This window comes from ANME-2 cluster archaeon, assembly GCA_014237145.1.
In the GTDB taxonomy this organism is placed as follows: Archaea; Halobacteriota; Methanosarcinia; order Methanosarcinales; family Methanocomedenaceae; genus Methanocomedens_A.
This window is the reverse complement of the sequence record JAAXOC010000111.1, coordinates 1-41,126: the sequence shown is the minus strand read 5'-3', so window position 1 is coordinate 41,126 and position 41,126 is coordinate 1. Positions and strand designations below refer to the sequence as shown.

Annotated in this window: 43 protein-coding genes, 1 tRNA gene and 2 pseudogenes; 20 read left to right on the top strand and 26 right to left on the bottom strand. The window is 43.0% G+C overall.

Annotated elements, in window-relative coordinates; all coding sequences use genetic code 11:
* The first annotated feature begins 116 nt into the window (after positions 1–116).
* The 5 genes from HF974_15490 to HF974_15470 all read left to right on the top strand — a co-directional run bounded on the left by HF974_15490 (position 117) and on the right by HF974_15470 (position 4,678).
* Positions 117–521: a hypothetical protein gene (locus HF974_15490; protein ID MBC2699698.1), complete on the top strand. Its 405-nt coding sequence runs from the start codon at positions 117–119 to the stop codon at positions 519–521.
* A gap of 388 nt (positions 522–909) precedes the next feature.
* Positions 910–2,229 carry an ATP-binding protein gene (locus tag HF974_15485; protein ID MBC2699697.1) on the top strand — a complete coding sequence of 440 codons (1,320 nt, stop codon included), beginning with the start codon at positions 910–912 and terminating at the stop codon, positions 2,227–2,229.
* Positions 2,230–2,311: 82 nt separating this feature from the next.
* The gene (locus HF974_15480) at positions 2,312–3,454 is read left to right on the top strand and encodes a pyridoxal phosphate-dependent aminotransferase (GenBank protein MBC2699696.1); all 1,143 of its coding nucleotides are present in this window, start codon (positions 2,312–2,314) and stop codon (positions 3,452–3,454) included.
* A gap of 46 nt (positions 3,455–3,500) precedes the next feature.
* Positions 3,501–3,839: a hypothetical protein gene (locus HF974_15475; GenBank protein ID MBC2699695.1), complete on the top strand. Its 339-nt coding sequence runs from the start codon at positions 3,501–3,503 to the stop codon at positions 3,837–3,839.
* Positions 3,840–3,889: 50 nt separating this feature from the next.
* A complete protein-coding gene (locus HF974_15470; GenBank protein ID MBC2699694.1) occupies positions 3,890–4,678 on the top strand; it encodes a hypothetical protein in 789 nt (262 codons plus the stop codon).
* 97 nt (positions 4,679–4,775) lie between these two features.
* Here HF974_15470 and aroA read toward each other — a convergent pair whose 3' ends face one another.
* From aroA to HF974_15450, 4 genes are all read right to left on the bottom strand, one after another.
* Positions 4,776–6,086, bottom strand: a complete 1,311-nt coding sequence (gene aroA, locus HF974_15465; GenBank protein ID MBC2699693.1) for a 3-phosphoshikimate 1-carboxyvinyltransferase — start codon at positions 6,084–6,086, stop codon at positions 4,776–4,778.
* Positions 6,087–6,234: 148 nt separating this feature from the next.
* Positions 6,235–7,827, bottom strand: a complete 1,593-nt coding sequence (gene pyrG, locus HF974_15460) for a CTP synthase (glutamine hydrolyzing) (protein ID MBC2699692.1) — start codon at positions 7,825–7,827, stop codon at positions 6,235–6,237.
* 22 nt (positions 7,828–7,849) lie between these two features.
* Positions 7,850–8,506: a hypothetical protein gene (locus HF974_15455; protein ID MBC2699691.1), complete on the bottom strand. Its 657-nt coding sequence runs from the start codon at positions 8,504–8,506 to the stop codon at positions 7,850–7,852.
* An 18-nt stretch (positions 8,507–8,524) separates the two neighbouring features.
* Complete coding sequence (locus HF974_15450) at positions 8,525–8,707, bottom strand: Trm112 family protein (protein MBC2699690.1); 183 nt, start codon at positions 8,705–8,707, stop codon at positions 8,525–8,527.
* A gap of 133 nt (positions 8,708–8,840) precedes the next feature.
* Here HF974_15450 and HF974_15445 point away from each other — a divergent pair, with 133 nt between their 5' ends.
* Entirely contained in the window at positions 8,841–9,089 is a 249-nt protein-coding gene (locus HF974_15445; protein ID MBC2699689.1) for a DUF504 domain-containing protein, read from the top strand.
* A gap of 10 nt (positions 9,090–9,099) precedes the next feature.
* Here the strand turns inward: HF974_15445 and HF974_15440 are convergent, their stop codons facing one another.
* The 5 genes from HF974_15440 to HF974_15420 form a co-directional block, all read right to left on the bottom strand.
* Positions 9,100–9,975 (bottom strand): CBS domain-containing protein, encoded by an 876-nt coding sequence (locus HF974_15440; GenBank protein MBC2699688.1) that lies wholly within the window; start codon positions 9,973–9,975, stop codon positions 9,100–9,102.
* Between the two features lie 323 nt (positions 9,976–10,298).
* Positions 10,299–10,664: a DsrE family protein gene (locus tag HF974_15435; protein ID MBC2699687.1), complete on the bottom strand. Its 366-nt coding sequence runs from the start codon at positions 10,662–10,664 to the stop codon at positions 10,299–10,301.
* A gap of 12 nt (positions 10,665–10,676) precedes the next feature.
* Complete coding sequence (locus HF974_15430) at positions 10,677–11,141, bottom strand: aspartate carbamoyltransferase regulatory subunit (protein MBC2699686.1); 465 nt, start codon at positions 11,139–11,141, stop codon at positions 10,677–10,679.
* A complete protein-coding gene (pyrB, locus tag HF974_15425) occupies positions 11,138–12,061 on the bottom strand; it encodes an aspartate carbamoyltransferase (protein MBC2699685.1) in 924 nt (307 codons plus the stop codon). Before pyrB ends, HF974_15430 begins: the two co-directional genes overlap by 4 nt.
* Before the next feature lie 68 nt (positions 12,062–12,129).
* Positions 12,130–13,095 (bottom strand): methanogenesis marker 12 protein, encoded by a 966-nt coding sequence (locus HF974_15420; protein ID MBC2699684.1) that lies wholly within the window; start codon positions 13,093–13,095, stop codon positions 12,130–12,132.
* A gap of 388 nt (positions 13,096–13,483) precedes the next feature.
* Between HF974_15420 and HF974_15415 the strand changes: the two genes are divergently transcribed.
* The 4 genes from HF974_15415 (at position 13,484) to HF974_15400 (ending at position 17,640) form a co-directional block, all read left to right on the top strand.
* Positions 13,484–13,558: transfer RNA gene (locus HF974_15415), tRNA-Met, on the top strand.
* 76 nt (positions 13,559–13,634) lie between these two features.
* A complete protein-coding gene (locus HF974_15410) occupies positions 13,635–14,687 on the top strand; it encodes an HlyC/CorC family transporter (GenBank protein MBC2699683.1) in 1,053 nt (350 codons plus the stop codon).
* 181 nt (positions 14,688–14,868) lie between these two features.
* Positions 14,869–16,563, top strand: coding sequence for a glutamate--tRNA ligase (locus HF974_15405; GenBank protein ID MBC2699682.1), 1,695 nt, complete (start codon positions 14,869–14,871; stop codon positions 16,561–16,563).
* A gap of 21 nt (positions 16,564–16,584) precedes the next feature.
* A complete protein-coding gene (locus tag HF974_15400; GenBank protein MBC2699681.1) occupies positions 16,585–17,640 on the top strand; it encodes a methyltransferase domain-containing protein in 1,056 nt (351 codons plus the stop codon).
* Here the strand turns inward: HF974_15400 and HF974_15395 are convergent.
* Positions 17,603–18,637, bottom strand: coding sequence for a TIGR00341 family protein (locus tag HF974_15395; GenBank protein ID MBC2699680.1), 1,035 nt, complete (start codon positions 18,635–18,637; stop codon positions 17,603–17,605). The genes HF974_15400 and HF974_15395 overlap by 38 nt on opposite strands.
* Positions 18,638–18,713: 76 nt before the next feature.
* A pseudogene (locus HF974_15390) lies at positions 18,714–18,839 on the bottom strand (DUF1670 domain-containing protein).
* 729 nt (positions 18,840–19,568) lie between these two features.
* Here HF974_15390 and HF974_15385 point away from each other — a divergent pair.
* The 4 genes from HF974_15385 (at position 19,569) to HF974_15370 (ending at position 22,284) form a co-directional block, all read left to right on the top strand.
* Positions 19,569–20,015, top strand: a complete 447-nt coding sequence (locus tag HF974_15385) for an NfeD family protein (GenBank protein MBC2699679.1) — start codon at positions 19,569–19,571, stop codon at positions 20,013–20,015.
* 71 nt (positions 20,016–20,086) lie between these two features.
* The gene (locus HF974_15380) at positions 20,087–21,244 is read left to right on the top strand and encodes an SPFH/Band 7/PHB domain protein (protein ID MBC2699678.1); all 1,158 of its coding nucleotides are present in this window, start codon (positions 20,087–20,089) and stop codon (positions 21,242–21,244) included.
* A 76-nt stretch (positions 21,245–21,320) separates the two neighbouring features.
* Positions 21,321–21,752, top strand: coding sequence for a GNAT family N-acetyltransferase (locus HF974_15375; protein MBC2699677.1), 432 nt, complete (start codon positions 21,321–21,323; stop codon positions 21,750–21,752).
* Positions 21,753–21,756: 4 nt separating this feature from the next.
* On the top strand, positions 21,757–22,284 hold the full coding sequence (locus tag HF974_15370) for a DUF531 domain-containing protein (GenBank protein MBC2699676.1): 528 nt from the start codon (positions 21,757–21,759) through the stop codon (positions 22,282–22,284).
* 264 nt (positions 22,285–22,548) lie between these two features.
* On the opposite strand, the gene HF974_15365 is transcribed toward HF974_15370, so the two are convergent.
* Complete coding sequence (locus HF974_15365) at positions 22,549–22,860, bottom strand: hypothetical protein (protein ID MBC2699675.1); 312 nt, start codon at positions 22,858–22,860, stop codon at positions 22,549–22,551.
* Positions 22,861–23,325: 465 nt separating this feature from the next.
* On the opposite strand from HF974_15365, the gene HF974_15360 reads away from it, so the two are divergent.
* A complete protein-coding gene (locus HF974_15360; protein ID MBC2699674.1) occupies positions 23,326–23,940 on the top strand; it encodes an acylphosphatase in 615 nt (204 codons plus the stop codon).
* A gap of 306 nt (positions 23,941–24,246) precedes the next feature.
* On the opposite strand, the gene HF974_15355 is transcribed toward HF974_15360, so the two are convergent.
* The 4 genes from HF974_15355 to HF974_15340 form a co-directional block, all read right to left on the bottom strand.
* A complete protein-coding gene (locus HF974_15355; GenBank protein MBC2699673.1) occupies positions 24,247–25,344 on the bottom strand; it encodes a hypothetical protein in 1,098 nt (365 codons plus the stop codon).
* 422 nt (positions 25,345–25,766) lie between these two features.
* Positions 25,767–26,267, bottom strand: a complete 501-nt coding sequence (locus tag HF974_15350; protein ID MBC2699672.1) for a type IV pilin — start codon at positions 26,265–26,267, stop codon at positions 25,767–25,769.
* Between the two features lie 6 nt (positions 26,268–26,273).
* Positions 26,274–26,471 (bottom strand): DUF5371 domain-containing protein, encoded by a 198-nt coding sequence (locus HF974_15345; protein MBC2699671.1) that lies wholly within the window; start codon positions 26,469–26,471, stop codon positions 26,274–26,276.
* A 262-nt stretch (positions 26,472–26,733) separates the two neighbouring features.
* On the bottom strand, positions 26,734–26,949 hold the full coding sequence (locus HF974_15340) for a hypothetical protein (protein MBC2699670.1): 216 nt from the start codon (positions 26,947–26,949) through the stop codon (positions 26,734–26,736).
* Between the two features lie 22 nt (positions 26,950–26,971).
* On the opposite strand from HF974_15340, the gene HF974_15335 reads away from it, so the two are divergent.
* The gene (locus HF974_15335; protein MBC2699669.1) at positions 26,972–27,373 is read left to right on the top strand and encodes an acylphosphatase; all 402 of its coding nucleotides are present in this window, start codon (positions 26,972–26,974) and stop codon (positions 27,371–27,373) included.
* A 252-nt stretch (positions 27,374–27,625) separates the two neighbouring features.
* Here HF974_15335 and HF974_15330 read toward each other — a convergent pair whose 3' ends face one another.
* From HF974_15330 to hisF, 3 genes are all read right to left on the bottom strand, one after another.
* Positions 27,626–28,918, bottom strand: a complete 1,293-nt coding sequence (locus tag HF974_15330) for a DUF1015 domain-containing protein (GenBank protein MBC2699668.1) — start codon at positions 28,916–28,918, stop codon at positions 27,626–27,628.
* A 190-nt stretch (positions 28,919–29,108) separates the two neighbouring features.
* Positions 29,109–30,107 carry a phosphoribosylformylglycinamidine cyclo-ligase gene (locus tag HF974_15325; protein ID MBC2699667.1) on the bottom strand — a complete coding sequence of 333 codons (999 nt, stop codon included), beginning with the start codon at positions 30,105–30,107 and terminating at the stop codon, positions 29,109–29,111.
* Between the two features lie 44 nt (positions 30,108–30,151).
* Positions 30,152–30,916 (bottom strand): imidazole glycerol phosphate synthase subunit HisF, encoded by a 765-nt coding sequence (hisF, locus tag HF974_15320; protein MBC2699666.1) that lies wholly within the window; start codon positions 30,914–30,916, stop codon positions 30,152–30,154.
* A gap of 185 nt (positions 30,917–31,101) precedes the next feature.
* On the opposite strand from hisF, the gene HF974_15315 reads away from it, so the two are divergent.
* A complete protein-coding gene (locus tag HF974_15315) occupies positions 31,102–31,509 on the top strand; it encodes a DUF22 domain-containing protein (protein MBC2699665.1) in 408 nt (135 codons plus the stop codon).
* A 502-nt stretch (positions 31,510–32,011) separates the two neighbouring features.
* On the top strand, positions 32,012–33,265 hold the full coding sequence (locus tag HF974_15310; protein MBC2699664.1) for an ABC transporter substrate-binding protein: 1,254 nt from the start codon (positions 32,012–32,014) through the stop codon (positions 33,263–33,265).
* A gap of 25 nt (positions 33,266–33,290) precedes the next feature.
* Here the strand turns inward: HF974_15310 and HF974_15305 are convergent, their stop codons facing one another.
* From HF974_15305 to HF974_15280, 6 genes are all read right to left on the bottom strand, one after another.
* Positions 33,291–33,992, bottom strand: coding sequence for an ABC transporter ATP-binding protein (locus tag HF974_15305; GenBank protein ID MBC2699663.1), 702 nt, complete (start codon positions 33,990–33,992; stop codon positions 33,291–33,293).
* Positions 33,989–34,756 carry an ABC transporter ATP-binding protein gene (locus HF974_15300; protein MBC2699662.1) on the bottom strand — a complete coding sequence of 256 codons (768 nt, stop codon included), beginning with the start codon at positions 34,754–34,756 and terminating at the stop codon, positions 33,989–33,991. Before HF974_15300 ends, HF974_15305 begins: the two co-directional genes overlap by 4 nt.
* Position 34,757: 1 nt before the next feature.
* The gene (locus tag HF974_15295; GenBank protein ID MBC2699661.1) at positions 34,758–35,651 is read right to left on the bottom strand and encodes a branched-chain amino acid ABC transporter permease; all 894 of its coding nucleotides are present in this window, start codon (positions 35,649–35,651) and stop codon (positions 34,758–34,760) included.
* The gene (locus HF974_15290) at positions 35,648–36,508 is read right to left on the bottom strand and encodes a branched-chain amino acid ABC transporter permease (GenBank protein ID MBC2699660.1); all 861 of its coding nucleotides are present in this window, start codon (positions 36,506–36,508) and stop codon (positions 35,648–35,650) included. The genes HF974_15295 and HF974_15290 overlap by 4 nt, the downstream gene beginning before the upstream one ends.
* A gap of 303 nt (positions 36,509–36,811) precedes the next feature.
* Positions 36,812–38,071: an ATP-binding protein gene (locus HF974_15285; protein ID MBC2699659.1), complete on the bottom strand. Its 1,260-nt coding sequence runs from the start codon at positions 38,069–38,071 to the stop codon at positions 36,812–36,814.
* A gap of 548 nt (positions 38,072–38,619) precedes the next feature.
* Positions 38,620–39,180, bottom strand: coding sequence for a hypothetical protein (locus tag HF974_15280; protein MBC2699658.1), 561 nt, complete (start codon positions 39,178–39,180; stop codon positions 38,620–38,622).
* 84 nt (positions 39,181–39,264) lie between these two features.
* Between HF974_15280 and HF974_15275 the strand changes: the two genes are divergently transcribed.
* Complete coding sequence (locus HF974_15275; protein MBC2699657.1) at positions 39,265–39,741, top strand: hypothetical protein; 477 nt, start codon at positions 39,265–39,267, stop codon at positions 39,739–39,741.
* Entirely contained in the window at positions 39,738–40,169 is a 432-nt protein-coding gene (locus tag HF974_15270; GenBank protein ID MBC2699656.1) for a hypothetical protein, read from the top strand. Before HF974_15275 ends, HF974_15270 begins: the two co-directional genes overlap by 4 nt.
* Before the next feature lie 339 nt (positions 40,170–40,508).
* On the opposite strand, the pseudogene HF974_15265 reads toward HF974_15270, so the two are convergent.
* Positions 40,509–40,888, bottom strand: a pseudogene (locus HF974_15265) (hypothetical protein).
* Between the last annotated feature and the right edge of the window lie 238 nt (positions 40,889–41,126).

Sequence of the window (41,126 nt, the reverse complement as noted above, 5' to 3'; positions counted from 1 at the left end):
TGTGGTGGCAACAGAAAACGCTAGCTGAAGGGCTTATTTTTTAGGATCTTTCAAAGTAAGGTATTACCGCCGCAAATGGAATCGCACTTAACTTAAAGAAAAAAAACATTGACTTATTGGATGTAAATGAGCTTAGAGAAATATATATACATAATATATATAAAGGTGGGATGTATAAACAATTTAAAAAAGAATGGAAATATAGGTCAAATGGAAGCATATATAAAACAGATTTTCATGATTTATTTAATATAATTGAAGGAAAAAAAGCCGTTTCTAAAGAGTCAAAAATAATGGTTACACAAGCAACCTTGCATGGAATTGCCACTTATCATGATGATAGATGGCATGAAAGAACAGCATGGTCTGCACCTTCAACAAAAGTATTTAAGAGTAGGGTAGCAGAGCATTTATTCATTGATTTTTTTCTTGAATCAGTGGTAATAGAACGGTTTATTAATAATCCTAAATCAAAATTCTTATTTTTAATGGGAAATGGAGATTGTCGGAAAAGTACCTGAAAAGCGCCTAAATTAAAACTTAGAGAAATATTGTTAAAAATAAATCACTATGCTGCGCCCAGTCAAGTTTATACAGTAAAGCTGAAATATTCGAAAATTAGGCTTTTCCGACAATCTCAAATGATATATATAATAAAGTAAGAAAATCTTTTGATAAAGAACTCTACAAATCATTATCAGGGGACAATGTTATTTTTTGTGATAATGTAAACAAGGATTTCAAATTAGAAGATTTTGATTTAAAAGTTGATTTAAAATATATCATAAAAATTAAGCATCCTGCAGCATAGGTTACATGTGTTATCATCGTATATATACGATAAAATCTGCAAAATTTATCGACTATACACGATAAACTTATTTACTTCCAGAGTCCATATTACATAGCATGGACACAAAAAGCAAACTAAAACACGTATTTGTCGAATGGCAGGAACGTGAACTGCCAAAATTCCAGAAGCGGTGGCGTGATATAGACCTTACCGGCCCGCATATTGTAGACATAATAGGCGTAAGGCGCTGCGGCAAGACCTATTACATGTTCCAATTGATATCCGAGCTGCTGGACTCAGACATACCCAAATCAAATATATTATACATCAACCTTGATGACGACAGGCTCCAGCCCTTAAACGGCGATGAACTACATTTACTGATCGAAACGTTCTACGAGTTTTTTGAGGTCTCTGACAAGCACAATTTATACCTGTTCCTGGATGAGATCCAGAACATGCCTGACTGGGAAAAGTGGGTCAAGAGCACCTATGACAAACACCAAAATATAAAGATCATAATAAGCGGTTCAAATGCATCATTGTTATCACGTGACATATCCACCCTGTTAACCGGAAGACATATCACAACCCGGATGTTCCCGTTCAGTTTCACTGAATTCCTGGATTACCACGAAATAAAGTTCCAGCTAAAAACCCTGCAATATTCGAAAAAAAAGACATTAGTAAAAAAGAAATTCAGCGAATACCTGGAAAATGGCGGGTTTCCTGAAGTAATATACTATCCAGGAGTGGGGCAAAGGGAATTACTTCAGTCTTACTTTGACGACATCATTTACCGGGACATCATCTCCCGTTTCAATATACGTAATCCCCAGGTCTTCAAGCAGTTGAGCCTGTTTTGCATCTCAAACATTTCAAGACCCCATTCATTCAATTCACTAAGAAGATTGTTTGCAAATTATTCCCCCCTCAGTACGGATGCCATAATAAATTACCTGGCATATCTGGAAGATGCATTCTTGCTGTTCACCATACCGCATTATGATCATTCAATAAAGAAACAGATAAACAAACCTAAAAAATTATACTGTATAGATACCGGCATGGTCAATGCCGTCTCATTCCGCTTTTCAGATAACATGGGGCAGTTGTATGAAAATCTGGTATTCTTGCAGCTCAAGCGGACAAATCGTGAAACATATTACTGGCAAAGTGCAAAAAGCCACGAGGTGGATTTTATAATAAAAGAGGGATTGGAAACCAGTCATCTGATACAGGTGTGTGTTGATATTTCAGATGCAAAGACAAAATCCCGTGAGGTCAATGGTCTGGTTGAAGGTCTGGACTATTTTGACCTTCCGGAAGGTACGATCATAACTTCAGACCTGTTCCATGAGGAAACTGTTGATGGGAAACTAATACGGTATGTACCGCTCTGGTACTGGCTGCTTGAAAATGAGATCCGTCATTGATAACATTCACAGCCTTTAAACTTAAAATCCAACAGGTTATAAGAATATTGAATACATTATACAAATCATTACACAAATGGATATGTTCTCAAAAAAAGCTGCAAGGATACCGCCATTCTATGTAATGGAAGTACTGGAAAGGGCAGAGGAACTCGAACGCGCAGGAAGGGATATCGTCCATCTCGAAGTAGGTATACCCAACTTCCCCACAGCTTCCCATATCAGCGAAGCTGCCTATGAGGCAATAAAGGCAGGCGAGACCAGGTACACCCACAGCATGGGACTGCTCAAACTCAGGGAATCGGTTGCCGGATACTACAACCGGAAGTTCAACCTAAACTTGAGTAGCGGGCAGGTCATCATCACATCAGGCACCAGCCCGGCCATGTTGATGCTGTTCATGGGCCTGCTGGATAAAGAAGATGAGGTCGTGATGTCCAACCCCTATTATTCAGCGTATCCAAATTTTGTAGAATACATGGACGGCAGGCCTGTTTTTGTATATACAAAGGAAGACGAAGGGTTCAGCCTGACACCCGATACAGTAGCCATGAAGATAACCCCCCGGACCAAGGCACTATTGATAAATTCCCCTGCCAACCCCACCGGGCACGTCATGTACCCAAAAACCATGCAGGGCCTGGCCGAAGTCGCAGGGGATATTCCTGTAATATCTGATGAGATATACCAGGGCCTGATCTACAATGGCAAAGACCATTCCATACTTGAATACACAGACAACGCCTTTGTGCTGAACGGTTTTTCCAAACTCTTTGCCATGACAGGGTGGCGTCTTGGCTACCTTATCGCACCGCCCGAATACATCAGGGCCCTGCAGAAGATACAGCAGAACTTCTTTATCTGTGCCAACAGCTTTGTCCAGCATGCAGGCATTGCGGCACTAAAAGGACCGCAGGACTATGTACAGGAGATGGTGGCAACGTACGATAAACGCAGGAAGTACATCCTGCAGCGGCTAAAAGGTATGGGGTTCGGGATCGGCAGTGAACCTACCGGGGCGTTTTATGTGCTTGCCAATGCAAAGGAGTTCAGCGAGGACTCACTTGAACTCAGCCGCCGTATACTTGAAGAAGCAGGGGTGGCGGTGGCTCCGGGCATTGACTTCGGGGAGGGGGCAGAAGGCTACTTGCGGTTCTCATATGCCAACAGCCTTGAGAACATCAGGGAAGGTCTGGACAGGATTGAGGAATACCTTAACACCTGAAAGATAATTAGAAAATATTATTTATGGTAAGTACTTATTGTTTTCCATGATCGACCCGATTAAAGAACTTATATCATTGAGTGAAAAAAAAGGATTCATGGCACACAAGATCGTTCTTAAATGCCAGGATTGTGCTCATATTGAAGAATCTAATTATTACGATCTGTTAAAGGATAAACAGTACGAATTGCTGGAACCCACAACAGTACCCAATCCCTATATCCAGGAGTCGTATTACGAGGAAGATGTAACTGCTACTCCAATAAAATTCAAGATAGAATGTCCCAAATGCAAAGGAGAGATGGTAGGTTTTTCTCCTGTGCCCATGGAATATATACTGAATCATCTCAGTTCCCCACCACCAGATGATATGATATATGGCTGATATTTTGTTTTAATTAGAAAAATAATAACCAAATTACTGCTACTAACAGCATGAACAACCATAATCCCAGTCTCAGTAAGATCGAGAAGATCATAGGATACCAGTTCAATGATAAGCAGTTGGGCACGTCAGCAATAACTACCCGCGCCTATTCCAACGAACACCCACAATGTCCGGAGAACCAGGCCCTTGAATTTTTGGGAGATGCTATTTTATCTTTCGTGACCGCTGAACTGTTATACGAAAAATGGTCCCAGCTTAAAGATAATAAAGTATTCTATGAAATGACACCCGAATCTGTGATGACAAAGATACGGCAGGAAGTAGTAAATAACCAGTTCCTGGCAGACTGCGCTAATTCTTATAACCTCTGTGATTTTATTTTCGATTCCACAGATAATCCAAATACTGGATATAATAGCTCAGGTACCGGTCCGGGTGACGATATAATTGAGGCTTTGGTTGCGGCAATTTATTTTGATAATGAACGATCCATTGTCCGGGCAAAGGAATTCATCATAGACTTTCTCAACCTATCCGATCTTCTTGAAGATGAAAAACGAATGATCGAACTGGTTACACAAAAGAATCCAAAGGATAGGCTTATCCATAAATACCAGGAATTGAAAAAAGTCACACCTTCCATCGAATATCCTGTTATAGAGGATAAGTTAGTAGGAAATACACACCATTTTGTATTGGGTCTGCTCATCGATGGCAAATTGCTGCCCGGGATAACTGGCAGTGGACCCAACAAGGCTCTGGCAGAATATGAAGCAGTTGATAAGGCCTATCAGTTCCTGGAAAAAATTGACTGGGACCTGACAGGCATCAGGTGATAATGCTCTATTATGTTACATCCTGCACATCACATCCTTCATATGACATCTTTCCAGATAATTTAAGTAGTAGCTATTCAAACTGAAATTCTATAATTTATTCCAGTGTAATATCCCCGCCAAGTGACTTCATAGCTTCAAAGAACCCAGGATAAGAAATATCTACAGATTCGGCAGTATCGATTACTGTATCCCCGGCAACCATTCCGGCCACAGTTAGTGCCATCACGATACGGTGGTCGTGCCAGCCGCTCACACTGGCACCATGCAGGCCGCCGCCCCTTATCACCAGCCGGTCAGGCTCCTCTGTTATATCCACTCCCATCCTGGTCAGTTCCACAGTCATAGCGTGCAGGCGGTCAGTCTCTTTATACCTGACATGTCCGGCATTCTCGATCACCATCTCGCCTTGAGACAGCGCACCAAGTACCGCCAGTGTGGGCACCAGGTCAGGTGTCATCCCAACATCCACTGTAACACCTTTCAAGCGGCTTTTACTCACCCTCACCTCGCCTCGCTCCCGGTCCCATTCCAGGTTCGCACCCATATCCTGCAGGATGGGGATTATAGCAGCATCGCCCTGCTTATTCGGGTACAGCCCGCCCACAGTAATAGCGCCGCCTGCACCGCCACCTCCGCCTGCCAGGGCACCGGCTGCCAGCAGGTATGATGCTGAAGAAAAATCACCGGGCACGGTATACACCGTATATTCGGTTAATTTGTATGACTGGTTCGGGGGAATGATAAATGACAGGTGCCCCTTATCGTCTTCAGCCAGTTCTATCTTAATACCTGCACTTTCCAGCATCTCAATAGTGATCTCCACATACGGCCTGGACTTTAATTCACCATCCACTTTGACCACTGTCCTGGTCCGGCACAATGGGCAGGCCATGAGCAGGGCCGAAAAGAACTGGCTGCTGATACTTCCGTCCATTACCGCCTCACCTCCGGTCATGGGACCTTTTACTTCAATGGGTGCCATCCCGTTATCCCTGGTGGAAGTGACACTGGTCCCAAGCTGGTTCAGGACATCTATCAATGGTGTGTTGGGTCGCTTACGGATGGAGTCGTCCCCGGTCAGTACCGTTGTACCGTCACACAGGGCACTGACAGCCATCAACAGCCTCAGTGTAGTACCGCTGTTGGCAACATCAATAATGCTACCAGGCACGGAAGGTTTCCCATTCACCCCATCCACAATGAGACTGTCACCTTTCTCCTGTATCACGGCACCCAGTGCCCTGCATGCCCTTATAGTAGCAGCAGTATCGGCAGATAGCAGGGGACGCTCTACAATGGTCTGCTCTGCCAGGGATGCCATAACCACAGCCCTGTGGGTATAACTCTTGGACGGGGGTGCAAGCACCTCACCTTTCAGGACAGATATGCCAACTTTTGCTTTCATATTGGTCATAATATCTTAACACTTTGATTTTTAGACAATTATAATCTAACCACAGAGGACACAGAGAGCACAGAGTTTGCATCTGATTTTACTCTCTGTGCACTTTGTGCTCTCCGTGGTTTATTACTTATCACTTGTCTTGTGTGCGTCAGTTGTTTTTCTTGAACATGGCCCTGACAAAACCCAAAAACGGTGGCGAAGGCCTGTTTGGTCTGCTCTTGAACTCGGGATGGAACTGGCTGGAAAAGAAGAAATTATGTTCAGGGATCTCGGCAATCTCCATCCTGTTCTCGTTACGTCCTGTGAATTTCATACCTGCCTTTTCAATCTCATCAATGTACTTTGGATTCACTTCATACCTGTGGCGGTGACGCTCTATTATCGCGTCAGAACCATATAGTTTATTGGCAAGGCTTCCCGGTGTCAGTTCAGCAAAATAATCACCAAGCCTCATTGTGGCACCCATATTCACATTTATAACGCCTTCCTGCTCAGGCAGCAGGTCTATAACCGGATGCTCAGTAGAAGCCAGTTCCGAACTGTTTGCATCCTTATACCCCAGTACATTCCTTGCAAACTCGATAACTGCAGTCTGCATGCCCAGACACAGTCCCAGGTACGGTTTATCATTTTCCCTGGCATATTTAATCGCAGATATCTTCCCCTCAGTGCCGCGCACCCCGAAACCCCCTGGCACAAGTATTCCGTCATATTTTGCGAGCTGGTTGATAGTTTCAGGTTCATTCTCAAAATCCTCGGCATCAACCCATGAAGCATTTACCTTGCATCCCACCTCAATACCCGCATGCTTCAGGCTCTCCCTTATGCTCAGATATGAGTCTTCTAGGTCAGTGTACTTACCCACCACGGCCACCTCCACTGAACCAGTGGTCGAGCGCATCTTTTCCACCATCCGGTCCCACTCTTTACTGTCATCCTTAGAGTTCAGTCCCAGTTTGGTCAACATGTAATCAGCTGCACCTTCATTTTCCAACTGCTGGGGCACCATATAAATATCCTCGGCATCATGGGCGCTTATCACCGCCTTTGCCGGCACATCACAGAACAGGGCGATCTTTTCCTTGGTACCGGGTAGTATAGGCTTTACACATCTCGTAACTATCAAATCCGGGTGAAGACCTAACTCCCTCAGTTCTTTAACCGAATGCTGGGTCGGTTTTGTTTTCTGCTCCCCCTGTGCATCCATAGGCACCAGGGTTACATGGATGAAAACCACATCATCCACATCTTCTTCATTATGCAGCTGCCTGACAGCTTCCAAAAACGGCATACTCTCGATATCGCCTACTGTACCGCCAATTTCAATAAGACATATCTGGGCACCGCTTTGTTTGGCTACATTCCTCAGCCGTTCCTTTATCTCGTTTGTAACATGAGGAATTATCTGTACGGTCTTGCCCAGGTAATCACCCCTGCGCTCCTTATTGATGACTGCCTGATATACCTTACCAGTGGTGATATTGTGCTCCCGGGTCAGTTCGATATCCAGGAACCTTTCATAGTTACCCAGGTCCAAGTCAACTTCCCCGCCGTCCTTTAAGACGAATACTTCGCCGTGCTGGAAAGGACTCATGGTCCCGGCATCGATATTGATGTAAGGGTCGATCTTGATGGCCGTTACATCGTAACCTTTGTTCTTCAATATCCTTCCCATTGATGCGGCTGTTATTCCTTTACCAAGTCCGCTCATCACACCCCCGGTTACGATGACATATTTCATGTTCTCTAATACCTCATATTTTTCAATTATTTTTTGCCAGCAAATGCATTACAGCATATACCATAAGTATTATTATTAAAATAGAAACTGCCAGGGCTCCATACAGCACATGTATCAAATTAAAGGCAAATGTGACCAGCAGAATAACCACCACGAGCAGTATTATAAGCAAAGGCAGGATGAACGTATCCGGAAAACTAAATGATATCTCTTTTTTTCGGTTCTTATCCGGATTTTTACTTGGATCAATATCCCAATCATCCCTGGATGATGTCCGGTCCTGCTTATAATTCGGGAAGGCCAGTCTTTCATCAACATCGATAACTGACATGGGTTTGGACACTTCCGGTATTTCACCTATGATAACCCTAAATGATTCTGTGAGGGACCCATATCCGGTTGTAACTTTCATCTCACCTTCCAATGTGGTGAGATCAGCAGGAAGTTTGATCAGAACAGGTGCATATTCCTGGTTGGCTACATAGACATTATCAGACAGGAACCTGACGTTTTTTCTAAGTGTATCGCTGACGGACAGATACACATGGGTAGGACTTCCGTAATTAATAATTGGCAGTTCAATGCTGCATTCATTCCCTGGATCAAGCGGTATAGTGATATCAGATTTATCGAACTCGATCGAGTTTATCCGGTTCCTGTTTATATGTATCTGCTGCACTTGCAAGTACCTCTGCAGTTATTCCCTTAAATCGGGAGGTAACATGTTGGGAATGCCATCCTCGATCGGGTAATGTTCATTGCATTTCCCACAGAAAAGAGATCCTTTGATTATCTCTTTATCGTCCTCTTCATCTATTGTAAGCACTAAATCACCCTTGCACATTGGACAGCATAAGATTTCCATTAATTCATGTTTCATATAGTTCAATCCAGAAAACTTTTTTTATTGTTCAACATTTACGACATAGTTATTCATCAAATTATCGGTATTTGACGGGATGAGTATTCGGTGAGATGTGTATTTGATGAGAAGTATATTTAATGGAAAGGACATGCACACTATAAAATCGAGAAAATCCAGGGATATCCTTAACGAGATCAAATGGAAAGGATTGGATATCAACCATTGTACCATATACTATATACACAGAGGCGCACCAGGCGACACAAAAGCAATACCAGGGTCATCTCTTAGAATCATTGGCAGGTCTTTTTTCGAGACTACGGACGGTACATCAATCCCATATCACAGGATATTAAGAATCTATCATGACGGGATAAGAGTCTACGAGAAAAAATGAATCCGTCAATCTAATGAAGTATCATCTCATGGAGTACATCAGTCTTACTGATAATCCCTATATGTCTGCCGCCATCGGTGATTATGAGTCTTCCCACCTTATTTTCATCAAAGACCTTGACAACGTCATAGAGTGGTGTATTGCCATCCACTGAAATAATCTCCCGTGTCATGATCTCCCTGACCTTTAGGTTCATCTTTCCGCTGGCAAGTGTTCTACCAATATCTGAATATGTGATTATACCCACTATATTGCCCTTATCTTCCACTGGCGCACCATGAATATCATTCCTGGTGAATATCCTTGCTGCTTCCTGGATAGTGGAACTGGCAGGAACGATTATGGTCTTATCAGGTACAAGATCCTTTATAGGGCTTTTTGGCAGCGAAACCATCTCTGTGATAGAGAACAGCAACGCATTGGATGAATCGTCCCGCCCCATTATCTTTCCGCGTACAACAAGTTTATTAACAGGAGTGGGACCTACCTGTATGATATCACCTGTATCGAAATCACGGATATCCCCGAGTATGCGGATAATACCGTTACAGGTGTCAGGATGGCGTACAGTGGTAAAACTAATCTCAGCAGCAGTTAAATTCTCCAGATACTGCTGGTTTTTATATATAGGTACCACTACCTCTTTATCCATTTCAACAATACTTAACTCCTGGTAGGTAGCACCTGTGGCTTTATAACCACCTTTCGGCCCGGGTACACCTTCAACAAGCCCCAATGCCTTTAGCGATTGCATCTGGTTCCTGACCGTGCCCGGGTTACGGTTGATGATCTCTGCTATATTTTCCCCTTTAACAGCTGTTTTTTGCTTGCGATAAAGATTAATTAAAGCAGTTAAAATTTCCTTCTGAATAGGTGTAAGTTCCATATTAACATGCCTCTAATAAATAACTAAAATTATAAATATTGATCATATTTACTAAATATACATGATATTTATTTTACTTAAATTCATGCACACGATATTCCATATTAATTTTTTTTAACGTATAGAAAAGTACATACTTTCCTGCAGGGCTTAGAAAATGCAAACGAAGTAAGCATTTTTCTGACAATTGATATGCCAATCTGATATATGTTTTAATTGTATGTTATTAACCATTAATGTTTCCGCACACACTTTTTAAAATTATATCTACGTAAACTGTACAAGATTTGAGGAGAAATTTATACATTATATACCATGAAAAACTATAAACTTATTATAAGCTGACCATCCTTTTGATATTCCAGGAACATTTCAGCCACTTCATATGACTCCACAATTTCAATCCCCTCTATCAAATCATAATTGCATATCCCCATCATTGAACATGCCAGATCACAACATTTGAACCTGACTCCCATATCTATGCAGTCATTAACAGATTTATCATACGCCTGGGCCCCATACTTATCCTTCTTACCCAGCAGCACACCCATAGGCCCCCACAATACCACCATAACATCAAGCCCTTTTTTTCGATAGTATTTTGCGAACCTGACGGTCTCCTGGGGACTGGTGCTCTCATAGACCATATTTTTCAAGAGCAGCAAGACACGATTAATCTCTGTCATTTCACGACCTCCTCATAGCAGATGCTCGGCTATGTTTTCAATAATAATATTTTCACAATAAATGCATCTCAATTGTATAGGGTCTTTTTTTACTTTGAACTTTGAGGTAACAGGTTCATTTGTGTTCGATATACAATTGGGATTGATGCACTTCACCATACTTTCCACCATTTCCGGCAGTTCTACCTGGTATTTATCTGCCACTTCGAAATCCCGGATAATATTGATAGTGGCCCCGGGAGATATCAATGATATCTTGTCCAATTCTTTTTCTTCCAGTTCCCTGTTCTCTATCTTAACTATATCCTTATGTCCAAGTGCCTTGCTGGGAACATTCATAGCCATGGTTACAACTTCACTATATGCACCTTTTATCCCCAGTATCTTAAGTACGTTCATGGCCTGTCCAGCCAATATGCGGTCAATGACAGTACCGTTGTGAATGGGTCGCACCCTCAATTCTTTTTCAGCACTCATACCTCTACCCCCATTACGATAGTAAGCAGGGCCATCCTGATGGGTACGCCATAGAAAGACTGCTCAAAATAACGGGCATGTGAAGAAGTATCCACTGAACTATCAATCTCATACACCCTTGGGAGCGGATGCATTATTATCATACTATCCCTTACGTTCCCAAGATGTTCGGTAGTGATCTTATAGGCACCTGCCACCTTTTTATATTCAGTAGGATCAGGAAAACGTTCTTTCTGGATGCGGGTCATGTACAGCACATCAATGCTGTCCAGTATCTCCCCAAGGTTCTCTGTCTCACGGACCCTGGCACCCCTGGCCTTCAGGTCAGCCTTGATCTGGTCAGGCATCTTTAACTGTGGGGGTGAGACAAGAGTGATGTTTGCGCCATATAATGACAGGGCATAAGTCAGGGAATGGACAGTTCGACCATATTTCAGGTCCCCTACGATCGCAATATCAAGATTGTCAAGATGGCTCTCCTTTCTGATCGTGTACAGGTCCAGTAGTGTTTGCGTGGGATGATGCCCGGCACCATCGCCGCCGTTTATAATGGGAACGGATGAAAATTCGGCAGCCATTAGCGCCGAACCTTCACTGGGGTGCCGCTGTACTATGGCATCGGAATAAGTACTGACCACCCGGATCATATCTGCAAGTGTCTCACCTTTTACAATACTGGTAGCCTCTTTGGAGCCAAGGTTCAGGACATGCCCACCAAGCCTGAGCATGGCGGTCTCAAAGGACATCCTGGTCCTGGTACTTGGTTCGTAGAATAATAGTGCAAGTATCTTACCGGCCAGAAGGTCAGACCTGCCGCCCCTTGCCAACGGTTCAAGTTTAGCGGCCCGGTCCAGGATATAATCCATCTCGTCCCGGGTAAAATCCTTCATTGAGATTATATGGCGGCGCTCGAACCTCATCGGAAGTAATATGGCGATATCCTGATTTAAACTTATTGAAATGAAGCATGACCTTTACCAGATCTTCATCAGGCATCTACGTCTATCCCAAGTATATGTCCTGCTCCATTAAACACATCTTCTGCAATGCAGGCACACCCTTTTGCAGCACTCCATATCCCAAGGGACTTTACCTTGCAGCTAATATGATCCTCAATTTTCTCTTTTATATATTGTATCTCACTGACCGAACCTGAGATGAAAACTTCCGGGCTATGCACACCCATTTCTTTTAAGGGAAGGGTCATTGACACGATCTCCATTGATGCGAACAATGCAAGAGTATCAACTGCCAGGACAGCATTTTCATCACCTTTGTTGAAATCGTCCAAAAGCTCATAAATGCCGGAGTGTCCGGTCATACTGGTCACACCCGCTCGCGTGAAGGCCTCATTGGCAGTATACAGACCGGAATCAACGTCCCTGATAGCTGAAAGGTCCAGTGGTCCATGGTGTATTCCGGGTGCAAAGATACAGGCATCGATAGCACCCAATAGCCGTCCATGTGCTGCTGCCAGCGTTACTGTGTTAGAACTGATATCAGAGACTATGAAATTATCATATCCCATTTTATGGGCATGGTAGGTAATACCCAGCTTTTCGGGACTGGCCCCGTGAGAGAATACATTGAACCGGGCATCCGGTGTGTTGCCCCTGTGTAGCCCTGGGATCACAACGGCAGGTATGCCTGAATCCTTTATGGTATCATAGACATGGGTTCCCCCGCCCACATGAAGCCCTGCACCGTCACGGCTTGTAATACCCCTGTCAGGCACCCGGTCAATGGGTGTGATGCGGTCTATACCATCACCCATGGAATAAGTAACTGCAATCATCCGGATATCGTTCTTTGACACATCCAGGCCCTGCAGGATATTATGCAGCAGTTCATGCCCTGGCATTGCTGCAGCATCCTGTCTCAGGATACTGAATACTTTGTCATCCGATGATGCAAACCGCATGAATGTGGTACCGTGGTCAATCCCTACGAACATATTAATCTGGAATTTCTAATGCGTATTAAGTTAATTGATTTTAACATTTAGTTACAGAAATTTTATGCAAATTTCCTTGTTGTGGTATATAAACTTCCTGTGTTTTGTTAACCTATAGGTAAATATATAATTTCCTATACATTGAAAAGGAAGAAGATCAAATGTCGTATATATTGGTATGCTGTTAAAATGGCAAAAGTTTATGGCAAGCCCAAACAAGTATGGCAAAAATACCTCGGAACTGCAGGAAAAATTGTAGAACTCTAAGAAAAGGCAGCAGAATTGCTACACATCCAATCATAAACCGCACCTGAAAAAATTCACCGAAGGCTTTATGACTAATAATCACTTATCTAAGCCCTTACCCTTACCTATTCAGTACCATAAAAGCGGGGTGGGGTAGTCAGGAAATCCCGACGGGCTCATAACCCGTAGATCCATGGTTCGAATCCATGCCCCGCTATCTTATTTATCAGAAAAATTTTTAAGTATACGAACCAAATACCAATTGAAGTTAATAAAAGTGGGTTAATAAAGCAGTGATTGATCTAATAACATTAATTGAGGTTTTATCAGTTATAATACTGATAGGACTATCGGCTTTTTTTTCATCTTCCGAGACCGCTTTTATTTCAGTAAACCGAATTAAGATGCTCCACCTGGCTGAAAAAGGGGATAAGAATGCCAATATCATCCATAAGGAACTGCAGCATCCTGAAAAATTCATTACCACAATTCTTGTGGGTAACAACATCGTGAATGTGACTGCTTCCGTGCTTGTCACTGCCCTGACATTGAATTATTTTGGTAATATGGGTATTGCTATAGCTACCGGTGTAATGACAGTGGTTATCCTGGTATTCGGGGAGATCGTCCCAAAGACCTTTGCCACCCGGCATGCTGATACATATTCCCTGAAGATTGCAGGGCTGCTGGAATTACTTACCAGGATACTATACCCAGTTGTGTTTATTTTCACCCAGATCACCCGCATAGTACTGAGAATTTTAGGGGTAAAGGAAAAGATCAGGAACCCCTTTATCACAGAAGACCAGATAAAACTCTTACTCAAGGTTGGGGTGGAAGAAGGCGTGTTCGAGCGTCATGAGCAGGACTATATCCATAAGGTGTTCAAGTTCACTGACAAGAAAGCAAAGACGGCCATGACCTATAAGGCCGACATGGTAACGGTTGAAAATACCATAACCCTTGATACGGCACTTGAAAAGATCAATGAGTCCGGCCATTCAAGGCTTCCTGTCTGGAAGGATGATTTTGACAATATCATAGGCATGATATATGCCAAAGACCTGCTAAAATACCGGGATGAAGAACTTGAAAGAATGAGTGTTGAAGAGATATTGAGACCCATATTAACGGTCAGGAGTGACCGCAAGATCGCTTCCATATTCAAGGAACTCCAGTTCAGGAAGATCCAGATAACAGTAGTGGTTGATGAGAAACAGAATGTGGTGGGGTTGTTATCCATGGAAGATATCATTGAAGAGATCGTAGGGGAGATCCTTGATGAATATGATATCGAAGAAATGGATAATGGTATATTGCCTAAACCAAAGAAGAGGATACGTTAGCATTAACTGGAATGGCTCAATACATCGTGAACCATTTCATTTGACCTTCGAGACTTTTTATTATTTCCTGAAACGGTTTATTCTACATCGTCGGGGCAGGATATGAAGCGTCCGGTGCTGTTGTGCGGTACGTGCGAAATTAGCAAATAATTATGTGGTACCAGTACATCATGAACTCTATATGAAAACAGATATCGAACTTCTTGTTAAGAAATACGCTCTCCAGAATGCCGTCAAATACGGCAAAGCCCCGCAGCAGGGTGCAGTCATGGGAAAACTCATGGGAGAGCATCCAGAGCTTAGGCAGAGGGCAAAGGAAATCTCGCCGTTGATCGGCACATTTTTAAAGGATATCGCATCAGGGACTCCGGAAGAATGGCAGGCTGAACTGCAAGCATTAGCGCCTGAACTGATTGAAGAACTCACGCAGCGCAAGGAGCCTGACAAGGGGCTGAAGGAACTTCCCGATGCAAAAGGTGGTGTGGTCATGAGGTTCGCACCCAATCCCAACGGCCCGCCCACACTGGGCAGCACCCGCGGTATCGTGGTCAACAGCGAGTACGTGAAGAATTACGGCGGCAAGTTCATCATCAGGTTCGACGACACCGACCCCGTGACCAAGCGCCCAATGCTGGAAGCCTACGACTGGTACCTTGAGGACTGCCGCTGGCTGGGTGCCGAACCTGATGAAGTAGTAATAGCATCGGACAGGCTACCCGTGTATTACGAATATGCAGAGAAGCTCATCAAGGCAGGGCATGCCTACGTGTGCACCTGCACACAGGCAGAGTTCAAGGAACTGAAGGATAACAAGCAGGCATGCCCCCACAGGGACTTACCTCCTGAGCACCACCTGCATGAGTGGAATCGGATGCTTGCAGGGGAGTACGAGGAGCGCACTGTGGTGCTGCGTATCAAGACCGATATCAAGCACAAGGATCCGGCGCTGCGTGATTGGGGCGCGTTTCGGGTGATCAGGACACTGCACCCCCGCCCGGAAGTGGGTGATAAGTATGTAGTCTGGCCGCTGCTGGATTTTGAAGGTGCAATTGAGGACCACCTGCTGGGTATGACACATATCATCAGGGGCAAGGACCTGATGGACAGCGAACTGCGGCAGAAATACGTTTACAATTACCTGGGCTGGACCTATCCCCATACCTCACACTGGGGCAGGGTGAAAATGCACGAGTTCGGTAAGTTCAGTACCAGCGGCCTGGGAAAAGCCATTGAGGCTGGCGAATATTCCGGTTGGGATGACCCCGGGTTACCCACGCTTAGGGCACTGCGCCGCCAGGGGATTCGCCCTGAAGCATTGCGCAAGTTCTTTATTGACATGGGTGTGGGCGAGACCGATGTGAACCTGAGCCTGGATAACCTGTATGCTGAGAACCGCAAGCTGATCGATGCTGATGCTAACCGTTATTTCTTTGTATGGGACCCGGTCAGACTGGACATTTCAGGATCACAGGTCACAGACGCGAAACTGCCGCTGCATCCATCTGTGGACAGGGGCTTCAGGGAGATTACGGTAGAAAGTAGTGTATTGGTGTGCAGCCAGGACATCAGTAATGCAAAACCCGGCGACCTGTTCAGGTTGAAAGACCTGTACAATATCAGGATCACGGGGCAGGGCACGGCCGAGTTTGCAGGACGTGACATTGAGACCATGAAGAAGGAGGGCGGGCGCATCATACACTGGGCGCCTGTGGACGGCATACCTGTGAAGGTGCTTACGCCCGAGGGTGAGATCACAGGTACCGGAGAGGCTGGTATTGCGACCGACCTGGACAGGGTGGTGCAGTTTGAGCGGTTCGGGTATGTGAGAATAGATAGTGCAAACGGCAAAGTTATCGCTTATTTCACGCACAAGTAAGCAAGTAAGTACGATAGAGCAATGGAACGAACAAAAAGTCCCAAGTTCAGCAAATCGGTGTTTACCTGCGGCGATGGACTCCGGTTTGCCACGCCCGAGGTTGTAGGTCGCTACCGGGCCGGGCGGCTTAAGTGCAGTGTGCTTGCCGATATCAGCTGCGGGATAGGGGGACAGGCCGTTTGCTTTGCAAAGGAATACGATAGCGTTTACGGAATTGACATAGACCGTGAAAGACTGGAGTGTGCCCGCCGTAATGCCGGAGTGTATGGCGTGGACAACATCACTTTTATTGAGGGGGATGCCCTGTCGCCCCAGGTGGTGGAGCAGGTTGCCGATGCAGATGTTATCTTCAGCGACCCGGCCCGGCCCGCCGAGGAGGATGTGCGGCAGACTGACAGCCTGCGGCCAGGAATTCCGATGGTGATGGAGGCATACAGGGATGTGACAGGCAGTTTTGCTTTCGAGGCCCCGCCACAGATGCCGCCAGGACGCATAGATTTTGATTGCGAACGCGAGTACCTGAGCGTGGACGGACAGTTAAACAGGCTGACACTGTACTTCGGGCCGCTGAAAAGTTGTGAGAGGTCGGCTGTGGTGTTGAAAGGGGACAGGCATTACAGGCTGGAGTCGGGCGTATCCGTACCGGCTGGAATACCTGAGACTGATGAAATTCTGCCTTATGCTTTTGAGCCCGACCCTATTGTGGTGAAGGCGGAACTGCTGGGGGAGCTTGCAGCCGAATTGAACATAAATATGGGCCTCGTAAAGATTGATGCCAGACGGAGCCTGTTAACCTCTTTATCGAACATTGATTCACCATTTTTCAAGAATAGATATCGTGTGCTTGACAAGGTCACATTTGACTGTAATAAGATCAAACGATCATTAAAAGAGCATAGTATAGGTAAGGCACTGATCCGGTTCAATGTACTGCCTGACAGATACTGGGATGTGAGGAACAAAATTGAGTCCGGCCTTGTAGGAGAAACGACAGTTCACCTTTACCAAATATCTGGTATGATCTACATTATGGAAATGCTTAAAAGTGAACCTTCCAACCATTCTGCGACAGGATAATCAAAACTACGAGCAATATCAACAGAAAAGTCCATAGGACAATAGCTATCTGTGTCGCCTTTTTGGCCCTGTCTGCATCTCCGTACTTACGAGGACGTATTCCTTGTGCCAGGAAGGTCACTACACCTGAAAGATTTATGCAGATAAGGTTCGTGAGTACCAGAAGCATTGCCCCCATTGCCAATTGCCATTCACCCTGTCCCATCAACATCCCGAAAACAACAAGTGGTGGGAGCAGTGCTACAGCAACCATAACACCAATAAGGGCACTTGCAACTCCTGTGGTTAATGATAATGCAGCCGCACTGCCTGCAGCCATAGCGAGAATAACATCACCAAGACTAACTTTTGTTCTGGATATAAGTTCAGGAATGTTTGGGTCCACTTTAAACATATATCCTACAAGAGCAGCAAATGAAAGGACAGTGAGGATACCCGTCATATTGGCTTTCAGGGCCCGTTTGGCCAGGTCAATATCCCCCAGGGTGGTGGAAAGGGATAACGCCACATTCGGACCCAGCAGGGGTGCAATGACCATGGCGCCTATAATCACTGCCACATTATTTTGCATAATGCCGATGGCAGCGACCACTGAAGATAACAATGACAATATAACGAAAACATATGAAAGGCTTGTAATCTCTTCAACATTAACATATAGTTCATCACGGCTAATTCTGCCTTTCTTTGCTTTTGAATTGTTTTCAGGTTGGGATTCTCCATTGTCAAGCATTTCCTCATTTACTATTTCAGGTCTGGGAAGTGATGCCACAACCGGAAGAAGAATTATCCTATGTCCTTCAACCATTGATATATGTTTATTCAGTATGTCCAGCACTGTTTCGGTATCTTCTGAAGTGATAAGGATTTTTATGTGTATGAACTCTTTTGAGAACCTTTCCTGCCAGATGTCCAACACTTCAAAGTCTTTTAATGCCTGTTGTACACGATATTCATCCTTTGGAGGAAGAAATACTTCAATTAACCGCAGAGCCATAATTTATCCTTTTATTATTTTTTACTAAACTCCAAAATGAACGATCGGTCTCTACACTTGCCGAAATTTGTTTTATTCATAAATCTCCCTCCTCATTTAAAATTCTTATGTATTCATTCACCAGAGACTTTCCCATTCCCAATATCTGGGCAATCTCCTCACTTTTCATCGTCCTGTTCAACTTCTCGACCTTCTAATATGCCTAAATTTAGGTAGTCACCCATATCTCATGACCTGATGTCTTTATATGTCTTATTCTTGAAAATCATGGTCTTACCTCTTGTACTCTGTGAAATTTTTTTAAAAATATATTACTTTCAATCCGCTCTCTCTCAAAGTATAAATGGGAGCAAATGATTTAGAACACGGATTTCACGGATCATAGCCGAATAAGAAAGGGCGAGTAATCGCGCTTCCTTATTCGACTGTGTATCTGCGTCCATCTGCGGTTCGTAATGAATTGATTGCCAGCCGCTGCAAGCAGTTAAAATATAAAATTTAAGTTGTGGGTGTGGAGTAGAAAAATCATTAACACTGCACCGCAAAGCAAGATAGGAGATGGAGGTTTTGTATTCGTTATCGACGAATTCACAGACCGAATCTATACTCCCCAGGCTCTGTCCAAGGAAAACGTGATATTGGTAACCAGCATCCACATACCATCCGTCAGCATTGCCTATGAGATTTTACATGACTCTGAGTGTAAATATATGGTCTGAATCTCAAATAGGTTAAAAAACGCAATCTTTAAAGAGTGTTCGATTAAAAAGCCGGATGTATGTGGAATAATTTGAAGAAGTTCCTTTTAAATGAATAAACAGAATGAGTAGCAATTGGAGGTAGTTATTTATAGTGGGAAAAAGAAGATTTTAGGTGAGAAACTGACGACGATGAGTATATCATTCAAGACAATTGATATAAGGATGTAATAATGTTAAATGTAGAAATCGGATGGGTAATGATAATTGTAGGGATCGGCCTTCTTGTAGCTGAGTCGTTTCATCCCGGGTTCTTTGTAGCAGTACCTGGCACAGTATTACTGGTTATGGGTGCAGTATTAATTCTGCTTCCCGAAATATTCGATCAATGGAATGCAGTTATTATGGTTGTAACTGCACTGGTGGCAAGTATTGCAACTATAATGCTGTACCGTAAAATTGCCCCGGTACAAATACCATTATCCACCAGCAGGGACACCCTGAAAGATAAAATAGGGAAAGTGACCATTGATATTGAACCAGGTTCTATAACCGGAAAAGTGAAGATCGATAACCAGACATGGAGTGCCACATCCGAATCAGTCATCCCGATAGGAAAAAAAGTGAAAGTAATAGAATCCGAAGGAGTCCATGTAAGAGTTGTTGAAATCAGTGAATGATCTGATTACATCATTTCAGGATAAAAACGTTCAGGAACAAAATAGAAAATAAATTGTATGGAGGATAGTATATGGCAGTAATTGATTTTGGATTGGGTCTGGTCATTACAATAGCACTCATTTTGATATTTATTTCGGGTGTTACCATCATCCAGCCCTATGAACAGGGCCTATGGATAGTGCTCGGACGCTACAGGAAACGGTTAAACCCAGGTTTCAACTGGGTGTATCCGCTGATCAGTGAAGTAATACGTATGGATTTGAGGACCCAGGTCCTGGATGTACCCAGGCAGGAGGTCATTACCAAGGATAACAGTCCCACCAATGTGGACGCTATTGTCTATGTCAGGGTTATTGATCCGGAAAAGGCCTATTTTGAAGTGGTAAATTATCATGTCGCCACTATAAGCCTCTCACAGACCACACTGCGATCAGTCGTAGGTGATATGGAACTGGACGAGATCCTGTACAACAGGGATTTCATAAATACCAAGCTTAGGGATATTCTTGACGAGGCAACCGATGCCTGGGGTGTCAAAGTGGAAGCTGTTGAGATAAGGGAAGTCGACCCTGTAGGTACTGTCAAGGAGGCCATGGAAGAGCAGACCTCTGCCGAGAGGAAGCGAAGGGCTGCGATCCTGCTGGCCGATGGCCAGAAAAAAGCCGCCATCCTTGAGGCCGAAGGTTCCAAACAGGCCCGGATACTGAATGCAGAGGGTATGCGGCAGTCACAGATACTTGAGGCTGAAGGCGAGCGGGTGTCAAAGATACTTATTGCCCAGGGTGAGTCACAAGGTCTGAGAATCCTCAGTGTGGGTGCTGTGCCCCTTGATAAAAAGGCCATCTCTGTACTGAGCATGGATATGATGAAGAAAATGGCTGAAGGCCAGGCCACGAAGATAATCTTCCCAATGGAGATCTCAAAGATGCTAAACCAGGTAGGGCAGTATCTGGGTGCCTCCACTGAAGTGCCTGAAGTGGGCGAAACTGTGGATGTGGAGAAGATCGTGGGTAAGGCAGAGGACATACTAGGACACATACCCAAGGCCGACGAACTGAGGCGGGAAGTTGAAAAGATCGAGGAGGCCCTGGTGAAGGAGACTGAAGAAACAATAATTGCTGGCGAGTCACTGAAGGAAAAGGCGATGGCCGATAAATCTGACATCCACATCTTCAAGACAGAGGAAGAGGAATCTTCTGCTGAACCAGAAGGCAACCCGGAAGAGTGAATGTATCTGTAAGGGGGCGGTTAACCGCCGCTCTCTTGCTCTATTTTTAATAATAGTAATATCATATTCCAGATATGTGGATATTAATATCAGGAATGCCGGCACCGGTGATATACCGGACATTAAAAGTATCCTGTCACAGTACATACTTGAGACTGAACTGGTGGATGATAACATTGACTGGTTTGTTGTAGCTAAAACAGGGGGCAGGATTGTGGGGTGTGCATGCCTGGATTCCAATATGAGCCTGGTGGAACTCAGGTCTATTGCTGTGCTTCCGGGGTGGAAAAATAAAGGAATCGGGCGCAGGTTGTTCGAAACACTGATGCAAAGGGCAAGGGGCATGACAGACCGGATATATGTAAGAACGACAGCCAGGGGCTTTTTCGAGAAGATGGGTTTTAGGGCACTGGATGATTCACAAAAACCTGTGTTGTGGCAGGACTGTGCAGAGTGCGATAAACTGGATGTATGCATGCAGGTGCCTATGGTACTGGAATTGAAGTGATAAGATGCTGACACTGGGACTGGTAAATACTTATGACAGGATCAAGGTGCTGGATGCACATTACCGCTCCATTGCCAGGGCGGCACCTATTGCCTACAGTTATGGATTTGCGCTGGCACTGTTCGATTACCCGTTCAAGATGGATGCAGGGGAACTGTGTGATTTCGTGGCAGATAAGACCACCATCGGCAGGTCAGGCAAGTACCTGCATGAGATGCTGGAACACAACCGGTTCTTCGTGTTCGACCTGCCTAAAAAAGGATTCCAGCCCCAGTTCGGCGTGCCAGTGGTGACCACTTCAGGTCCGGACCTGAAGAAGGCTATCACCCCGGCAGCACTGGCAGATGAGATTATCAGGGGCGGGTCGTACCTGCTGCTGGTGGGGCTGGGGCATAAGGGGCTGCCTAAGGAGTTGTTTGGAAGGGCACGGTATCACCTGGATATAACAGGACAGGGGATTCCACTTGAGACATGTACTGCCATCGGGGCTGTGCCTGCGGTGCTGGCGGCGCTGGTGTGGGAAAAGGGCTAGTGTCAAGTCAACCTTCAAGTGTCAGATTATGAAGGGTATAGGGCACAATTCTAAAATTCAAATTAATCAATAATTATATTAGACGCAGATTAACACTGATTAACGCAGATGCAACCTTAAATCAGCGTTAATCTGCGTGAATCAGCGTCTTGAAAATAACTGAAAAATATAACCGCGTCAGATCATATATCTTGCGATATTAGATGGTTGACTCGACACTAGTCATTCCCGGATACGTTCTTTAATTGGGTCCTTGCGATCCCATTATTTTACAAGTTGCTCCACATCTATATCAGCAAGCTTTATTGACAGTTCGTTTAATAATTTGCCTGTAGGGCTTTGGGATTCGAATTTATATAATTGGATCCTTCCCACCTTTTTTGTGGGGCTCATTATCTGGTAATGTAACAACTTCTCTTTCATATCAAAGACATTTGATTTTGAAACGCTTGCAGACTCGGCCAGTTCTGTCAGGTTGTATTCAAAATCTGAATGAAATGCTAAAGTCTCGATCACTTTTATCTGGGGATGCGTGCCAAATATGGCCTGCATAGGGTTTTCTTCCGGGATTTCCATGTTCTTCCTCCAATGGTTTTGTTGATTTTTATGAAGCAACTGTTGTAATAATTATTAAACTGCTAAGTAAATAAATTAAACTCAAGGGACTGAAAATCATACTTGATGGTATTAAACCAGAATGTATTTATTACGATTTTTGTGTAGCAACAATGTGGATAATGTTATAGGAAGACAATTTTAGGAAAATTATATCGCCAAAGGTATATCGACGGCAGACATACCAGTATTGATAATGTTCCTGAAGGTTTTCCAAAGAGTGAAACAAAACTTCGCAACCAATATAGCCGTAATTATAATAATTAGCTGGAAAGGCTCAACACATTGTTTACACTTTTTCAAGTGCTCAATAGGCTCAAACTATCGGTGATACCCTCCGTTATTACCTGGGGCTCTGGTCTTTCAGGCTGTATTTCCAGTCGTTGTTTAAATGATTTTATGCAGGCAGGTTTTTTTTATGAAAGTGTGACTGTAATCTTCGGGTGGAGAAGTAGATTTTGTATGGGGAACGGATTCAGTTCAGCTTGGAAATTTACTGTTTGGATGAGCATAAAGTTAATATTGTTAAGGACGTATGATTTGACTATGCAAACTAGGATAAAAAGATATAATATCTTATTAAGAGGAAACGTTCAGCATATTGGTTATCGTGGAATTATTGAAGGCACTGCAAGAAAGTTAAATATAAAAGGTTATGTTTTTAATGATGTTGACGGTAGCGTTAAGATTGCATGTGAAGGTCTTCAGAAGTCGATAGATGCTTTCATAAATGGCCTTAGCGAATTTGCTAGGTCGGATATTGATAGTATTGAGAAAAAGGAAGTCCATGAAGAACTTCATTTACCGTCTGTATTCAGCAGGGTAGCAACCGATGATTATTACGAATTTAGCGAAAAATTCGATATTGGTATAGATTTCCTTGATGGAATAAAAATAGATACTGGGGAAATGAAAGAATCTCTTACTAATATAAATACAACGCTTGAAGCATTTGTAATAAAGCAAGATGGACACAACCAGCGAATGGATGAACACAACCAGCGCCTTGAGAACATCCTTGTAAAACTGGCTGAGAAATAGCTGTATTTTTTTAACATCTCAGTGACACTGTTCCAAAATCCAGTTACTTTGGCATTTATTGCATACACAGATTTTCAGTACTTGACCTGAGGCTGATCGAAATCAGGAAAAGGGTTGCAGGAATAAAGGGTTTTGAGATTTTCCCAGACACTCCGATCTTCTTAGAGGTTTTCATTACAAGATTTGCATAGATATTTACCGATTTTTATTGTACTCATACTTTTTACTAAACTCCCAAATGACTGATCGGTTCCTCCTCTTGCCGTAACTCATATTATTCATTATTCTCCCTTCCCCAATAAAATATCATGGTCGAAACTTCGCAATCAATATAGCCGTAATGATAACAATTAATAGTACATCAAAGGCTGTAAAAAATGAAGTTTGCATGGAAGAGTCATCTTTATTTTCATCGTAATGTTCCACTTCAGGCTCATCACCTGCTGATTCATCAGGTGATAATCTTGTAATGGAATAAACAGCATTTTCTGAGGAAATTGTCTGCTTTACATCATTTTCTGCTTCGCCACTGGCAAATTGGCCGCTTAATCTTTGATCTCTTTCATCTATAGTATGATCAAGCTGCACTCCCAGACCCGATCTCATTGCCTGTGCAAGTGTTATTTGCGTAGCAGCAAAGTTATTTGCATCTACATAACCAAATCCCTTTAGTCCTAAGACACGAGCAGCGATGTAGTTGTAATTACTTTTATCATCATCCAAAGGGTCACCATAAGAATGCGCTAGTGTTTTACCCAGTACAGAGTTATTTTGCAGGTATTCCCATTTGGCAATGTTATTGATCCACTTATAGGGATCATCATCCTCTCCTGTTCGTATGAAAAAATCTACATAATAGTACTCAGGATCAGCTGAAGTCCCTTTAAAGGAACTCATAAAACTTTCCCACATATAATAATCATTGTCACAATGGTCTGCATAATATCTTACACCATTGGCAATTGTCTTTTGACCATTCATGTGGACATGATCATTTATTGCAGTCAAATGCTGGTTAAATTCATCTTTGCTGCTTTGCCCATAATAGCCCGGATCTATTTCATCCCAGAAGAAACCGTCAACATAATCATGACTATCAACAAGATCCATTATTTGCTGCTCCCAGTTATTTTTATGAGAAGCACTCGCATATGTACTGCCTAATGCTTTATACAAATAAACATCAACATCTGCACTGCGTATCTTTTGAATTTCATCCTGGTTATCATCAGCAATGATAACAAATGTTAACCCTGAGTCTGCCCAGTCTAAACCCGAGCAGTTAAGCCACCCGTAATAAGCAATATATTTTTCAGTATCCGAATCTGCACTGATGGGCAGTACAAATATGATTAGTAATGATAAACAAATGACTGTATGTGTTAAATAATTTTTTTTATTCATCTTTTATGTTTCCCATTGATATTATTTCTATGCTCCTTTATAAAGTGTTATCTAATACCCTGGTCATATTTTTTATGTTTCTTGGATAACTTTGTACTGTAAGATGCCATAAAAATATAACAATTCAGGAATTTAGATTAATTATGCTATCAGGGACGATCATTAAATCGGGTATATCTAACTGATGCGGATGCAGATACTATATGCTTACTTATATGTCCTGTTATACCTGTTCCTTAGATCATGATGATAGCAGTCAGGATAATTATGATATTGATTATTATCATGCATGTGGCTGGAGGAATTGCATTATTGTTGTTTATTGCCCTCATTTTACTATTAGAATATATGGCATATTGCAATGAAGGGTGATTGTTAAAAAAAGAAAAAAAATCCCCTTTAATAGGGGATTGAAATGTGTTTTACCTTACCTCAACTACAGTATTTAGTACCATTGAATTTGAAGGTATATGTACTATCTTAACGTCGTACTTATCACCTTGGACTAAACCAAGATCAGCAGCGGCATAAGTCCAATCGTAAGTTTCAAAATTAAACGAGATGCTATTTGGTTTTATTGTACTATTTACACATATCTGTGAACCGACCGCAAAATCATCACCTGCTTCTGAAGTAACATATATCGGTACATCCCCTTCATCAACTACCGATATTTTCCATTCAGTACCTTTAATTAAATCTCCACCAGTATGAACTATTTTTATATCATAAGTCGTGCTAGCAGCATTATTTGATGCTGTAATACTAGCCGACGGTGGTGCTGGAGCCAAATTTCCACCCATGTCGAACACGAACGCCGCAATGACTGCAGCCAGGATGACAGTGATAGCCACCATTAGGATCACACCAATGACCGGGGACACTGCTTTCTCATCTTTACTATATTGCCTATTTGATTTCATTTTTGTTTACTCCTTAGATTTCTTCTTCATTGCCTTCTCAAGTTTCTTTGCCCACATATCAGTTGATTGCGTATATTCGCATTCAAGGTAGTGCGCCACAGCCTTGGCGAGAGCATCCTTGGTGTTTTTCTCACCCGATTTCTCTTTAAGGGCGATTAGGTCATCTTCTATAATGACCATCTGAGCGTGCATTATCTTTGACATTTTATTCACCTTGCTGTGAATATTGACAGACTAGATATTAAAAACACCTGATATCCGAACTGTCAATTCCTCTGTAATTACCTCATTATGATTATGACATATATAAACATTTGCATTCTCATAATCATGATAATGGTTTTTTTGTTTGTAGAATATTTTGGAAAAATATTTCGCAATTATGTGGTAAACACGAACAATATTATCGAAGGGGGTAAATCCAACAAAATACTACGAATTTGAACATGGAACAATACAACCATCTTCACATCAAAAATAAGATCCTTTCAAACTCCACTGCCGTATCCCAGGCAAGCCAGAAACCATCCTCAAGCATCTGCTGGAATATTGCAAGCGATTCACCTTTACCAAGCAAACCATCTTTCACCGATTTTAGCAAAATGAAAAGTGCACCCTTAGTCCTTACACCATGAAACTCTGCAACTGTTGAAGCTTCCTCATCCATAACCTTTATGTCCACTTCAAACCAAAGGAATTTTTGAATGAAAAAAGCAATTCTCCATATCTCAGGTGATGTCCAGCAATCCGGATTCCGGGCAAAAATCGTAGACATAGCCAAAGCATTAGATATAAAAGGGTATGTGGCAAATCTCCCGGACAGACGAGTAAAAATTATAGCTGAAGGAGATGAGACAGATTTAGAGAGATTCATAAAGGCAGTAAACATTAAAAATACTCTCATAAACGTCACTGATCTTGAAAAAGAATATTTCACCCATACAGGGGAATATGAAAGCTTCTACAAGCTTGTGGATGATGGGGAAACTGATGAAAGACTGGACACTGCGGCGGATTTGCTAAAAGAGCTCATTCATGTGTCAAAGAACGGTTTTTATGATCTTGGTAGCAAAATAGATGGTCTCGGGATCTTGGTGGTAAAATAGATGGTCTCGGAGATGATCTTGGTGGTAAAATAGATGGTCTCGGAGTTGATCTTGGTAGTAAAATCGATCAAAACAGGATAGAAATAACATCAGAAATCCGGCACAGCCGGGATGATTTCAAATCTCATTTCGACGAGAGGATCATAATGATAGAACATGATATTGCTCAAATAAAAGCAAAGATCATGCTCTGAATATTACCCTCATCAATTAAAAGACGAAAATCCTGCCACCTGCATCTGCCCCTACCCCCTAAAACCGCCGCATCATTATCCCCTCAGCAACCTTGGGCAGGAACAATGTAGACTTCTGGGGAAAATTCTTCATCTCCACATGAGCCTTGTACTCCACATCTTCAATAGCAAGGGGCCTTATCAGGAAAGCCATATCAAATCCCTGGGTATCAACCTTGTTAACAGCTTCATCCATACTATCCACAAAGACCACATCATCTGTATTGCAATTATCCACACAGGGCCCGATGATCCATTCATTCAATGCGATATAGTCCAGCCCCACGTTCTCCCCCAATTCCACTGAAAGCCGCTTAACATCCTCTTTATTTGCCTTCAGCACAGAAAACGTCTCACCATCATACAACCCTATCCTTACATCATATTTACCATCACTATCCTGTAATGCATTGTGGAATCCATCATCCAGGTCCCCTTCCCGTATTGTCTCAAAGTACCGCTTCACCTGCAACCCAAGCTTACCCACATCCACATGCCTTACCACCCTGTGCCAGGGCAGCAGCAAGAGGGCACGGTCCCCGCCTTCCATGAACATCATCATAGTATGGTCCACACCATCCTTCATGCGAAGTTCATTGGCTGCATTATACCGGTGATGCCCGTCCAGTATCAAGACCTTCTCATCTTTCATTAGCTGCTGTATCTTCCCGATTATTTCAGTTTCAGTGATCTCCCACAGCAGGTGCCTGGTGCCCTTCAGTTCCAGGTCCACCAGAGGCGGGCGTTCTTCCCTCAAGACCAGGTCGGGTCGCTTAAAGCCAAGGTAGTCTTCGAGAATATTATTAATCTCATGCCCGGGCATGTTGTATTCAGATACAATAGGTGAGAAGTTCATGCCGCACGCCTTCATCAGGTTATAGCGTTCAATTGTATGTTTCTCAAAAATCCTCTCATGCCCCACAATACTGCCCCTTCCCAGCTCCTCCACCTTTACAAGGCCAACCAACCCAAAAGCAAAATAGATATTCCTCCTGGCTATTTCTGGTATCTGGCTCAGAATATTTTCGGAGAGGGTGTACTTGATGCCGTAAATATATAGTGCAGGTTCATCCCGTTCTACAAGTATCTGTTCATCAAAGAAACGCTTAAGGCATCTTTTTGCATTTGCGATGAACTCTTCACTGTCAACACCGGCCCTGCGTGTGGTAATATTTATAACATTATTCTCTTCACCGCCATACCTGCCATATTCGGTCTCATCAATGGTATCATAGACCGGGCATACCAGCCGGTCTCGCTGTGACAGTTGTGGATTTATTAAAGTGGTTTTGAAAGGTTTTATTGTAACCATGTTCGAGGCACCTTGTTATCATCTGTTAAATACTGTTGTTCCGGACACAAATCCGTAATAAACTTTCAATATTGGTCTCATCTATTTATAATAAAATGAAATTCAGGTACTGAAAGGTAAATATGTAAAATATAATTTTCGGAACCGCCCGTTTTAAAAGCACCTGGATTTGTACGATAATTTTCAATAATTAAACAATCTCCAATTCCCGAACTCGTATTCCTGAACTAATGATCTCACCCACGATCCTGCCGCCTGTGATCTCAGCCGCCCGCTGAGCATCCTGTTCTGGCAGCACAATTAAGAATCCCATACCCATGTTGAAGGTCTTATACATCTCAAGTTCGTCAACTTCTCCCTGTTCCTGCAGGAACCTGAAAATTGGCTGGGGCTTTAGAGGTGAATGAATATCAAATCCAAGGTCGCTAATCCTTCGAAGTTTTAACAGGCCACTGCCTGTGATATGGGCCAGACCGTGAACCTCGCATTCCTTTATCACATCAAGTATCTCAATATAGATGCGCGTAGGGATGAGCAGTTCATCGCCGATCGTGGTTTCTGGATTAAGAGGGAACGGGTCATGGTAATTAAAGGTGGATCGCTCAATGATCTTGCGCACTAGGGTATAGCCATTGCTGTGGATTCCTGAACTTGGTACTCCTACCAGAACATCGCCCTCTTTAACATGCTCACCAGTAATGACCTGCTCCTTCCTGACCGCCCCCAGGCAGGTACCGGCCAGGTCGAACCCATTGATGATCTCTGGCAAAGTTGCAGTCTCACCACCCACAATTGTCAGCCTGCTAAGTTCTGCTCCACGCTGGAGCCCTTCCCCTATCTGCGCCATCTGTTCCTCATCCGGCTTTGCGATTGCCAGATAGTCCACAAAAGAAAGGGGTTCTGCGCCTATGGCCAGCAGGTCGTTCACATTCATGGCCATACAGTCTATGCCCACCGTGTTCCAGCGCTTCATCTCGTTTGCAATGAGGACCTTGGAACCTACACCGTCAGTGGCCAGGGCAAGGGCATATTCACCGAACGCGATAAGACCGGCATAGTGGCCGATGTCTGTCAGCGGTGCACCTAACCCTATACGTTTATATGTTATTTCGGAGGCAAGCGCCTTGATGGCCCTTTCCTCCAGATGTATGTCCACGCCTGAACTGGCATAGGTCATCTTTTTAGTCATATATTGCAGAAAGGACTTCAATACATCAAAAAGACTTCGAAATACTACAATCTTACAGGGATGCCTTTTCCTGCCAGGTACTCCTTCATCTCTTGAATAGTATATGTGCCAAAGTGTGCAATGGACGCAACCAGTACGGCATCTGCATGAGCATCAGTTATGGCTTCATAAAGATGTTCGAGCGTGCCGGCACCGCCGGATGCTATAATCGGGAGGTCAACCGCATCGGCAATGGCCCTGGTCATAGGGATATCATATCCAGCCAGGGTACCGTCAGCATCCATGCTGGTGGGGAGGATGGCACCAGTGCCTGATTCTTCCACCTGTTTTGCCCACTGGACAGCATCGATGCCAGTAGGTTTGTTGCCTCCGTTAACCATAACCTCAAACCCTGACGGCAGTTGTGGGTTCTGCCTGGTATCTATGGCAATGGTCAATGTTTCGCTGCCGAACTCTGATGACGCTTCTTTAACAAGCCCTGGAGTTCGTACTGCGGCCGAGTTAATTGATACTTTAGATACACCTACGTCCAGCATTGCCTGTATGTCCTGGATACTTCCTATGCCACCGCCTACGGTCAGCGGTATGGAGATTTTATCTACTGTTCTTGCCACGGCATCGACCATGGTTTTCCGGTTCTCAATAGTCGCTGTGATGTCCAGGAAAACCAGTTCGTCGGCTCCCGCTTCACTGTAGGCTGCACCGTTCTCTGACGGGTCGCCCACGTCTTTTAAGTCTATAAAATTTACGCCTTTGACAAGGCGGCCGTCCTTTACGTCCAGACAGGGGATGATTCTTCTATAATCCATATTTGTTCCTCTTGAAAATTGGTAAGGATGGAAGTATTACCGTATGATAGTTTTTAATTGTTGTGCTGTAAATGAAGGATATGACTGATCTTAGTCTGGTGGGAAAGGAATGCGACAAATATTGTGTTTGAGGAAAGATGTGTAAAAAGTAAGTTATATATCATAAACGCTAATTATTATATATCATGGCTGGTAATGAAAATGTCCTGCTGGTCCCTATACAACTGGTATTGGGTGGAATGGACCATATCGAGAGGGAAAATGTATCCGCAGTACCGTATAATTTTACTATTTCAACTGAAGGAAAATGGGAAATGCTTATTTCTGCTGGGGATGTGGCGGTTAAAAAGGGCGATGTTATACAAATCCCTATTAAGAAAACAGTTGTGTATGAAAACACAATATCATTACCGTGCGCTTTTTGCCACCATGCCCTGGGTACTGTACTTAATGTGCAATCTGAAGGTGTGGCACTGGTGGAAAGTAAAAGGAATATCTCAAGTATTGTTTTTCTCCCTATACTGGATGGGATGATCGAGAAGGGTGATCTGCTGGGTGTAATTAATGTATTCCCCATAATTGTCAATAGATGAATTTTCCTGTATCGAGTATCCACAGCCTTGGGACAAAATTACTCTATCTGCAATCCTATAATTTCGCAGTCTTCTTCAGTTAACTCAACTGCACAGGTTAAAAAAAACGAGACCGTCACATTACATGCTGGTATTATCAAACTTACTGCAGAATAAGGCCGATAAACGCGGATACGCTGCCTGAAAATCTGTGTTCATCTATGTTTATCTGTGGTTTAATTAAATTCACCAACAAGAATTTTAACGGTCTCAAAAAAACGAGACCGTCACATTACATGTTGGTATTATCAAACTAACCGCAGACGAACGCCGATAAACGCGGATACGCTACCTGAAAATCTGTGTTCATCTGTGTTTATCTGTGGTTTAATTAAATTCACCAACACGAATTGTAACGGTCTCAAAAAAACGATAACTTTAAGTAAAAAGCCCTACCCAAAAAAACATTAGGAAGAACTCATCCATGATGATTACTTCCAGGATGATTTAAGGAGGAATATATATGTTAAAATCACATGCTAAAGGATTAATTGCAATAATGTTCATCGTTGCAATAGTTACATTATCAGGGTGTACTGATACTACTGATACTGTAGAACAAGAGGAGGTAAAGATCGGTACATTACTGTCGATCACAGGCGATCTTGCCCCATACGGCGGACCTATGGAAAATGCAGCTAAACTTGCCATCGAAGAAGTGAATGCGAACGGCGGCTTGCTGGGAACACAAGTAATAATGATCAATGAAGATTCCCAGACCTCGGAGATAGCAGCAGTGGATGCTGCCAATAAACTTGTCAAGATAAATAAAGTCCCTGCGATCATAGGGGCAGCAGGCAGCAGCATAAGCCTGTCATTTATTGACATAACTACAAGTAACAACGTGGTCCAGATATCATCTTCCAATACTGCGCCTGACTTTACCACGTATGAAGACAATGATTTCTACTTCAGAACCTGCCCATCAGATGCTCTTCAGGGTAGGGCGATGGCACTTCTGGCAATAGAAAAGAACTATACCACAGCCAGCACTCTTGTACTGAACAATGCGTATGGTGTAGGTTTTGAAACAGTATTTGTAGAGGAGTTTGAAAACATGGGTGGAGAAATACTGGACCGGGTAAAATACGACCCACAGGCCACCATGTTCAATTCCGAGGTCGAAAAGGCAGCACAAGGCAATCCAGATGTCATTATACTGATATCTTATCCTGAGACAGGCAGCCTGATCTTAAAGGCAGCATATGAAAAGGGCATTATGGATAAAACTGACTGGCTGCTCTCTGAAGGACTTAAGGATGAGACATTTGCAGAAATGGTTGGTAAAGACGTTGATGGGAACTATATAATAAAGGGGTTCAAAGGCACAGCACCATTTCCAGAAGGCCCGGCATATGAGGATTTTAAAGAAGCATATGTCAACAAATACAATAAAGAACCTACCACCTTCACACCCCAAACATATGATGCAGCAGCTGTCATTGCCTTGGCAATAGAGAAGGCAGGAAGTTCAGATGGCACTGCTATCCGGGACAATTTAAGGACCGTAGCAAATCCACCGGGGGAGGAAGTAACCGATATCGGTACTGGTCTGAAATTGATTCGGGAAGGAAAAGATATCAACTACAAGGGTGCATCGGGTGATATTACCTTTGATGAAAATGGGGACATATCGGCAGACACTGCCAATTATGCCCAGTGGTACGTTGGAACAGATGGTAATGTAGTATGGGGAGAGTCAATCGATCTTGAGTGATCGGTTCCCTTTTTTTTCTTTTTTGTCACCCACCCAAATAAAGTTTCAGGACATTTTCATCTTCCAGCAGGGTTGAGCCTTCGCCTTCAAACCTGTTCTCCCCCATCTCCAGCACGTAACCCCTGTGGGATATGGACAGCGCCTTTTTAGCATTCTGTTCCACCATCAGGATGGTGGTCCCTGTGCCGTTAATATCCTTGATCTCCTCAAACACGACTTCCCTTAACTTTGGGGACAGCCCTGCTGTGGGCTCGTCCAGCAGCAGTACTTGCGGCTCCGGCATCATTGCCCTACCCATGGCCAGCATCTTGATCTCACCACCGCTTAAAGTGGTGGCCCTCTGGTGCTTCTTATCCCGAAGTACCGGGAAGATGTCAAACACCTCTTCTAAGACATCACCCATCTCTCGCTTAAGGAAAGCACCCATCTCCAGGTTTTCCATAACTGTCAGGGATGGGAATGTATTCTTTTCCTGGGGTACAAATCCCATGCCTCTGGCCACGATATTATGTGTGGTCATACCTGCAATGTCCTGCCCGTCAAAAAATATACTACCACTCCTGGGTTTTAGCATCCCGATAATGGTTTTAAGCAATGTGGACTTGCCTGCACCATTGGGCCCGATGATGGAGACTATCTCACCCTTTTCAATATGAATGGATACTCCGTTCAGGATGTTAATGTCTGTGTAGCCTGACACTACGCCTTCTACCTGAAGTATGCTCATGCCCCATCCCCCAGATATGCATCCAGTACCCTGGGGTCGTGCTTGACATCCTCGGGCGGTCCTTCAAGGATTATCCTGCCATGGTTCATGAAACTAAGGGTATCACTTACTTCGGTTATGAGCGGTATATCATGTTCTATGATAAGAAACGTCATGCCTTGCCCCTTAAGTTCCTTGATGCGCCCGACAAGTTTCCTTGCCAGGGTGGGATTGACACCTGCAAAAGGCTCGTCCAGCAGCAGCATCTTCGGGTCGGTCATCAGTGCCCTGGCCATCTCAAGCAGTCGCTTCTGCCCACCAGAAAGAGCTCCGGCATAATCATCCTTCATATGCATCAAGTCAAAAAATTCAAGTGTTGCGAGAGCTTTTTCCACAATTACTGCTTCTTCATCCGCCACTATTTTCGGGCGTAAAAATATGTTGTGTATGTGCTCACCGCTTTGCATCTTGGGTCCCAGTAGTAAATTCTCAAGTACAGTCATCCTGGATAGTGCCTTGGTCAACTGGAACGTCCTGACCATGCCAATACGGGCTTTTTTAAACGTGGGCAGTTGGTCTACTCTTTCATCTTTAAAGAAAATATTACCACTGTCAAGTTTGTAGTAGCCGGTTATGAGATTAAACAAGGTGGTCTTGCCTGCGCCGTTAGCACCTATGAGTCCCCTGATAGTCTGTTCTTCCACACTAAAAGATGCACCGTCAACAGCCATGACACCCCCGAAATACTTTTTCACGTCCCTGACCTTCAGGATTTCCTGCACCATTTTATTGCCCCAGCGTCAGTTCTTCTTTTTTGCCAAGTAGTCCTTGTGGCTTATACATCATCAACAATACCAATAATAATCCTATCACCATGACCCGTAAGGCAGCCATCTGGTGGGATGCCAGGGGCACATAGTCCTGAAGGTACCGGGTCCCGGTGTAGAAGGACTGGACTAAAATAGCACCAATGATGGTCCCCTTATTCCTGGCACTTCCCCCTAATACCACGATGATCCATGCATAAAATGTTTCCATCGGGATAAAGTTGCGGGGGTTGATGTATTGCATATTGAATGCTAAAAAGGCACCGGCCAGTCCTGCAATGGCCGAGCCGATCATCAACGCCTGGATCTTGTAACGAAACACATCCTTACCGAGAGCGGATGCCACATCCTCATCCTCACGAATGGATTTCAGCACCCTGCCCCAGGGAGAGTGTACCAGTTTTTCTATAAGCAGGTAAATAACGGCCAGTGAACCGAATACAAGGATGAACAGGAAATAATTGTAGTCAAAGGGTATCATTGCTTCAAAAGGCCTGTCAAATCCGAACAGTCCCATGGGTCCCCTGGTGAGCCATTCTTCATTAAGCAGGAACAACCTGACTATCTCTGAAAAACCGATCGTAACTATAGCAAGATAATCCTCCCTGAGCCTGAGGGTGGGGATACCGACCAGAAGGCCGAAAAAGCCTGCCAGTACTACGCCTGATGCCATGGATAGCCATAGCGGCGCACCGCTCTGGTTCATCAGTACTGTTGTGTAGGCACCGATAGCCAAAAATCCCACGTGGCCGAAGTTGATGAGTCCGGTGAAGCCCCATTCCAGGTTCAGCCCTATTGCAAATATGGCATATATCCCAACGATGATACTGATGGCTACCAAGTAGTCTATCATGTTTTTGTTCCCCCGAATAGTCCTTCTGGTTTAAACAGCAGTACTAATATCATTATGCCAAGGCTTACTCCCATTTTGTATTCTGACGGCAGGATGAGCATACTCAATTCCTGGGACAGACCGATCACCATGCCACCTACCATGGCTCCGTAGGGGTTACCAATACCACCCAGGATAACGGCAGCGAACATGGGAAGGATAAGGAACCAGCCCATATTGGGCCTGATAGTGGTTTCCAGTCCGTACAGGATACCGGCCACACCTGCCAGGCCTATTCCAATAAACCACATCCACATAATTACTTTATCTGAATCAATGCCTGAGATACGGGCAAGGTTGATATCATCTGAGATGGCACGCATGGCCTTGCCCATTTTTGTATGTTTCAGGAAAAAGTGGACCAGCGCAATGAATAGTATGGCTGTACCCAGTCCTGTGAGCTGGTTGTGGGTTATTGTAATTCCAAGCATCTCAATGCCTTTTTGCACTGGCAGGTCAAAGTTTCTGGTACTGCCGCCCCATGTAAAGATTATGGCATTCCTGACGATCAGGGATAGGCCGATAGATACGATTATGAGGCTTACAAGGTCAGCATTTTTCCTTCGCATGGGTTTCCAGACCAAAAAGTCCAGGAGCACACCCATTGCACCTGCTATTGCAACGGCAATGAAGAATGATAATATTATATTCAGGCCGAGAGCTACATTCAGCACAAAGGCAATGTATGCACCGAATGTCATGAAATCGGCATGGGAGAAGTTGGCAAAATTCAGGACACCGTATACCATTGTCAGGCCGATGGCTGCCAGGGCGATGATGCTTCCGAGGACAATTCCGTTGACGATTAGTTGCAGCATGGTTATTTTTCACATTAGTAGGTTTTCTTCATTTGTATAAATACAAAGTTTGAGGTGGTATTATGTGTTATTTCAACTATATCTAAAAATTCTTAATCGAATATAGCTCCTTCTGTTTTTATTTAACGATGTCTTTTGGGGTATTTCTCAGGGTTTGAGGGAAAGTAAAAAGTTGCGACGGCACACCCAACCGCAGCAGAGATGCGGGATATAGTTATTAAGATTAATGGAAGTGGTGGTGAGTGAGCTGGTGTGGGCTTGATTAAAACAATCGTTTTAGATAATTCCGGAGATGCCCCTGTTTTAACTCGATATTCTCCCCTCCAGAAGCCATTTCCAAAGCGGCACAAATACAATCCACTTGCCATCCACCAGTTCCTCACCCTCCCGGTCCTTTGTCACAACAAGCCCCTTCTCTGCCGAAAAAGTTTCCATGAACTTTAGCAATCCCTTAATATCCTTCTTCCTGATATTGTTCTTATACCTGGACACCAGGGGTACAACCTCATCACCCTTGGCCAGCACACAATCCACTTCAGATGTCCCCTTCCTCCAGAAAAACCGTGCCCCTGAATTGGTTACCACCAGGTTCTCTACTACCCTGCCCATGTCAGGATGTTCCCACAGGTGTAGCAGCAATGTGGCACTGGTAAGATAGAGCCGTTTCATTTTTTTCTCACTGGTAAGGCGGTTGCTAGAAAAATTATAGCATTTCTGCAGCATAAAACCCCTTTTTAGATAGGAGATGTACTTTACCAGCGTCTTTCTTGTTATGCCCAGATCGTTGGCAAGACCCTCGTAATCTGTGATCATGCCCGGATTAGAAGCTGTGATGATAAGTATCTGCTTAAGGACATCCTCGTTTTCAACAGGAAACACTCTTGGCAGGTCTTCATAAACCATCTTATTGATGATAGACTCAAGATACATCTGAATGAATGGTTCATCAGCCTTCACCAATTCCGGTAGCTGCCGTTTCATATACAAAGGCACCTGTTTTTTTATGGCATCTTCAAACATCCCTGGTCTTTTGATAAGGTCCTCGTCGCCCTTCAACCTGAGAAACTCGGTAAAGCCCAGCACAGGCAGGTAGTATAGAAAAATCCTGCCCGCAAGCGATTCTTCTGTCTTTTTCTTCAAGAACAATGAAGATGAGCCAGAAACAAAGAACTTTATTCTGTGGTAGGTATCGTAATAGTATTTCAACTGGTTCTGCCAGCCATCAAGTTTCTGTATCTCATCAAAGAATATGTAAAGTCTGCCAGTGCCGGAAATGTCTTTACCAGTTCTTGACAGGAATTCGTTAATAACTTCCTCCATTGACACGTTTTCCTCGTCAAAGGAAAAGTAGAGGATCTGGTCCCTTTCCACTTCCTGGCTGATCAGGTGGTCAATGATTTGTTTTAGCAATACTGTCTTACCGGTCCTTCTAAGGCCAATAATACCTATAGTCTGCCTTATATCTAAATGCTTGACAAGCTCATTGAACAAATCCCTTTTTATCCTGTGCCCGTATGTGAAATCCTCTCTCCAGTGAAGATTGTACTTTAATAGGTTAGCCATATTTTTCACTTATATGGGTATGTAGTTACCCATATTATTTAATTTTATGGGTATTTCGTTACCCATATTGTTGGATTTTGTGGATTCCTGTCTTTCGAATATTGTCAATGATCTGTTTATTACTGTATGATCTTAATACATGTTCGAGTTCTAATATTTTCATTGAGATCAATCCATATGCCTTACAGGTGTGTTTTTAAATGAAATATGTGCGCCAATTAGATTTTAGTTAGATTCTGCATTCGGCAGGCAATATCAGGAATTTTATTTTAAACCACATGTTGGCATATTGGTCATTGGTGGTCATATTGTTGAACAGTACTTAAAAACCAGTAGGTTGGCAGCTCAACACCTAATTTAGAAGACTTCAGAAACAACAGTCCCAAACCGTTTTATTTAAGTATATGAAGACCTAGTACTATTAGTACGAAGATAGTTATTGCGGGATGGATAATCTGTGCATCATACATCCAAATCTTTTGGCACGGTTTTGGGTACATTAGTATAAATTAATCCTAAGATCTAAAAATTCTTATGTTTATGGTTTTTTAATACCCTGAGAAACGAGGTATTTTATAGATTCGATCTCGTTCTTTCATCAATACTTGATTAATAAGTCCAAAAGCGAGTTTACAAGTAACCATGTCTTCGCCTTCATTAACAGTAATATTTCGTAACTTAAAATCCTTTATTTTTGCACTGAGACGTGATGATATACCACCTTTATGGCTCTCTTCATACAAGACCATACATCTAAAAAATTCTCCTGTTTCATAACAAAAATAATTGAATTCGTCAGTAGGACCTGAATTATCACAATTTGCCAAGAATATAAATAAATTTAAATCAAACTTTTTCATTAAGAAATTTGATTTCATTGTCCAATGCATATCGTCATCTTTGTGAAATCTAACGATGTCATCTGGAAAGTCTGCGACGAGATATGTATTTACAAATCCCTTTTGTTTTAAACAATCGCGAATGGTTTTCAATCGATCATACATGTTTTCTGGTCTGTAAGCTCCCAAAATCAATATATTCAATTCAGTAGATTTTTGTAATATTTTATCAGTATTAGGTCCATAAAGATCACTGATTGTATTAACCATTTTACCACGAAGTTATTAATACAAAGAGAACTTTAATATACTATAGGTGAGGATTTACTCACTCTTGAACCTAGAGGAACTAATATGACAAAAGTAGATGAATATGCTAGCCAAATACCGCTGATACTTAGGCACACATTCAAGGCATTTGCAAGCGACAATCGTTCTGCTATTGTCGTAGCATTATATGAAAATAACAAGCGACTTACATTCAGTAAACTTAAAAATACACTAGAGATAGATCAAAGAATATTAACAGATGAACTAAAAAGATTAATGAGTGGCGCAATAGTAGATCATTATACCGAATTTCAAGAAGGTGTGAGAGGGTATTCATATTATGAAGTGACTGACTATGGTATAAATATCTTAAAAGCAACACTCAATGTATTAAGTAAATCATATGAGCCAATTGTTAAACTCGATATTAATGCGAAAACAATAACCACTGATGATTCACAACCAATAGTTAGAGTAGAAACTAATGATTCTTTAATTAAATCCAACGTTTTTCCTGACTCTTCATCGGGTATAATTGTCTCAAGTGGGGTGATGGCATGATTGAAGTTTCTGAACCTTTTAGAACAATTCTTGTTGATGAACTCGCATTAATTCGAGAGAAAATGAATAGTGAATTAGATCCTATGAAAAAAGTTTATTATTATAGCGCAGCTTACGCCATGGTACAAAGAATTTTTAACTTAGAACCTGAGGCAAATCAACAACTTGTTTTCATTCATGTTGTTCTAGCTATGTCATACAACCAAATAAAAGAACGTGTAAATAATATCGTAGGTGGAAATCAATTAGTTACATTGCCAGAAGATTTTTTTGACAAAGTTAGTTCATATTTAGAACAATTAGAAGAAAAAATTAGAAAAAACGAGGATACTTACGATATTTTAGAAAAAATAGCTGTCTTAACATATATAGCAGATGGCAATGGACACTATCTCTCACAAAAGGGATGCTTGACACTTCCTGACTAAATCTGGTTTATTAAATTAATATTTTGTGCACATTTCTTATTCAAATATCTATGCACCCTTTCGATGCCCCGCATTTAAGCGTTAGCGAAATGCGGGGTCGTTGACTGACATATAGAGGCTGTCCAACAATCACTGTCAATAAGAATTCTCATGCTTCCTTTTCAATTTAAAGCCCCAATCCATCTTACTTTTCTTCAGATTTTAAATTACCGGACAGCCCATATACACAAACGACTAAACACTGATTAGAGTTAGGCAGCTAAACAAATACCATTTTTCAATACCCTTCAGGAACTTCCTCATTTCTTATTTTCTCAATCCGTTCCTTAATTTCCGGTTTCATTCAAGTTCGCCCCGCAACAATTTTTTCTTATGCTTTTCTTCTATCCCTTTAATGCTTTTTTCAGGCATCTTGAGATCTTCCGGCATTGTTCCGCCAAGCTCTTTTATAGTCTGCCTTACTTTTTTGCCTACATAATGGTGGGTATTGTTGGCGTTCTCTTTTCCCTAGATATTTTCACGCCTTAATTTATCATCAGTCTGGGTTGCCCTGAACAAGTTGGCTGCAAGCTCTGTGCTTCCCATATGATCCAGGATTTCTGGTTTTGAGCAAGCCCTTTTCTTTTATGTATGTCTTTAACTCCAAGCCCCTCGTATAGTCCCTGATAGCCTTTATTTTGAAATATTGCATAATCTTTAGGACTCTCAACGCCTGACATATGTGCGGCTTCTGCAAGGGCTTTATTATGGTTTCCCAATTCATTTCTAATAGCAAACCGTTTGTTGTCTTCTATAAACGCCTCATCATTCTCGCGCTCCCTTGTCTTTACCGCAAAATATGTCTAACCCAAAGCAATTATTTTTTAGCATGAAAGTACCCTCAGTCTTAACATCCCGTGACTATCGTTGTAAAGAAAACAACAATTTTCTGGGATGTTAAGATCAAAGATATTTATC

What these genes read in the sequence shown, in the direction of transcription:
- HF974_15430 (MBC2699686.1), bottom strand. Translation starts at nt 11,141, where the DNA reads ATGAGTGCTGAAAAAGAATTGAGGGTGCGACCCATTCACAACGGTACT.
- HF974_15345 (MBC2699671.1), bottom strand. Translation starts at nt 26,471, where the DNA reads ATGTCAAAGATAATGCACGCTCAGATGGTCATTATAGAAGATGACCTA.
- HF974_15450 (MBC2699690.1), bottom strand. Translation starts at nt 8,707, where the DNA reads ATGAAACATGAATTAATGGAAATCTTATGCTGTCCAATGTGCAAGGGT.
- HF974_15350 (MBC2699672.1), bottom strand. Translation starts at nt 26,267, where the DNA reads ATGAAATCAAATAGGCAATATAGTAAAGATGAGAAAGCAGTGTCCCCG.
- pyrG (MBC2699692.1), bottom strand. Translation starts at nt 7,827, where the DNA reads ATGAAATATGTCATCGTAACCGGGGGTGTGATGAGCGGACTTGGTAAA.
- HF974_15385 (MBC2699679.1), top strand. Translation starts at nt 19,569, where the DNA reads ATGTTAAATGTAGAAATCGGATGGGTAATGATAATTGTAGGGATCGGC.
- HF974_15445 (MBC2699689.1), top strand. Translation starts at nt 8,841, where the DNA reads ATGCACACTATAAAATCGAGAAAATCCAGGGATATCCTTAACGAGATC.
- HF974_15310 (MBC2699664.1), top strand. Translation starts at nt 32,012, where the DNA reads ATGTTAAAATCACATGCTAAAGGATTAATTGCAATAATGTTCATCGTT.
- HF974_15335 (MBC2699669.1), top strand. Translation starts at nt 26,972, where the DNA reads ATGAAAAAAGCAATTCTCCATATCTCAGGTGATGTCCAGCAATCCGGA.
- pyrB (MBC2699685.1), bottom strand. Translation starts at nt 12,061, where the DNA reads ATGAGGTTCGAGCGCCGCCATATAATCTCAATGAAGGATTTTACCCGG.
- HF974_15285 (MBC2699659.1), bottom strand. Translation starts at nt 38,071, where the DNA reads ATGGCTAACCTATTAAAGTACAATCTTCACTGGAGAGAGGATTTCACA.
- HF974_15365 (MBC2699675.1), bottom strand. Translation starts at nt 22,860, where the DNA reads ATGGAAATCCCGGAAGAAAACCCTATGCAGGCCATATTTGGCACGCAT.
- HF974_15485 (MBC2699697.1), top strand. Translation starts at nt 910, where the DNA reads ATGGACACAAAAAGCAAACTAAAACACGTATTTGTCGAATGGCAGGAA.
- HF974_15305 (MBC2699663.1), bottom strand. Translation starts at nt 33,992, where the DNA reads ATGAGCATACTTCAGGTAGAAGGCGTAGTGTCAGGCTACACAGACATT.
- HF974_15300 (MBC2699662.1), bottom strand. Translation starts at nt 34,756, where the DNA reads ATGGTGCAGGAAATCCTGAAGGTCAGGGACGTGAAAAAGTATTTCGGG.
- HF974_15280 (MBC2699658.1), bottom strand. Translation starts at nt 39,180, where the DNA reads ATGGTTAATACAATCAGTGATCTTTATGGACCTAATACTGATAAAATA.
- HF974_15330 (MBC2699668.1), bottom strand. Translation starts at nt 28,918, where the DNA reads ATGGTTACAATAAAACCTTTCAAAACCACTTTAATAAATCCACAACTG.
- HF974_15355 (MBC2699673.1), bottom strand. Translation starts at nt 25,344, where the DNA reads ATGAATAAAAAAAATTATTTAACACATACAGTCATTTGTTTATCATTA.
- HF974_15325 (MBC2699667.1), bottom strand. Translation starts at nt 30,107, where the DNA reads ATGACTAAAAAGATGACCTATGCCAGTTCAGGCGTGGACATACATCTG.
- HF974_15400 (MBC2699681.1), top strand. Translation starts at nt 16,585, where the DNA reads ATGGAACGAACAAAAAGTCCCAAGTTCAGCAAATCGGTGTTTACCTGC.
- HF974_15380 (MBC2699678.1), top strand. Translation starts at nt 20,087, where the DNA reads ATGGCAGTAATTGATTTTGGATTGGGTCTGGTCATTACAATAGCACTC.
- HF974_15275 (MBC2699657.1), top strand. Translation starts at nt 39,265, where the DNA reads ATGACAAAAGTAGATGAATATGCTAGCCAAATACCGCTGATACTTAGG.
- HF974_15440 (MBC2699688.1), bottom strand. Translation starts at nt 9,975, where the DNA reads ATGGAACTTACACCTATTCAGAAGGAAATTTTAACTGCTTTAATTAAT.
- hisF (MBC2699666.1), bottom strand. Translation starts at nt 30,916, where the DNA reads ATGGATTATAGAAGAATCATCCCCTGTCTGGACGTAAAGGACGGCCGC.
- HF974_15295 (MBC2699661.1), bottom strand. Translation starts at nt 35,651, where the DNA reads ATGATAGACTACTTGGTAGCCATCAGTATCATCGTTGGGATATATGCC.
- HF974_15475 (MBC2699695.1), top strand. Translation starts at nt 3,501, where the DNA reads ATGATCGACCCGATTAAAGAACTTATATCATTGAGTGAAAAAAAAGGA.
- HF974_15470 (MBC2699694.1), top strand. Translation starts at nt 3,890, where the DNA reads ATGAACAACCATAATCCCAGTCTCAGTAAGATCGAGAAGATCATAGGA.
- HF974_15420 (MBC2699684.1), bottom strand. Translation starts at nt 13,095, where the DNA reads ATGTTCGTAGGGATTGACCACGGTACCACATTCATGCGGTTTGCATCA.
- HF974_15270 (MBC2699656.1), top strand. Translation starts at nt 39,738, where the DNA reads ATGATTGAAGTTTCTGAACCTTTTAGAACAATTCTTGTTGATGAACTC.
- HF974_15395 (MBC2699680.1), bottom strand. Translation starts at nt 18,637, where the DNA reads ATGGCTCTGCGGTTAATTGAAGTATTTCTTCCTCCAAAGGATGAATAT.
- HF974_15480 (MBC2699696.1), top strand. Translation starts at nt 2,312, where the DNA reads ATGTTCTCAAAAAAAGCTGCAAGGATACCGCCATTCTATGTAATGGAA.
- HF974_15315 (MBC2699665.1), top strand. Translation starts at nt 31,102, where the DNA reads ATGGCTGGTAATGAAAATGTCCTGCTGGTCCCTATACAACTGGTATTG.
- HF974_15290 (MBC2699660.1), bottom strand. Translation starts at nt 36,508, where the DNA reads ATGCTGCAACTAATCGTCAACGGAATTGTCCTCGGAAGCATCATCGCC.
- HF974_15405 (MBC2699682.1), top strand. Translation starts at nt 14,869, where the DNA reads ATGAAAACAGATATCGAACTTCTTGTTAAGAAATACGCTCTCCAGAAT.
- HF974_15435 (MBC2699687.1), bottom strand. Translation starts at nt 10,664, where the DNA reads ATGACAGAGATTAATCGTGTCTTGCTGCTCTTGAAAAATATGGTCTAT.
- HF974_15370 (MBC2699676.1), top strand. Translation starts at nt 21,757, where the DNA reads ATGCTGACACTGGGACTGGTAAATACTTATGACAGGATCAAGGTGCTG.
- aroA (MBC2699693.1), bottom strand. Translation starts at nt 6,086, where the DNA reads ATGAAAGCAAAAGTTGGCATATCTGTCCTGAAAGGTGAGGTGCTTGCA.